Genomic DNA, 56,332 nt, shown 5'->3' on the forward strand with positions numbered 1-56,332 from the left:
AGCAGAATTCGTCGCGCCGCGAAGTTCGTAGTCATCCTGTCCTTCGGGCATCACTTGGCCGTAGGGTAGTTCGCTGGCCCAGCACCGAACTACCAGCCAGACGCCGGCCGCATCTTGGTAGCGAAAGCCGCGACCCGCATGCGATCCGGCGCGTGACGTTACCGGTTCCGAGACACTCATTTGAAACCGCCTATATTCTGCAGCATGGCATCGAGCCCTTGCTTGGTGAGTAACGTATAGAAAGATCGTTTTGGCATAATGGCAAGGTTTAAGTCCAGTTCGGGATTTCCTGCAGAATCGACATGAGACTCCCTCCTTCATTGATATCTTTACCCGCAACTAAGTAATGCTAGTAGCTCTCTGAGTAAACATTGATCAGCGTTGCGCGGATTCAATTTTCGTCGGTAGCAACTGCGTCATGTCAATGAAGCTCCAGATGGGCTCTTTCGAGCGACCGCTTTTGGCCGCTCTCGGCCAATCACCAAAGCTGACTCTGATCACGGATGGCAATCGCCTCTAAGCTTGGTCAACCGAACCGGGGCTAGTCCAGAGCGGGCCAGCCACCTAAGTTCGATAGAGCGAAGGCACCCTTGGTCTCACCTTTATGCCGGTGGTTCGAGGCCCGCCGCTGGGCCGCATACGGCAGGGCGTGACGGATTGCTTGTTGATCTGTAACTCGCCATCGGACAACGCAACTGGGGTAGTTGGTGCTGTTCTAGCCATTGGGTAGGGGGAGGTCAAAAGTCTGGAGTCTTCGCCCGAAGGACCGATCCCTGCCCGTTTCAATCATTAATTCGTAGTTTTTTAGGAAATTACCGTCTTGGGCGAATTTGGGGGAATGCTGGAAGGTGCTGCGTCATAAGTATTAGCGTTCGCAGTATCGGTCCCCGCGCCCGAACTATTTTTCCAACTCTTCAAAACTTGCATTCCTAACCATAATCCCTAAACGGGTAGAGTAATGATGATCACAAGCGTCACCCGGCGACGGCAAAACGGGGGAGGGCGTCGGCACGATAGGCGACCGGCTGGAGGCGGAGAAGATGAGGGTACTTCCCGTTTTAGGTATACGTTTAGGTATACATACTGAGATTAATAATAGATAAATCCAGTAAAATAGCGGCCTGTAGACGGTATGTTCGACCCCGGCTTCGGCACCATCTTGCATTCCACTGAGCGCTTTTGAGTTCTTTGGAAGCCTTGAAAAACCTGCCTTCTGGCGTCGGATTCTTGTCCATTCTTCTGGAATCCAGTCATTTAGAGGGTAAAGTTAGGGGTAGTCTTTGGTTCGATTAAGGATAGTACCCTTACGTCGCGCACAACTGCTCCGCTTACCGACGCTGCTTGCCGTTTAGCCAAGCCAACAGACCGTCCCTACAAGCTTTTCGACGGCGACGGTCTCTATCTCCTAATCCAACCCAATGGCCGTAAAGGCTGGCGTCTCCGGGAGGGATTGACCTCCCTCGGCAGCTATCCTGTGATTGGCCTTGCCGATGCGCGCCAGAAGCGTTTAGATGCGAAGCGGATGCTCGCAGACGGCATTGATCCTGTTGAGAGCATGCGTAAAGCCAAAACGGAAGATGCTGGCAACGGCCGTACCTTTGAAAGCGTTGCGTTGGACTGGCACAAGAACATGTCGGCCAGATGGACACCCGACCAGCCGCCTACATTCACAAGGCAGAGTTTATTGAAGAGCGTCGATGCGATCACTACCATCTGAAAGGACACAGTGGAGAGATATCGCGCCTGAAAAGAGTCGGTTAATTGCGAAGTATTCGAGCTGTTGTGCTGACAAAAACCAGCAGAACAATCAGGCAGCCCAAAGCGAATGACAAGGTGCTTAGATGGGCGACTGCCCCAATAAATACGGGACCTATCAGAATGCCCGCGTAGCCCATCGAGATGACAGCGGGGATGGCAACCGCCTGTGGCATACGTTGTTGCCGGCCTACAGCGGTAAAGATCACTGGGACAATGTTCGAGCAGCCAGCCCCGACCAGGGCATAGCCGACCAGGGACGCGGGCCAGCCATCGATTCCAAGCGACACGAGCATGCCTGCGGCTGCGCAGAGCCCGCCTAGCGCAACTACGCGCACGCCGCCTAATTTGCTGACGATGGCGTCTCCCGTCAGGCGGCCCACGGTCATTGCAGCGGCGAAGGATGCGTAGCCCAAACCGGCGATGCTCGGCTCTAACCCTCGGTTCGAGACAAGGAAGACCGCGCTCCAGTCAAGCATTGCACCTTCAGTGAGAAATACGATGAAACAGAGCGACCCTAAAAACAGCACGATCCCCCTGGGCACCGCGAACAATGGTCCACCCCGTTCAGTGCCATAAGTCAGCAAAGCAGGCGCAGCCTTGTAAAGCGCTCCCAAAACTGTGGCAACGATACAGAGGGCAGCAATCAGTGGATCCAGGCCGAAGGTCAGTAAAGCGGTCATCGCCCCGGCGCCCAATATACCTCCGACGCTGTAAAGGCCATGGAAGCCGGACTGAAGTGCCTGCCCGCTGTTTTTCTCGACGATGACGGACTGTATGTTCATGGCGCAATCAAGCATGCCCATGCTGGCGCCGAAGATAATGACAGCTATCACCAGGCCAGGCAGCCAAACCACGGTGCTCAAAAGCGGAAGAACGGCACACAGTGCAATAGTTGCCCAGATGACGACCGGTCGGCATCCATAGTGCGCAGTGAGATATCCAGCAAAGAGCATGGCTACAATAGATCCACCGCCAAGGCCGAGAAGCAGCAACCCCAAGCCCCCATCGTCCAAACCAACGCGTGCCTTTACCAATGGAACCAGAGGCGCCCAAGCGGACATGAGTAAGCCCGCGATGAGGAAGGCAATGCGTGTAGACATCCGCTCGCTGTAGTTAGCCGTCGGTATCAACACTGACGATGGAGCACTCATAATTCTCGGTAATCCTTATCGATGATGTTAACCATCATTTGCTCGGCTTAGACTTTGCGGATTTCTTTGGTTTTTTGCGTGCTTGCGTTTCGGAAAACTAACGCCTGCGCTCATACGTCGCTCTATAGCTACTTGGCGCTACGCCAAAGAAGTCACGAAAGCGCATATGGAAGTTGGCGAAACTGCAAAAGCCGGTCGCGATCGCGATATCGGTGATCGGCCGATTGCTCTGCAGAATAAGCTGCCGCGCTCGAGTCAAGCGCAGCTCAAGGTAGTAGCGTGTGGGCGTGGCACCCACGAAACGGCAGAAGCGACGCTCCAATTGTCGTCGGGAAATGTTCACACACTCAGCCAGTTCGTCGATCGATAAGGGCTCTTCGATGTTCTTTTGCATCAGTTCTAAAGCGAGCTTCAGGGTTTGTGGCAAGGTGGGGTCAGAGTCAACGATGACAGTCGATATCCCAGAGACTTCAGTGGTTTGATCACAACTGAGTATTTCCTCGACAGCATGGGTCAGCGACACGCCTTGTTTAGCGGTGATGAGCTCCAGCATCATGCGTAACGAGCTGCTGGCGCCAGCGCACGTGATACGGTTTCTGTCTATTACGTGAGTTCGACAAGAGACCAGGACTTTGGGGAAAACATCCTCCATCATCGCTCGTCCATCTGGATGGAAGGCGCACTCGACACCGTCCATTAGCTGAGCTTCCGCCAGGAAAAATGCACCGTTCCACAAACCGCCCATGGTCGCGCCAAGAGAGGCGACGTTACGTAGCTTGCGCCGTAATAGAGGATCGCTGATCAGCTTTACTCGCAAACCACCGGCGACGATGAGAACGTCGATACGATCCGGTAGTTGTGATAGCTCCAGGTCTGCTGAAATCGCAATTCCCAGATCGCTCATTACCAGACGGCTCTTGATGCCGACAGTCAACACCTCAAACGCCGGTGTCTGGCTAATCAGGTTGGCGGTCACCAGCGCATCGATAGCGCCGGTAAACGACATCATCGAGAAATTGTTCAAAAGCACGAAAGCTACACGAGTCACCGCCTGCGGATTTATTGGTTTTTCCGCCGTATAGGAGTACCCCATGTTTTTGTCTTTGAGCACGCTCTCGAATACGAATGGCATAAATCCTCTTTGACACCTGAACGAATAGCTAAGAACACATTGCGGAATCTAGGCAGCGGTTTTTGGAGCGGACAACAACAAATTAAAGAATGATTGGCAGTCATCACTACCGGGCAATGCTTCCACACTGTTTTTGATGGCATTGCTGAGCGTGGTCCCCAGGCTGTCATCAGCCAGTAAATGGTACTTGGCAGTGAGTTCGTCGCTCGACATAGGGTTGCCGGGGTCGCCTTTGGCCGTCGCGGTCGGGCTAGTAAGACGTGTGCCGTCTTTCAGGGTAATTGTGACGCGGGAGAGAATCTCCTCCGGAAATCTGGAGGACAAATCTGGCGCCTCATGAAGGGTTATTTTCTCGCTGATACTCAAGATGTCTTGCGCATGAATGGAATCCCCTGTGACCTCTTTAGGCCCCAGCTTCCCGCGAACGATCAAGGCAGCCAGCGGGAACGCTAGCGCATACTGGGCCTCGTCCGCATTCTTCGGAAAATGCCCCTGCAAGCACACAGACTCATGGAATGTCTCGACATTTATGGTCTCGATCAACTCCGCTGTGATGATTGGATACGCTCGCATCAAATCGGTCATGGCCGTGAGTGCCGGTTGCGCCCAGCGACATACTGGCCAAGGCTTGAAATATTGCTCATCGATTTCCCAACGGGTTCCGATGTCCTGCCAGAAAGTGGAAATCTCCAAAGGTTCAACGGTGGCGGCTGGAGCGCCGGTGACACCTATCTGTGCCATCAATAGAGCGTTCAGTCCGGCATACGCCCCGGCACCGTGGGCATCACGCAACATCGATGGAAAGCTCACCAGGCGCATCATCGGACACCTCGGGCCAAAGTATTCCGCGATACCCAGTGCATGACGGAACGTCGTTTCATCAAGCTTCAGCAGGCGGGCACCGGCGCAAACGACCCCGATCCCGGAAAAGGCACCTGAGGCATGATATTCAGAGGCAGTGGCCATCAATGCCTGGCCCGCCCGCAACGCGGTCTCGTAACCGATGCACAGTGCGCAGAGGAACTCTTCGCCGCTGATGTCTTTGCCCTGACTGCGATACGCGTCTACCAATGCAACAATGGCCGGGACAACGGTTGCGCCCGCATGCCCCTTGGATGTGAAGTGACCTTCATGTGCATCCAGACTGTCAACGCAGAAACCGCCTGCATACGCGGCGCCCAATGGATGTACGGCTCTGCCGTCGAACCAAAGGCGGCTGGACAGCTTGTTGGCGGCGTAGTGGGTGTCAGCGTAGGTTTTGAGCATTGCGCTGGTTTGATTGTCGCGAGCACCGGCGGCCACGCCAATGATGTCGAGCAGGCAAGTTTTAATTAACTCGCGTGTATGTAGGGGCGCTTCCTGGTAACTGAAATTCTGGACGAATGAATACAACTGCATTTCATGATTCCTGAATGATGAACGCCGAAACAGATGAAAAAGTTGCCCGGGGAAGGGCAACTTTTTATGCAGATTTAAATGAAGGGACTATTTTTTTGCGGTGGTGGTATTAGCCGCTGCTCGTGCGTCTGCCAGCCAGCTGTCGTATTTCGCGCGATGGGCCGTGATCCATTCTTTCGCGTGACGAGTAATGTCGGCTGCACTTTTTTCACCATTGTGCATTTTGAGATTTTGCGCGCTTTCATCGTCGGTAGTGATCTGCATTTCAGAAAGGTACTTCACGGCCGCCGGGTTTTTCTCAGCGAACTCTTTGTTGATGACCGCTCTGACAGTGTCTACCGCGAAACCAAGGTTTTTACCATTGAAGGTAGTGTTGGTATCGTTTTTGCCACCAGGAAGATCCGTACGCGGCACGGTTAACCAAACCACATCTTTACCTTCGACCAGAACACCGGAGATCCACTGGGGTACCCAGGTGTAATAGAGAATCGGCTTGCCTTCTTTGTAACGAGCAATGGTGTCGGCCATCAGGGCAAAATAGGAGCCCTGGTTATTGGAAACGGTTTTTTCCAAGCCATAGGCTTTCATATGGTGGGCAATGATCAGCTCGCAGCCCCAGCCGGGGTTGCAACCTGTCAGGTCCGCTTTACCGTCGCCATTACTATCGAACAGCTTGGCGATCTCTGGCTTTTTCAAATCATCGATAGAGGTGATGTGATACTCGTCAGCCGTTTTCTTATCGATCATGTAGCCCTGTAGTACGCCCGGCATAATATTGCCGGTTTTCACCATCGTTTCATCACCGCCGGCCTTCGCGTAGAAAGATTTGTGTAGCTCCTCCCACAGATGAACCGAGAAATCAGCGTCACCATTGGCAATTGCAATCATCATGGTGGAGTACTCGGTTTCCTTAGGAGTCTCAACGTCGTAGCCCAATTCCTTGAGACCCGCCATTGCGATCTCTCCGCGAAATCGCTCTTCGGCAATTGAAGGGAAAATTGGGGTGATCGAGACCCCTTTTCCGGGCTCCTGCGCTGTGGCGGCTGATGCGAAAACAGGGGAAACCGCTAGTACTAAAAGCGCCACAGAGTGAATGAATTTCTGTTTTATTCCGAAGGATGTGAAGTTCATTATCGTTTGCCTTGGCTGGATTAAAGAAGTTGGCATTTTTTGGTTCACGACGTGCCGCTTAACGGAGTTAGCTCTCTTTGGGACTGACTTCTATTTTCGTAACAGCGTTTTTTCTCTTCAGACGATAAATGACACCCGCCGGGCCCGTCTGGTACCAGTGCTCACCTTTGGTTGCCCTGTTACTGCGTTCGCCCATTGCCTGGGTCAGTCGGTCGAGGAAAATCGCCAGCAATACCAGCCCCAATCCACCGACGGTTGCCAAGCCCATATCAAGGCGGCCAATCCCGCGCAGTACCATCATTCCCAACCCGCCAACCGAGATCATTGATGCGATCACCACCATGGAAAGTGACAACATTAATGCCTGATTCAGCCCCGCCATGATCGTCGGTGCAGCTAAAGGAAGTTGAACTCGCCTCAGCATTTGGCGTGGGGTGCATCCGAAAGCGCGGGCTGCTTCAACCTTGTCCTCCGGTACCTGGCGAATTCCCAGATTGGTGAGCCTGACCAGTGGTGCTACCGAAAAGATGATCGTAACCAGTACTCCCGGTACGTTGCCGATACCAAACAGCATCACCACGGGTACCAGATAAACAAATGCAGGCAGTGTTTGCATTGCATCGAGTACCGGCCGCAGAAGCATTTCCAGTCGGTCACTCCGGGCACACAGGACGCCCAACGGTATGCCAATAACTGCACAAAAAAACAGTGAAGTGAGTACCAGGGCGAGGGTGATCATGGCGTCATTCCATACACCGATCACTCCTAAGAGGGTGAGGGTGACGAAACAAAGTATTCCTATCTTCTTCCCTCCTACCTGCCAGCCGACGAGTGTTGCAATAATAATGAATATTGACGGGGGAATAGCCAACAATCCGAACTGAATACCATTAAGTACTTGGTCGATTGGCCATCTTATAGAGCGGAAAACCTCGCGGAAATTATGAACCAGAAAATTCAGGGCAACTTCTACCCATTGGCCCAAAGGGACGTTGATGGATTGAAATGGGTCTAGAAAATTGAATTCGTTCATGTAATCACCTGAATGTCCTTGCCTGGCAAGCCAGCAAATAGAGCCTATTAGTGTCGGCTCATTGTCTGAAGCAGTAGGCTCTTGGAGATCGTGCCTTTGAACACACCCTGGCGATCCAGCACGGCAACTGGATTAACGGCATCAGCAACGATGTGAAAGACGTCCTGCAGGAGTACATCGTCGCGCAGCGTAGGAGTGGATTGATCCACGGCGTACGGATGCTCTGCGCAAATTTTGGCAACATCACCAGCCTTGAGGATCTTCGAGGCATCAAAGCCTTTGAAGAAAGCTCTGACGTAATCGTTCGCGGGGTTGCAAAGCAGCTCTTGCGGAGTACCGATCTGTACTACCTGGCCACCCTCCATGATCGCAATGCGATGACCGATGCGAATCGCCTCGTCAATGTCATGGGAGATGAAGATGATGGTGCGATGCTGTTCTGCCTGCAGGCGGATCAGCTCGCCCTGCATTTCGTGGCGAATCAACGGATCGAGTGCCGAGAAGGCTTCGTCCATCAGCAGGATGGCGGGGTCGTTGGCCAGAGCTCGAGCCAGACCTACCCGCTGTTGCATACCGCCGGACAGTTGGTGCGGATAGCTGTAGGCGTGGCCATCGAGCCCTACCTGTTTGAGTGCCTCGAGTGCACGTTTATGCCGTTCACTTTCCTCGACACCCGAGATTTCCAGGCCGAAAGCAACATTGTCGATCACACTCATGTGGGGCATCAGGGCAAACGACTGAAACACCATGCTCATGTCTTTGCGACGAACGCTGAGAAGATCAGCATCCGACAAACCGGTGATTTCTTGGCCGTTCAAATGGATTGTTCCGGAGGTCGGTTCGATCAGTCGGTTAAACAGCCGAACCATCGTCGACTTTCCAGAACCGGAAAGCCCCATGATGACGAAAATCTCACCGCGTTTTACGGAGAAACTGGCATCAAAAACGCCAACGACTTGACCGGTTTTGCTGAAAATTTCATTCTTGTCAGCACCGCGAGCCAGCATCTCCATCGCGAGCTTTGGCTGAGTGCCAAAGACTTTGTAAATGTTTTTTACCGAGAGTATCTCGTCACCAAGACTCATAACCCCTCCTGCTGCAATTACGACGTAAGATCAAGAACTTAGGTATACGTGTCTTGATCAGTTAAGACGGTGCTTGTGGGGGCAGTCAAGCTGGGAGAAAGGTTGGGAATTAGTCATTGTGACCATCCTCATTATTATGTGATGTTTATTATTTTTGTTTTATCGGCGCTGAATTAAGCAGTGCCTTGAGAGCCAAGTTATTACCTTATAGAGTCAGCGTCTAACAACATTTCTTCCCGCCAATCAATAACGCCATGTTATCAATCATTTGGTTGTGTCAATTTGCGACTGCGGCAGTGCTAGTTACGAAGGCGACTGCCGCTGCCACTGTCTTAGACCCTCTGTTTCAGCTACGCTCCATCGTAGGCTCTAGGTGGAACCCTCCCGCCGATCTCGTCCCTAACGGCTCTCCAAAGGGCCCCGAACCGGATATTCAATACTCTAGGTTATGGTTAAGCACATCGATCCAGACATGACGCTGCTGAAAATGCCGTCTCTGAAAGCAGTGAAGTCATTCGTAGCAGCCGCCAAATATCAGAGCTTTACGCGTGCAGCTGAAGCGCTGTGCGTTACTCAAGCGGCAATCAGTCGTCAGATTCGGGAGCTTGAGGCGTACCTTGGGGTGGATCTCTTCAAGAGAGTGGGGCGAGCAGTCGAGTTGACGGAGGCAGGATCCATCTTTTTTGATGCGGCACAGATATCTTTCGTCAACATTTCCCAGGCGGCGGAGCGCATTCGCACCAACAATGCGGGCAAGCGCACGTTGACGCTTTGCTGTTCTCCCGCGTTTTCAGCCCTCTGGCTCGCAGCGAAGCTGCCAGGCTTTTTTACCAAGAACGCAGACATCGACCTCAATCTGGTAACCACTCAAAACTTTTTGTCGATGGAACCGGGTGTAACTCCAGACATTTTCATCACCAAAATGGCCAGGATTCAGGATGGCTACCGCAGTTATCCGTTGTTTCATGACGTCATCTATCCGGTGTGTACACCTCGTTACAAAGAGGAGCACCCTGAGCTGTCCAGCCTGGAAGGATTACGCGACGGGGTTTTGCTAAACCTCAGCCCCTATGGCAGATCCCAGGTAGCGGAGCACGTTGACTGGGGCGTTTGGCTGGCTTATCACGATGTTGATATCGAGAAACGCCCCCACGATAGCCCTCACGTTTTCAACGCGAACGACTACAACCTGGTAATCAGCATGGTGTTGACTCATCAGGGTGTAGCCCTCGGATGGAATCACCTGGTTGCAAACCTGATCGAAAACGGCACGCTGATTCGTCCGATCGAAGAGGAAGTGGTTCTCCATGAAAGTCAGCACTATCTGACATTTCGTGAAGACCGGATCAATGACGACGCCTGTTGCCGGCTACGCGACTGGATTCTCGCCCAGTTTTCCTGAGCCGTTTAGAAGAAAGGAGTGCTGGCTGAGCAGTGACTCGGATTGCGGAGAGGGGAGAGGTTTGGGTGTTCCGGTGGTGATCATTCGTGGTGCTCACCACCGGCCGTGTTGCACTTACCCGACAGACCTTAACGGGATCGTGTCATCGAGCTGCTCAAGCATCGTTTTGCAGTACCAGTCATCAAACTGACACACACCAATTTCGCTAGCCACCGATAACGGGCCCGGCTCGTAAGCAGGGGAGCTGACCCCTACCTGTGCGCCTTCCACCAAGGTGCGATCCTGGTCATTGGTTGCAAGCCAAACCTTGGTCAGGCGATCGATGTCGTAGTCGACACCTTCCTGCGCGTCCTTCTTGACGATCCATTTTGTAGTGACCAACGTCTCGCCCGGACCGATGGGCAGAACGCGGAAGCTCAGCGCGTGATCGCCCAGAAAGTGGTTCCAGGTGGATGGGTAGTTGAAATAAAGCAGCGCACCGATGTTGGCTTCGCCGGTTGTGTCCAACCGGCCAGCGACCGCAGGCTTACCATCCATTGTGTAGCTGACGGCCCCGGAAAACAGGGGGATGCGCGTCATTCGGAAACGACCTTCATCATCCATGACCAATCGGCTAGGCAGACCTGCCGCCTCGCAGCGATCCCAGTGCTCTTTGAGTTCGAGATCTTCATCGCCGCCGGCGCCGCCCACTGATGGGTTGTCCACGAATGAGTGCATCAATTCCGGATGGGTACAATCGCAGTGGTAGCACTCACGGTTGTTCTCGAAAACCAGTTTCCAATTGCCTTTCTCGATGATGTTCGACTCAAAGGCGACTTTGCAGTCATCCAGGTTATGAGGCGCAACGAAAGGGGTGACGGATTTTCTGAACGACGAAAAGTCTGGAGCGACGTCAGCCACGCACACATAGATGTAGGTTTCGACGACCTCACAATGCACGGGTTTCAAACCATGCTGAGACTTGTCGAAATCGTCCCCCATGTTCCCGGCGAAAAGCAGTCTGCCATCCAGCTCGAACGTCCATTTGTGGTAAGGGCACACCAGCTTGGCGACCTTGCCGCTTGCTTCCGGGCACACCTTGGAGCCGCGATGGCGGCAGGAATTGTGGAACGCGCGAATCTGTTTATCTGCGCCACGGACGACCGCGACAGGGTAATCGCCGACTTGCAGCGACAGGTACTGACCCGACTTCTCCAGCTCAAATGTGTGCCCTGCGAAGATCCAGCTTTTGTGCCAGATCTGTTCCAGGTCCTGCCTGTAAACGTCTGGATCGCTATAAAGGGCACCTGGCAACGCGTGGTCAGGCTTGCGCTGCGCGATTAGATTTGAAACTGCCGATTTAGTGCTCACGGTCAACACACTCCAAAATACCAAGGGGGCGACACGTTCAGCCTGCTCAGCGAGGTGAGGCCAAACGGTCTTGAGTTCGCAGCACTGTCTGTGGATGCAAGCCCATCAAACCGTGCTGCTTCTATCCGCGAACCGGAACGGTTTGCCACGTCCAGGAAGCGCTTTACGAAAAATGTGCCTTCTTGGATGGTGGTGCCATCCGTGCACTCATTTCGTTCGAGTCCTTACTAATGCAGACAATTCTGTACTGTCGATGTTTGCATCAATAGCAATATTTCTACAGCACCTTATTCGAGCCCGGACAAACAGATCCTAACTAATGGAACGCATGTACGAGAAATTCGCTTATCCAATTTGTCGGTAGAATATCGCTGTTGTAAGGCTACGACGGCAATCAGGCATCAACAAGAAACATTTACTCTTATCAATGCATAAACAAATGTTATCGATTGACGTGGCAGCGCTGATGATGAAATTTCAAGTCGTTGAAAATAAAGGGAAAAATACTTTTCATGACGAATGAAGCACCCCTCTGGAAATGTATACGCCAGAAATACACTCTATTGACCGCCTTCTTGGCCCATGCCAGTCTGGATTCAACAGCTAACCAAATTGCCGTAGTTGATCTCGTGTTTGAGCATTGGGAACTGTCCCGTGAAAACATGGAGATTTTTATCGCGCCTCAAGGCATCAAAGCTGACGCGCTCGTTGATCTTCCACCTAACTCGCATTCGGAGCATTTATCTTGAAATTTGAAGGTATTTATACGCCAGCAGTAACTCCTTATAACTCTGATGGGGAGATTGACTGGAATGTGTACTCGGAAGTTTTGGAGTCGCTGATTGAGGCGAAGGTGCACGGCATTATTATCGGCGGGTCGACCGGCGAGTATTACGCGCAGACGTCGGAAGAACGCACCGAGTTGGCGGCCTACGCCAAAGATGTGATCGGCACTCGGGTGCAACTGATCGTCAGTACCGGGGCGATTCGCACCGAAGATGCGGTTCAGTACGCCAAGGATGCCAAATCGATCAATGCGGACGCCATTCTCGTCACGTCCCCACCTTACGCGCTGCCCACCTCACAGGAAAACGCGATTCACGCGCTCACTATCGATCGCGCGGCGGACTTGCCGATCATGCTTTACAACTATCCGGGGCGCATGTGCGTTTCGATGGATGAAGAATATTTCACGCGTGTCAGCCAATCGAAAAACGTCGTCGCCATCAAGGAAAGTTCCGGCGACATGGGCCAGGTGCATATGCTGGCCCGGCAGTTCCCCAACATCGCCTTGTCCTGCGGATGGGACGACCAGGCCCTCGAATTTTTTGCCTGGGGCGCCCGCAGTTGGGTGTGCGCAGGTTCCAACTTCCTGCCCAAGGAACACGTTGCGCTTTATGAAGCCTGCGTGATCGAAAAGAACTTCGACAAAGGCCGTCAAATCATGTCGGCAATGATGCCGCTGATGAATGCCCTCGACGGTGGCAAGTTCGTGCAGTCGATCAAGTACGGCTGCGAAGTTGCCGGATTGAAAGTCGGTAACGTGCGCTTGCCATTGCAGCCACTTGAAGCAGACGAAAAGCAGAGTTTCGCATCGGTCATTGCTGAACTTAAACGCAACGTAGCCAACATTTCTTCGGGAGCAAGCCATGGGTGATCTTCTGAGCAAGGCCGAATATGCCGCTCTGGCCAAAGACATTTCGTTGCCATCCAAGGCGTTCATCAATGGCGCGTTCAAGCCCGCGATCTCTGGCAAAACCTTCGCCACGAACAATCCGGCGACCGGTGACTTTTTGACCGACGTCGCAGCTTGTTCATCCGATGATGTCGATTTCGCGGTGAGCAATGCCAAAGAGGCCTTTGAGGATGGACGCTGGAGATCTATTTCCCCTCGGGAGCGCAAAGCGGTTCTGTTGAAGTTTGCAAACCTGCTTGAAGGCCATCAATACGAACTGGCCGTCCTCGAAAGCCTCGATAGCGGCAAACCGGTCAGTGAATGTCAGTTGGTCGACATCCCGGACACCATCCACACGATCCGCTGGCACGCAGAACTGATTGACAAGATTTATGACAATACCGCCCCGGTGGGCAGCGACGCGTTGACCATGGTGGTCCGGGAGCCAATCGGCGTGGTGGGTTGCGTGTTGCCCTGGAACTTCCCGCTGCTGATGCTGGCCTGGAAAATCGGCCCGGCGCTCGCTGCTGGTTGTTCGGTCATCGTTAAACCTGCCGAGCAAACCTCGCTAACCACGTTGCGTGTCGCTCAGCTGGCGTTTGAAGCGGGCGTTCCCGCTGGCGTGCTCAACATTGTCACCGGCACGGGCAAAGAGGTCGGTGAGCCCATTGGCTTGCATAACGATGTCGACATGGTGAGCTTCACCGGCTCCACCGCGACCGGCCGCCGTTTCCTCCATTACGCAGCCGATTCGAACCTGAAACGCATCGTGCTCGAATGCGGCGGGAAAAATCCGGCGGTAGTGATGGATGATGCCGAAGACTTGGATCGTGTGGCCGAGCATGTCGTCAACGGCGCGTTCTGGAACATGGGCGAAAACTGCTCCGCGACTTCACGTCTGATCGTCCATGCGTCTGTTAAAGACGAACTGCTGGAGCGCATGGGCGCCTATATCCGCGAATGGAAGATGGGCGACCCACTCGATCCGGAAAACCGCGTCGGATCACTGGTCAGCCCAGAACATTTCGCAAAAGTGAAGTCGTACCTTGAGCACGCCGCCGCTGGAAAGCTTGAAGTTGTTTACGGTGGCGCGACCAAAGACGATGCCTTCGTAGAGCCGACGGTGATTGACGGCGTGGATCGGAACAGCCGGTTGTTCCAGGAAGAGATCTTCGGCCCGATTCTTTCGGTCACCACCTTCAACACGATTTCCGAAGCCATTGCCTTGGCCAATGACACGGTTTACGGCCTGGCCGCCTCTGTTTATACCGGTAGCCTGCGACGGGCAATCAAGTTGTCGCGGGAGATTCGTGCCGGCATCGTCACCGTCAACTGCTTTGGCGAAGGTGATGCATCGACGCCTTTCGGCGGCTACAAGGAATCAGGGTTCGGCGGCCGGGACAAATCCATTTTTGCCCACGACCAGTACACCGAAATCAAGACAATCTGGATCGATGTGTCTGATCGGTCGGATGAAGAGACCGAAAAATGAGCACCCATACCATCAAGCGCCTGCCGGTAGACACCGGGGTTTCAGGTTGGGAGGCGATTTCCGCACGCACTGCGCCTGTCCGCATGCTTGATGGAAACGTGACGGCGGATTGGCTGATCATTGGTGCCGGTTTTGCCGGCCTTTCCGCCGCTCGCAGACTTTCACAGTTACACCCTGGTGACAGCATTGTTGTGGTCGATGCTCATGAAGTCGCCAAGGGGCCAGCAGGCAGAAACTCTGGCTTCATGATCGATGTGCCGCACAGTCTGTCGTCCGGGGAGTACTCCGTTGCCAGTGAGTCTGCAACGGCTCTGGAAATCACGCAAAATCGTTTCGCGATTGATTTTGCTGCGCAAGCCGCACGCGAGTACGGCATGTCTGCAGACACCTTCGATCCTTCAGGGAAGATCAACGCGGCCGCCACTGAGCGGGGATTGAAGCTGAACGTCAATTACGCCAAATCCCTTGAGCGCATTGGCGAAAAGTTCGAGATGTTGGATGCAGCGCAAATGCGTGAAATCACCGGGTCCACCTATTACCACGGTGGGATCTATACCCCCGGCGCAGTGTTGATTCAACCTGCGCAATACATCAGAGACCTGGCCGCGGGGCTCGAAGGGGAAATCACTCTTTATGAGCGCTCTCCAATCATTGAGTTGTCCAGACAAGGTAGCAGCTGGACTGCTCGGTCTCATAACGGGGTGGTGCGCGCACCCAAGGTCATTCTGGCGGTCAACGGCCACATTGAAGAATTTGGCCATTATCAAGGACGCCTGCTGCACGTCTTCACTTATGCCTCCATGACGGCAGCGTACAGTGATGATGAATTCAGGAAAGATGTACCGGGAAAAGCCAGGTGGGCCTTGTTGCCGGCTGATCCAATGGGAGCGACCGTTCGCAAGATCTCTACAAACGGTCTCTCGCGTATCGTCATTCGGACAAAGTTCACCTATGACCCGAGTATCCAGGTCACTCCAGAGCGTGTAGCTGCCGTTGCCAAAGAACAGCGACATTCCCTGGATGCACGCTTTCCCGAATTGAAATCCACTGCGTTGGAGTTCAGCTGGGCCGGCCGTCTGTGTTTGAGCCGGAACAGCGCCGCTGCATTTGGCGAGATCGAAGAAAACCTGTATTCGGCTTGCTGCGAAAATGGGTTGGGAACGGTCAAGAGCACCCTGGCAGGTGTAATGGCGGCGGAGTTGGCTTCGGGTACACGTTCTGATTTTCTGGACAGTTTCAGTCACGCGCCAGGACCCAGCAGGCTACCCCCCAAGATAATAACGAAGCTGGGCGTCAGTTCGGTTATTCGTTGGCATGAGTTTTGGGCCGGGCGAGAAGGTTAATAAGTTAAGTCGTCGGCTTTTCCTATAAAGGCCGTTTAACAAGTCACTAATAATAACGGAATAATCCATGAAACATATCTGGAAGGCATTCTGCGCGCTCGCGCTTGTGGGCATGATGAGTTTGCAGGCACAGGCAGAAGAAAAAAACATAGTAATGGGGACCATGTCCTGGGAGGACTTGGTGCCTATTACTGGCATCACCAAGAAAGTACTTGAGAACGCAGGATACACCGTAAAAGTCGTGGAGTTTTCCGAGTGGGGTATCGCCTACGCTGCACTCAGCAAAGGGGATATTCAGGTGTTGGCATCCCAGATTGATTACGCCGCCGCCGATTATTGGAAAAAAAACAAGAACAAAATCGAGAAGCTGTCACCGGTCTCCTTTGGTCTTTATCAGGGCATGGCAGTACCCAGTTACGTGGACATCGACTCCATCGAACAGCTGAATGCAAACGCGGACAAACTGGGGAACAGAATCATTGGCATCGAACCTGGTTCGGGTTTGATGAGTGACGCGAACAATGTGGTCAAAGCGTACGACATCAAGCTCAAGCTGGTCGAAGGCAGTACTTCGGCAATGACCGCGGCTTTAAAGTCGGCAGTCGACCGAAAAGAATGGGTGGCGGTAACCGTCTGGGATCCTTCCTGGATGACCAAGAAATTTGATCTCAAATTCTTGAAAGATCCAAAAGGGGTCTTCCCGCCATTGCAGGGTTATTACTGGATCGGGCACAAGGGCTTCGCTGAAGCCAATCCGCGTGCGCGCGAACTGATGGCCAGCGTTTATGTACCCATCACTGACATCACCGCAATGAATGCTGAAGTCAAGGATGGCAAGACCATGGACGAGGCTATCAATGGCTGGATAGATAGCCATACAGATCTTGTAAATCGTTGGGGAAATATCAAGAACTATTGAGTTTTGTTTGTTTGCCACTGCCGCCCTTTGATTAATTAGAGAAGCCAGCAAACGACTGGTTCGATGGATTGCGAAATGATGATGGCCACAATTAATACTGACGAAGTGCTGGTAGATTGCCAGTCGGTTTGGAAAATCTTCGGTAAAAATGCACCGGCAGCCATGGATGCTGTTGTCCAGCAGGGTCTTTCAAAGACCCAGATCTTGCAAAACTACGGCTGCGTGGTCGGGGTTTCCGATGTCAGTCTTAAGGTTCGCCGGGGGGAAATTTTTTGCATCATGGGTTTGTCCGGCAGTGGCAAATCCACCCTTATAAGGTTGCTGAACAAGCTGATCACCCCGAGCTCGGGGAAGGTGCTGGTCAAAGGCAAGGACGTTTCATCCTTGTCGCCGGCACAACTGCGAGAGGTGAGGGCGCGTCACATCGGTATGGTCTTTCAAAGTGTTGCCTTGCTGCCTAACCGTACGGTTCTTGAGAACACCGCGTTTGGCCTGGAAGTGCAGGGTGTTGGCAAGGCTGAGCGTTACAAAGTGGCCGAGCAGGCGCTGGCGAAGGTTGGATTGAGCGAGTGGACTTCGCGCTATCCCAGCGAGCTGTCCGGGGGCATGCAGCAACGGGTCGGACTGGCGCGCGCACTGACTGCCGATCCAGAAGTGATTTTGATGGATGAGCCGTTCAGCGCGCTTGATCCGCTGATTCGCCGACAGTTACAGGATGAGTTCCGCCAGCTGACCAAGGAACTGGGCAAGTCCGCGGTCTTTATTACCCACGATCTGGACGAGGCGATCCGCATCGGTGATCGCATTGCGATTATGAAGGATGGCGCCATCATTCAGGTCGGCACCGCCGAGGAGATCGTGCTCAATCCGGCTGACGATTACGTGGCGGAATTTGTCGCCGGCATTTCCCGACTGCATCTGGTGAAGGCTCATTCGGTCATGACGTCGGTCCTGGCCTACAAGGCAGCACACCCGACGTGCGACATTTCCAGGCTCACCAAAACCTCGCTTGACGCCGATATCAATGAACTTATCGGATTGACGATGAAGTCCGAGCGCGACGCGCTTGCCGTCGTCGATAACGGAACAGTGGTGGGGATCATTACGCCTCGTGATCTGCTGCGTGGCGTTCAAGGTATTCCCAACGAATTGGCGCCCGTAGCAACTGCCAATGCGATGGAGGCGTCCGCATGAGCACGCCGGATTTTTCCAGTCAGTTTGATGCATCCATTGATACAGGGCTGGAATGGCTTTCGGATAATGGCGAGTTCGTGTTCAATGCCGTCAATGCGGTGCTCAATGGCCTTTACGAAGGCGTGCTGTGGTGTATCGCTTATCCACCGCATTACGTCGTAGCGATTGTCATGGCGTTGATTGGCTGGCGTGTTGTCGGCGTCCGCTTCGCGATTCTCTCAGGTCTGGCATTGTTGCTTTGCGACATCATCGGTTTGTGGCCAGAAACAGTCAGTACACTTGCATTGGTGCTCACCGCTACCGTGTTGGCACTGGCGGTCGCCATTCCGCTGGGAGTCGTCGCGGGTTTGGCGCCTGCCTTTGATCGTGTGGTTGATCCTTGTCTGGATTTGATCCAGACGATGCCGCCCTACATCTACCTGCTACCGGCCATTGCACTGCTCGGCTACGGCCCGGCCACGGCGCTGTTGGCGACTTTTATCGTCGCGCTTCCCCCAGCTCTACGACTGACCTCCCTGGGTATTCGCATGACGCCCAAGGAGTTCATCGAATTGGGAGATGCCAGCGGTGTGACTGGAATGCAGATGTTTTTCAAGATCCGCTTACCGTTCGCCATGCCCAGCATCATGGCCGGCGTTAACCAAAGCCTGATGATGGCATTCGGCATGGTCGTCATTGCCGGCATTGTAGGTTCGGGCGGTTTGGGCGAGGCGATTTACGGGTCCGTTCGTACATTGGATATCGCCAAGTCGATCAACGCAGCCATCGCTATCGTCATTCTGACCATGATTCTGGATCGTCTGGCGCAGAGCGCTGCACAGTCGCGGGGGGCTTCTCAATGACAACGCACATTCAATTTTCTCCAGGCGATTACCTGGCGCCTGCCGTTGATTGGCTGAACACGAATTTACATGGCCTGTTCAAAGGGATCAGTCAGGTCGTTGAGGCGGTACTCGGTGCAGTGGAGGGAGCGCTGCTTGCTCCCCATCCGTATTTATTCATCGGTATTGTCGTCATCGCGGCGTTCTTTTTTGCCAATAAGCGGGTCGCTATTTTCGCTGCGGTGATGTTGGCTTTCTGTTTGTTCGCTGGCCTTTGGGTCGCGTCCATCCAGACGATCGCACTCGTCAGTGTGGCGGTCCTGATCTCGGTGGCCATCGCTTTCCCGCTGGGGGTTCTGGCCGCCCGGGTGAAGCGTGTAGATGACGCGTTGCTGCCGATTCTGAACATCATGCAAACGGTGCCGCCCTGGGTTTACCTGATCCCCGCCGTTATGTTGTTCAGCTTGGGACGGGTGCCCGCAATCATCGCAACGATTGTTTACGGCATCCCGCCGATGCTCAGATTGACCACCCTGGCCTTCAAACAGCTGCCCAAGGATCTCCTTGAGCTGGGACAGGCATCCGGTGCTTCACCTAAAGACATTCTGTTCAAAATTGAACTGCCGACTGCCGCACCCACGCTGTTGGTAGGCCTGAACCAATGCATCCTCATGTCGCTGGCAATGGTGGTGCTGGCAGGTCTGGTGGGGGCGGGCGGTTTGGGGGCTGAAGTGACCCGTGGCCTATCCAGGATGGAGATGGGCTTGGGGCTTCGAGCGGGCCTGGCCATTGTCGCTATTGCGCTGCTGTTGGATCGACTGTCACGGGGCGCGTTGCAGCGTCACTCCCCCAGCAAACTCCTTTGAAAGGGCATCCGTATGAGACGCAGCTTCTTTTGCATTGATTCGCACGCGTGCGGCAACCCGGTTCGGGTTGTAGCGGGCGGAGCACCGCTGTTGCCCTCCGTATCGATGGCGGAACGTCGCGATATTTTCGTACGTGACCACGACTGGGTACGCACCGCATTGATGTTCGAGCCTCGGGGACACGACATCATGTCTGGCGTCATTATTTATCCATCGGTACGTGACGACTGCGACTTCGGTGCTTTGTTTATCGAAGTCAGCGGCTGCCTGCCGATGTGTGGAGCGGGCACGATCGGGTTATCGACCGTGGTCATTGAAGAGGGCTTGGTGACACCTCGTGAGCCGGGAAAACTGGCGATTGAAACACCGGCAGGACGTGTCGATGTCGAATACACCCTGGGCGGCGAATTTGTCGAGTCCATTCGCTTGTTCAACGTAGCCAGCTACCTGCACAGCGCCGATGTGGTGGTGGAAGTACCTGGTGTTGGAACATTTACGGTGGACATCGCCTACGGCGGGAATTTCTACGCGGTGGTCGAACCACAGGAATGTTGGACTGGACTAGAAGGGCAGACGACGGCCGACATCGTGGGGTTGAGCCAGAAGCTGCGCGCAGCGCTCTCGGACATTTGTGACCCTGTGCATCCAGAGAACAGCAGAATCAGTGGCGTTCACCACATTATCTGGTGTGACAAACCACACAGCAGAACCGTGCACGGCCGCTGTGCAGTGTTCTACGGTGATAAAGCTATTGATCGTTCTCCCGGTGGTACCGGTACCTCTGCCCGCATGGCTCAACTGTATGGAAGGGGACGGTTGAACGTAGGCGACATTTACCGACTTGAAAGTCTGATCGGTACGATCTACGAAGGAAAGGTTGAGGCGTCGGTAAAAGTCGGAACCTTCGACGGCATGAAGCCAAGTGTCAGCGGCTGGGCTGAGGTGATAGGGCACAACACCATTTTCGTCGATGACAAAGACCCTCTGGCTCACGGGTTCCAGCTCGCATAAAACAGTTTGGTCACGGCGCCAGCGGTTGATTCTTTGGATGCGCAGATTCAACCGTGGTTTGCACAAAGGCTGCATTTGTTAGTGTAAAAAAAGCGAGGCGTAAAGTGATCGAACGACGAGATTTCAGCGGGTGTATGAAAGGTAAAAACCTGCGCTATCTGGAAGAGACTCGAAGCGAGCCGACGGCTCATGCTCGGGCAGGATTTTTACTGCTCGAACACTTCTCGTTGCCTGCATTTACGCAAGCGCTCGATACGATTGTCACTGCCAACCTTTTGCGGCCTACGTTGTTCTCTTCACGAACCTTCGGGGTGCAGGACGGAGAGGTCACCAGCGACCTTGGCCTGGTCATTCGACCGGATGCGCGTTTGGACGTCGCAGCACTCAAAGACCTTAATTTGCTGGTCATCTGCGGCGGCTATCGCACCGAACTCAAAGTCAATCACGAGCTGATCAGCATTCTCAAAACGGCATCGGAACTGGGCATCACACTGGCCGGGCTGTGGAATGGGGCGTGGTTTTTGGGCGTCTCAGGTTTGCTTGAAGGGTATCGGTGTGCGATTCATCCCGAGCACCGACCCGCGCTCGCAGAAATTTCAAAAGTCACGCATGTCACCAGTGAAGCATTTGTCATGGATCGAGACAGGCTCACGGCATCGAGTCCGGCGGGTGCTTTTCACATGGCTCTGGAGTGGATCAAAGGGCTGCATGGCAAGGCGCTTGTCGAGGGCATCGAAGACATTCTGTCTTTCGAAGAGTCGCGGTATCGGCGTATCAAACCGACACAGAACATCTCGTTGAGCGCCCCCCTCAAAGAGGTGGTCAAACTGATGGACGCCAACCTGGAAGAACCGTTGCAAATGGACCAACTGGCGGTCTATGCCGGACGTTCCCGTCGACAAATAGAGCGCTTGTTCAAAGAACAACTGGGTACCACACCGCAACGGTATTACCTGGAATTACGCATTACCGAAGCACGGCGATTGCTTCAGCACACAGAGCTGTCTCAGGTTGATGTGCTGGTCGCATGCGGCTTTGTTTCACCGAGTCATTTCAGCAAATGCTACAGCTCGTATTTTGGTTACCGGCCATCGAGAGAAACGCGGCTGGTGAAGTAAAGATCGCGTGATCAATCCTCAGTGACTGGTGGTCTTTAACCGCGACTGCGGGCTGCTGTAACGCTCCAAACCGGAGTTGCTGAAATTTTAAGGAGGAGGGGCATGACCGAGGTGCGATTGAAGAGCGATCAAACAAAAAACATGGCGTACTTAACGACGCCCACCGTTGCCGCTAGTCCTGGGGTCGCAAGGCCTCAACTCGGGATTTTCCTATGCCTGCTTTCAATGCTTATCTTTGCGAGCCAGGACGGAATAACCAAGGTGCTTGTCAAAGACTTCCCGGTTGCCCAACTGGTCATGGTGCGATATTGGGTGTTTGTCGTTTTTGCCTTCGGATATGCCGCCTACCAAGGTAGGGTCAAGGAGTCTTTATGCAGTAAACACCCTTGGCTCCAAATCATTCGAGCACTGTTAGCCGTTGGTGAGATAGTACTGTTTGCAGTCGGGTTACGATATTTAGGTTTGGCTGAAATGCACGCTCTCTATGCGGTATTCCCTCTGATGACTTTGGCATTGGCGGGGGGCCTGCTAGGAGAGTTTGTCGGGCTACGACGTTGGATCGCTGCTGCCATAGGGTTCACCGGCACGCTGATCATCCTCCGACCAGGCGCGGGCGTCTTTGAACTGGCAGCCGTGATTCCCTTGCTGTCTGCTTTAGGGTTCGCATTCTTCAATGTACTGACGCGTCGGATTAGCCAGCACGATTCCTTTGCGACGAACATGCTTTTTATGGCAAGTGTGGGTGCCCTGACGATCACATTTGTGGGGCTGCCCGCATGGGTTTCTCCGACTCCAGTCCAGGGCTTCTTGATGGGGATCCTGTCATTGACGGGAGTAGTCGCTCAGATTCTCCTCATTCAAGCACTGAAGTACGCGACCGCGTCTACCCTGCAGCCTTTCAACTATGCGCTTCTGGTGTTCGCCACTTTGATTGGTGTGATCGTTTTTGCCGAGCGCCCTGATATCTGGGTGGTTGTCGGCGCAGCGTTGGTGATTATCGGGGGGCTGTATGCGATTAAAGCAAAGGTGTGACGTGCCTGAATGTATGAAGTAATCAATGTGTGGTTGGTTTCCTGGATGAGCACGGCCATAAAAAAGGGCAGCTCAAAGCTGCCCTTTTCCCAACCTGCTCCTTAGGCGGCGCTAAACAGCTTGTGCGGATCCATGACGAATTTCTTTGGCACCCCGGCATCGAACTCGTGGTAACCGCGCGGCGCGTCGTCCAGGCTGATCACCTGCACGCCGACGACCTCGGCAATGTTGATCCGGTCCCACATGATCGCCTGCATCAGCTGACGGTTGTACTTCATCGTCGGGGTTTGGCCGGTGTGGAAGCTGTGGGACTTGGCCCAGCCGAGGCCAAAACGGATGTTCAGGCTGCCATGCTTGGCGGCTTTGTTGACCGCACCCGGGTCTTCGGTGACATACAGACCGGGGATACCGATATTGCCGGCGACCCGCACCACCCCCATCAACGCGTTGAGCACATCGGCCGGGGCCTCGTGCTGCGCGCCGTCATGGCCGTGGCCACGGGCTTCGAAGCCGACCGCATCGACCGCACAATCGACTTCTGGCTCACCGAGCAGGTTGGCGATTTGCTCGTGCAGCGGAGTGTCCTGGGTCAGGTCGGCGATCTCGAAGCCCTGGGCCTTGGCATGCGCCAGACGCAGCGGATTGACGTCGCCGACTATCACCACCGCCGCACCAAGCAGACGGGCGGAGGCGGCAGCAGCCAGTCCGACTGGACCGGCACCGGCGATATACACCGTGCTGCCAGGGCCGACACCGGCGGTCACCGCGCCGTGGTAGCCGGTCGGCAGGATATCGGAAAGGCAGGTCAGGTCTCGGATTTTCTCCATCGCTTTGTCGCGGTCGGGCAGCTTCAGCAGGTTGAAGTCGGCATACGGCACCAGCACGTATTCGGCCTGGCCGCCAACCCAGTCGCCCATGTCCACATAGCCATAGGCACCGCCGGGGCGCGCCGGGTTGACCGTCAGGCAGACGCCGGTGTGCTGTTCCTTGCAACTGCGACAACGGCCGCAGGCGACGTTGAACGGCACCGAGACCAGGTCACCGATCTGCACGTTTTCCACGTCACGGCCCTTTTCGATCACCTCACCAGTAATCTCATGGCCAAGCACCAGCCCGACCTGGGCCGTGGTCCGACCACGCACCATATGCTGGTCGGAGCCGCAGATATTGGTCGAAACCACGCGCAGGATCACGCCATGGTCAATGCGCTTGCCGCGCGGGTCTTCCATTTTCGGATAGGGGATGGTCTGCACCTCGACCTTGCCTGCGCCGAGATACACGACACCACGATTACCAGACATGCTTTCACCTCGCTTTTGTTGTTGTGAGAACACGGCCCTTGTACTGCGAAGGGTCGCGCGGCCTTACAGTGCGGCGGTAATGTCTTGCGTTTGCGCGTGAATGCAGATTGGTTGGAAGTCACCTTCCAACGACGCGTGATTAGCAGTCATCGTACGATCCTACGCTTGGTATCAGCACCCTGCGAGGGCATTTAGCACCCAATTACCACCTGGTTCCAGCCATGCTCCGAACAATCACCTATCGTCCACGACTGGCACTCGGGCAGGTAATCCAGGAGAGGCTGCTTATGCTGCGGCCAAAGCTGGGATGGTAGGTATGAGCATGAGCCTGGCCCTTGAGGTCGCGCGATCTCAATGCGGCTAGTGCATTCCTTTGAAATGTGTGGAGAAGCAGGCATGCTCAGGCTGCGAAGTCAATAAAATGTACTTAGGTGTACATTTGATGTGGCATCAGAGTACATTCGCGTTACGCATTTTTGTAGAAGGTAAGCGCGATGTCCCAGTTAGGGAAGGCACGTGGTAAGGCCCAGGATGCAGGTTGGCGCGGCTCCCCGGAGGGTTGGCTCGAAGCTGCCTACGAAGCCTTGAAGGAGTCGGGCATCGATGCCGTTCGGGTCATGCCGCTGGCCAAGCGCCTGGGCTTGTCACGAACCAGCTTCTACTGGTTTTTTGAGGATCGTGAACAGTTGCTCGCCGCCTTGCTTTCACGCTGGCGGGAGACCAATACGGGGGGCTTGATCAGGCAAAGTGAAAGCTATGCGGAAAGTATCTCCGAGGCGATCCTGAATGTGTTCGAGTGCTGGCTCAACCCGCAACTGTTCGACTCGCAATTCGAGTTCGCAGTGCGCAGCTGGGCGCTTCAGTCAGCTGAAGTTGCTCAAGAGGTCGCTACCGTAGACGAGCAGCGCATGAATGCCCTGGCGAGCATGTTCAAGCGCTTCGGCTATGACAGCCAGGGCGCTGATGCGCGAGCTAGAACGATTTATTTGACCCAGATCGGCTATATCACCATGAACACGACTGAGTTGATCACTGTGCGCTTCCAACGCATTCCTCATTACGTGAGCATCTTCACCGGGAAAGTACCCAAACAGCGCGAGCTGGATCGTTTTTACGGGAAATTCGGCTACGCCGAAAAAGAGCCTGGTGTTTTCGTGCCCTTGACCGATACCTTCGAGGAGACATCTGCAGATGCTCAATGAGACGCTGGGCATTATTGGAGGAACGGGGTGGTTGGGCGCAGCGATCGCCAAGGCAGTGCTGGCAAAGGCATTGGTACCGACGGGCAATCTGATCATTTCCAACCGCTCGGGCAGCCATCCATTGGCACAGCAAGGCGCTTGCCTGGTGGCTGATAACCAGGACCTGGTGGATCGCAGCGAGGTAGTGATCATCGCGGTTCGACCCGAGCATTTCGCCAGCCTGAACATCAACGCGACGGGCAAAACAGTCATTTCACTGATGGCCGGGATTACAGCGCAGGCGATTGCTGCGCAGACCTCGGCTTCGGCGGTCGTGCGGGCGATGCCCAACGCGGCGGTAGAAATCGGGCAGTCTTTTACACCTTGGTATTGCTTCGCAGAGGTAGAGGCCGCGACGAAGGATCTCGTGCAGCATCTTTTCGAATGTGTGGGTACCGCTGCTGAGGTTCAGCAAGAGGATTTCATCGATTACCTCTCGGCACTCTCGGGTACCGGCCCGGCCTTTCCTGCGTTATTGATGACGGCGCTGGCCAATCAGGCGATGGTTGCCGGCATACCCACTGATATTGCACAGCTCGCCGCTAAAAATGTCGTTGTAAACAGCAGCCAGCTGTTGGCCAACCACGATGCTCAACAGATGATCGATGCCTTGGTTGCCTACCGCGGAGTGACGGCTGCGGCTTTGCAAACGATGACGCAAGGTCATTTCGAAGAACAAATTGGCAGGGCGTTGCAAGCCGGTGCTGCCGTTGCCCGCAGAGGGCTTAAAGCCTGATAAACCGAAGCCCCTTCATAGAGGCTCCGGTAAGTGTGGTTTACTCTGCCTTGAAGCAGTAAACGGCCAGCTTGTTACCGTCCAGATCCCGGGCGTAAGCAGCGTAGGCATTTTCAGCCCAGCCACGTGAGCCTGGCAGGCCTTCGCAAACGCCACCGTTTGCCAATGCAGCTATATGGAAGGCATGGACTGCAGCGCGGTTTGGTGCTTCGAAGCTGACGGTGACACCGTTGCCGACGGTGGCCGGATTTCCGTTAGCCGGCTTGAGTACGAAGAACGAAGGCTTATCGATGCCCCAGATAGATCCGGCCTCGTCGAGATCGGCAACGCGGTTCAGGCCAATCTCCTTCAAAACAACATCATAGAATGCGCGTGCTTTTTGCAGATCTTTGGTGCCGACGGTTACATGAGTAAAAACAGACATCTTTGTTTCCTTTCTGTTGGTGGTGATTGGACTGTCGACGGATCGGAGACCCGTCGGATATCAGAAATGAATGACGGTGCGAATGCTTTGCCCGGTGTGCATCAACTCAAATGCCTCGTTGATCTCTTCCAGGGGCATGTTGTGGGTGATGAAGGTTTCCAGTGGGATTTCCCCGCGGCCGGCCTTCTCCACATAACTGGGAAGCTCCGTGCGGCCCTTGACGCCGCCGAAGGCGCTGCCACGCCATACGCGACCAGTGACGAGCTGGAAGGGGCGAGTGCTGATTTCCTGGCCTGCGCCGGCAACACCGATGATGATCGACTCGCCCCAACCCTTGTGACAGCACTCCAGTGCCGCTCGCATCAACTGCACATTGCCGACGCACTCGAACGAGTAATCGACGCCGCCGTCGGTAAGTTCGACGATGACGTCCTGGATAGGCTTGTCAAAGTCCTTGGGGTTGATGAAGTCCGTCGCGCCCAATGACAAGGCAACATCGCGCTTGGCTGGATTGATATCGATGGCGATGATGCGACCGGCGTTGGCCATTTTTGCGCCGATGATCGCTGCGAGACCGATACCCCCCAGCCCAAAAATCGCGACGCTAGCGCCAGCCCCCACCTTGGCGGTGTTGAGTACGGCGCCAATGCCCGTAGTCACCCCGCAGCCGAGCAGGCAAACCTGATCCAGCGGAGCCTCCTTTGGAATCTTCGCCAGGGAAATTTCAGGCAGCACGGTGTATTCGGAAAAAGTCGAGCAACCCATGTAGTGGAACAGTGGCTTGCCTTCGTAGGAAAAACGAGAGGTGCCGTCGGGCATCAGGCCTTTGCCCTGGGTCGCCCTGATGGCCTGGCAGAGGTTGGTCTTCCCAGAGAGGCAGAATTTGCACTGCCGACATTCCGCGGTATAGAGCGGAATCACATGGTCGCCGACTTGCAGCGAAGTCACGCCTTCGCCGATTGCTTCGACAACACCACCGCCTTCGTGCCCCAGCACGGTGGGGAAAATACCTTCGGGATCGCTTCCCGAAAGGGTGAAGGCGTCGGTGTGGCAGACGCCAGTGGCGACGATGCGAACCCGTACTTCGCCAGCCTTGGGAGGCGCAACGTCAATGGTGACCAACTGCAGCGGTTCATTGGGAGCGAACGCGACAGCAGCCCTGGATTTCAAGGTCTGTGCTGACATGGGAGGGCCTCGTGCAAAGTATGAAAATTGCCCCTGATGTTTGAGATCAGGGGCATGACTTCAAATGTCTTTCAACAGCCGCAGCGCATCGTAGATGGCGGCGTGGGTATTGCGCGCCGAAACCGCATCGCCGATCCGGAATAGCTGGAAATGGCCTTTAGGGTTGGTCACGATGTTCTGGGTTTTGCCGGCGATCAGATTGTGCTGCTCGACTGCGCCGTCATTGCTCGAATGGGGTCGCAGATCGAAGTACAAATCGTCCAGGGGAAGGGTGCCGTGGTTGATCACCACCTGATCGACCACCCGCTGTTTATGCACCTGGCCATAATCGCTACCGAAGTTGGCAACCAATTGCCCGTCGCGCTTCTCTACGGAGTCGACCCGATACGTGACCGTAAAGGTAACGTCCAGGTCCTGCAGGCTGCGCATGTAAGGCACCAGGTTCATCGCCATCACTTCCGGCGAGAACGACCGGTCGGGTGTGACGATCTCCAGTTTTGCACCGCTGTTGGCAATGACCTCCGCGGCCTGTAGCGCCGCGTGGTCGCCCGCGTCGTCGAAGATCAGCACGTTCTTGCCGGGCTTGACGTCGCCGGAAATGATGTCCCAGGTGGACACCACCAATTCATTGCCGTGTTTGAGCACCTCGGTATGCGGCAAGCCGCCCGTGGCAACAATCACCACATCCGGCTCTTCAGCCAGCACCGTCTCGGCCTCGGCCCAGGTATTGAAGTGGAACTTCACGCCCAGGCGTTCGCATTGCACCATGCGCCAGTCGATGATGCCGATCATCTCGCGGCGGCGTTCGCTGAGAGCAGTCAATCGAATCTGCCCGCCGGGCTGGTCGGCGACTTCGAACACCGTGACGTCGTGGCCACGTTCACCGGCGACCCGCGCTGCCTCCAGACCCGCGGGGCCAGTACCGATCACCACCACCTTGCGCTTGGTCGGCGCCTTGGGAATTTCGTGGGGCATGGTGGTTTCACGCCCGGTTGCGGCGTTGTGGATGCAATACGCGGCACCGCCCTGATAAATACGGTCCAGGCAATAGTTGGCCCCTACGCAGGGGCGAATTTCTTCTTCGCGCTTTTCGATGATCTTGCGCACGATGTGCGGATCGGTCATGTGCGCTCGGGTCATGCCGATCATGTCTACCTTGCCGGAGGCAATGGCGTGTCGAGCCGTGGCGACATCCGGGATCTTGGCTGCATGGAAAGTAGGGAAGCCGGTGGCCGAGCGGATCTCGCCGGCAAAATCCAGGTGCGGAGAGTTGCGCATGCCCTGGATCGGAATCACATCGGTCAGGCCGGCATCGGTATCAATGTGCCCGCGAACGACGTTGAGGAAGTCGACCAGGCCGCTGTCCTTGAGCATGTGAGAAATCTGCATGCCGTCCTTCGCACCGAAGCCACCGGGCAGGTCTTCATCCCCGGTGTAGCGGACCCCGAGCAGGAAGTCTTCGCCGCAGCGTTGGCGGATACCGCGCAGGACGTCAAAGGTGAAGCGCAGTCGGTTTTCCAGCGAGCCGCCGTACGGGCCGTCGAGGTCGTTGGTCAATGGCGACCAGAACTGATCCATGAGGTGACCGTAAGCCTGCAACTCCAGACCATCGAGGCCCGCCGCCTTCATGCGTTCGGCGGCATCCACGTAGTCCTTGATGATTCGATCGATGTCCCAGTCTTCCATCTTTTTCGGAAAGGCCCGGTGGGACGCTTCACGGCGATGAGAAGGCGATACGACCGGGAGCCAGTCAGCCTTGTCCCAGCGCGTGCGCCTTCCAAGGTGGGTCAACTGAATCATCACCGCCGCGCCGTGTTCGTGGCATTCGTCGGTCAAATCCTTCATCCATTTGACCACCTCATCCTTATACGCCAGCACGTTGTTGAACACCGGCGGGCTGTCGCGGGAAACAGCGGCGGAGCCTGCGGTCATGGTCAGCGCCACGCCGGCCTTCGCGCGTTCAACGTGATAAGCCCGGTACAGATCCTTCGGCATGCCGTCGACAGGATACGCGGGCTCATGGGAGGTGGTCATGATCCGGTTTTTGAGGGTCAGGTGCTTGATCTTATAGGGCTGCAGCAGGGGATCGCTGGACATGGTGTTGCGCTCCGGGAACAGAACATCTGGCTTGGTTTGACATGACGGTATGTCGAATGTTCATGTGTGTCAATGATTGAGACACAGGTGTACATTTTTCTTGCGCGGTGGAAAAGCCAGGATTAACATCCATTCGAAACAGGGGTGATCGGGCCGGTCATCCCAGGCACCGATCCATGAATGCGAGGGGACTATGAAAGTGCTCGTTGCGGTAAAGCGCGCCATCGACCCGAATGTAAAAGTTCGGGTGAAAGCTGATGGTTCAGACGTTGAGCTCAATGGCGTAAAGATGGCCTTGAACCCTTTCTGCGAGATCGCAGTGGAAGAGGCGATTCGCCTTAAGGAGAAGGGCTTGGCTACAGAGGTGTTGGTGGTCTCCGTAGGCACCTCTGCTGCGCAGGAGCAATTGCGCACGGCGTTGGCACTCGGCGCGGATCGGGCAGTCCTGGTCGAAACAGGCGCGCTACTCGAGCCGCTCAATGTGGCCAAATACCTGAGCAAAGTGATCGATAACGAGAAGCCGCAACTGATCCTTTTTGGCAAACAGGCGATCGATCAGGAGAACAACCAGGTTGGGCAAATGGTTGCGCAGTTGATAGGCAGTGGTCAGGCCACCTACGCGTCAGCCATCAACTATGTCGATGAGCAATGGGTCGTCGAACGCGAGGTCGATGGCGGTAGTCAGACTGTGGCTCTTTCAGCGCCAGCGGTTGTCACCTGCGATCTGCGCCTGAATGAACCACGTTATGCCTCGTTGCCGAACATCATGAAAGCCAAGAAAAAACCGCTTGAAGTCATTGCCGCTGACACCTTGGGCGCGAGCGTGAAGGCGCACGCTCGATTGTTAGGGGTGGCACCACCTCCGGTGCGCAAAGCAGGTATCAAAGTCGGTTCGGTATCTGAACTGGTGGAAAAACTGAGAAACGTTTCGGGGGTGATTTGATGCGCACGTTGGTTATCGCCGAGCATTCGGCCGGTCAACTTACGGCCGGTACCTTGAGTGCCATTACCGCCGCCATGGAGCTGGGTGCTGAAGCGGATCTGCTAGTGATCGGCGGGCCAGAGGCGCCAGCCGTTGCGGAACAAGCTGCGCTTATCAAGGGACTGCAGCGGATACTGCTCGCTCAGGATGCGATGTTCGAAAAGACATTGGCTGAACATATCCAACCACTGATCACGTCACTGGTAGCTAACGGTTATACCCACGTACTCGCCGATGCGAGCAGCATGGGCCGTAATGTGCTGCCGCGGGTAGCGGCCAGCCTGGATGTTGGCATGCTTTCGGATGTCACAAAGGTTGAGTCGGCAGACACTTTCCAACGACCTGTTTATGCCGGAAATGCGATCGCCACCGTACAGTCACTTGATCCGGTTAAGTTGCTCACCCTCCGTGCCTCGGCTTTTGCCCAAGCCTCCTCACATCAGAATCGCTGCGATGTCGTGGCGGTTAATGGAGGGCAGAGCGCAAGCAATGTTCGCTTTGTAAGCGACCAGTTAACCGTTCGCGAAAGGCCAGACCTGTCGAGCGCTCGCGTCGTCGTTTCCGGCGGTCGGGGAATGCAGAGCAAAGAAAATTTTGCGTTGATCGAGCGTGTCGCAGACAAGCTCGGTGGTGCCGTAGGTGCATCGCGCGCCGCAGTGGATTCCGGTTTTGCCCCCAACGATCTGCAGGTCGGGCAGACGGGCAAGATCGTAGCGCCGGATCTGTATATCGCCGCCGGCATCAGCGGCGCCATTCAACACCTGGCGGGTATGAGTGGCTCAAAGGTCATCGTCGCGATCAACCAGGACGCTGAGGCGCCGATCGCACAAGTTGCAGATTACATGCTGGTTGCGGACTTGTTTGAGGCATTGCCGGCGCTCGAAAAAGCATTGTGAGTGAGCTGATCATTCCATTACAGAACGATGTGAGAAATACAGTACGCGGAGATGCACATGATTACGTTATCCAGTAAAACTTGTATCGGCTGGCTTGCAGGCTTGGTTATGGCATCCTGCAGCCTGATTGCCCAAGCCGAGGAACCCGCGCCTATCCGTATCGGTTGGGTGAATTGGTCGGATACGGAAATCGCTGTAAAGCTGGCAGACACGGCACTGCGAGACCACCTGAAGCAACCGGTTAAATTGGTGCTGGCCGATATCGGTATTCAGTTCCAGGCGCTGGCTAACGGTAATATCGACCTGATTCCGATGGTTTGGCTGCCGAGCACTCACAAGTCCTTTTATGACAAATACCGCGACAAGCTCGAAGACTTGGGTGTGCTGTATGAAGGTCGGATTGGCATGGCGGTGCCTACTTCCATTCCTGCCAGTGAAGTCGCCAGTGTCGAAGACCTTAACAAACCAGAGGTAAGGGAAAAGCTCGGCGGCAAGATCCTGACTTCCGAAGTGGGTAATGGTCAGTACAAACTTACGGAAAAGGCCATCAAAGAATATCGTCTCGATGGCTATAAGATGGTCGCTTCTTCAGAATCCGGAATGTTGAGCGAGTTGGACCGTAATCTGAAGCGTGACAAGTGGTCTTTGATTAACGCATGGAGCCCGCATTGGATGTTCTCCAAGTGGTCACTGCGTTATCTGGATGATCCGAAGCAAATTTTCGGTGGCGCTGAGCAAATCCACGCGGTTGCACGCAAAGGCTTTAGCGCGGAGCACCCCGATGTTGCTCGATTCTTCGCCAACTTCAAAATTCCTAAAGCTGACCTTGAAAAATTGATGGCTACTGCGCGTGATAGCTCGGCAGACCAGGCAGTTGCAGAATACTACGCAGCCAACAAGCCCCGCTTTGCAGCCATGTTTTACGGCACAACCGCTGCAGCAACGGCGGGCCAGTAACGACTGCCGCTTTCCTGTAACTATTTTGCAGTTTTGGTGTCCTTGACAGTGAGTGAAGGGGCCGGCTGTATCGAATGGGTGAAATATGTCGGTGACAACGCTAGGTATAAAGTTGGATGGGAGAACTCGTGCCAGGCTTAAGGCAGTCTCAGCAAAGTTGGATCGCACATCCCAACAACATCACCTTGCGGCTTTATAGCGTCTTTTGAATCGAAAGAGTATGGCTCAGTGAGGTTAAAGAGGGCTTCGCCGTCTTTCTGAATCCGCTGCCTAAATGTAATTTTTAAAAGGAGAGTCTACGTGACAGCGTTATCTGATATTCGTTTGGCTAGCAAGCAAACAGCTTTTACTGAAATTCCAATCATAGATGTGTCGCCACTTATCAACGGTAATAATCCACTGCAGGTGGCAAGCCAAATAGGTGATGCCTGTGAAAAGGTGGGTTTTTTTTATATTAAAAATCATGGTGTTGAGCAGCAGTTGATAGATGACATGTACGCGCTGAGCAAGGATTTTTTCAAGCTTCCATATGAGGAGAAAAACGAACTTAATGTCGTAAACTCCGGGCTGACGCTACGCGGCTATATACCGATGTATGCGGAAAACGTAGACCCTGCTAACACCCGCGACTTTAAAGAGTGCTTTGATTACGGAGCTCATTACGATGAGGCTTCTCCATTTTTTGGCCCTAATCAAATGCCTTCCGCACTGCCACAATTCGAGAGGGTTGCCGACGCTTATCATTGCGCTGTATTGGCGCTCGCGAGAATGCTCATCGGCGGGATTGCGCTGAGTTTAGGTTTGCCACAAGATTACTTTGAAAATCTTCAGCGTAAGCCCATCACTATTCAGCGAATTTTGCGTTACCCGCCCCAGATTGGTAGGGTTTCCCAAGAGGAGATTGGTATTGGGGCTCACACGGACTACGGTTTCTTGACTGTCCTGTCCCAAGATGCAGTTGGCGGTTTGCAAGTTATGAATCGTGCAGGGGAGTGGGTTACCGCACCACCGGTTGAAGGCACGTTTATCGTCAATATTGGTGATTTAGTTCAAACCCTAACCAATGATCGCTACACATCGACAATGCATCGCGTCATAAATACTAGCGGCCTGGAACGTTATTCCATACCGTTCTTTATTGATTTGGATTTCGATGCAGTTGTTGAGCCTGTGTCAACCTGCGTGAGTGAGACTTTGCCTGCGAAGTATGAAGCGTACACGTGTGGCAAACACAAATTTAAGCGATTTGTTGATAGCTATGCGCACCTGAAAGAAATCTCGAAGGCATGATCGTTCTTCTGGCTACGCAGATGCTAATTGGAGGTCAAAGTCGCCAGCCTGCGAACGAATGCTCCACCGGAACCACAAGAAACGCCTTGGCGTGTCTTGTGGTTTTTTTCAAGCGATATTTACCGATGTAACGGGCTCCCGCGAGATTGCGCGTGCAGCCAGGAAGGCAAGAACAGCTGCGAATCGCCTCAGCTACTTTTTCCCTTGGCACCGCTCCGTTATCGGCCAGCGCTTTCAAGGCCGCCAACACAATGAAGTGGCGATCCACTTCGAAAAACCGCGCAGCGATTCTCGGGTATCCGACTGGCCGAAACCGTCGGTGCCTAATGCCACGAAGCGTCGCTTGGGCACGAACGGGCGGATCTGGTCGGCGAATATCTTCATGTAATCAATCGCTACCACCACCGAGCCCTGTTCATTGATTTCGGTTTGACGTCACCTTTCCAACGAAGCGGGCACGTTGAGACTATGCTCATCGCTACTGCAAGCAATGTATTGGATTCAATTGTCGGCCGCCAAGGAAAGGAGTCTGTATGTGTTTAGTTCTTCATGCCCGGTTCTATTATTGGAATGGCCCCTCCCGGGATCCGGTCAGTGCTACAACCCTGCGCGCCTCATCTGTTTCGCCCGCGATATTGGCATTGGCATGACCGTCGAAGGCGTGGAAACCCAAGAGCAACAAACCTCACTGATCTCCGCCGGCTTGCCGATGAATGCTCAGGGCTACTGTTTCAAAGCGGTTAGCGGCCAGCACGTGGCACAACTCTTGATGGTGATGGCCGGCAGCATCGTGCCGCCTCCCCCCACTGACGCCGCAACTCTAGCGATCGAAGACTCGCGCCGTCCGGTGAAGGTCGCGAGATGACCCCATCGTCAGTTGTGACTAACCGGCGCATCCTGATTATTGACGACACGCCTTCGATCCATGAGGACTTTTTCAGGATCCTCAGCCCCGACTCCGCGAGTGTGTTGTCTCTGGCCTGTTCCGAAGAGGCGTTGTTTGGCACCGCGCAGCCCGCGCGGCCGACCTTCAGCCTCGACTCGGCATACCAGGGCCAGGAGGCCCTGAAGCTGGTCGAACGGGCCTTGGCCGAAGGCCAGCCTTACGCCATGGCATTCACAGACATGCGTATGCCGCCCGGCTGGGACGGTCTGCAAACCATTGAGCAGCTGTGGAGAGTTGACCCGCACCTGCAGATCGCACTGTGCACCGCTTATTCCGACTACTCTTGGGAGACCATGGCGAAGCGTCTGGAACTCGATGATCAGTTGTTTATCCTGAAAAAGCCCTTCACTGCTCTAGAAATCCTCCAGATGGCCAATGCTTTGACTTGGAAATGGCAAATGGCTCGGAACGCGATGGCCAAAACGCTCAGCATTGAGCTCGGCAATGAGGCGCGCGCGCAGGAGTTACTGAGAATTTCCCACCTGCTCCAGTACGATTTACTGACCGAACTGCCCAATAGCACCGTACTCGGAGACCGTTTGACCCAGTCGATTTTGCTTTCCAAGCGCCACAACAAACAACTGGCGGTGATGTTTCTTGGACTCGATCGTTTCAAACGCATCAACAATGCCCTTGGCTACCCGATCGGCGATGAAATGCTCAAGTTGGTCGCTCAGTGCCTGGTCAATACCGTGCGGCAGTCGGATTCAGTGTTTCGCTATGGCTCCGATGAGTTCGTTCTTATCCTGGCGGATATTCTTCATCCCATGCAAACCAAAGGCATTGCGGAGAAAGTCTTGACCGCGTTGAGTGTTCCGCATCATATCGCCGGTCATGATCTGAGCGTGACCGCAAGTCTGGGCATCAGCATCTATCCCGACGATGGTGAAGAGGCCCTGGCGCTGCTAAAGAAGGCGGAAACCGCCATGCGCAGCGCCAAGGAGCGCGGCCCGAACGATTTCAGCTTTTTTATCGACGACATGAACCAGCGCGCCCGAGAACAACAATACATCGAGTCGGGTATTCGTCTGGCCCTGGAGCGCAAAGAGTTCGCGCTGCACTACCAACCGAAGCTGGACCTCGAAAGCGGCAAGATAGTCGGTGCCGAAGCCCTGATCCGCTGGCTCCATCCGCTGCGAGGCTGGGTCTTCCCCGCCGATTTCATTCCAGTCGCCGAGGACAGCGGCTTGATCGTTCCGCTGAGCAAGTGGGTGCTGCGCGAAGCCTGCCAGCAAGCCCGTACCTGGCAGGTGAGCGGCCTGCCGCCGATCTGTGTGTCGGTGAATATTTCGGTCATCGACTTTCGCCAGCGCGGCTTTCTCGAAGGTATTCAGCAGGTGCTGGAAGAGACTGGCCTGGAGCCCAGCCTACTTGAACTGGAAATCACCGAAAGCGTGCTCATGCAAAACATCGATTCGACCATCGCGATTCTGAAGACCATCAAGGAGATGGGGGTACGGTTGGCTATCGATGACTTTGGTACCGGTTATTCAAGCCTGAGCTATCTGCGGCACTTACCCATTGATGTATTGAAAATAGACCAGTCGTTTGTTCGCAACCTGAACACCGACAGCAATGATGCCGCCTTGGTCGACGCTATTATCAGCCTGGGTAAAAGTCTCAAATTGAACGTGATCGCCGAAGGCATAGAAACCAACGAACAGTTTGAGTTTTTGAAGGCTCACCAATGCGAGGAGGGCCAAGGCTACTATTTTAGCAAGGCAGTAGACGGCCCGGCGTTTGCCACACTACTGAAAATTAACAGAGTGAACGCTGCACCTGATGAGTAGTTCGAAACGAATCTTCAACGTTCCAGACTAACGAACGCAAAGTGCCGCAGGAATCACTGGGCGAGGGGGCTCATCTGATGAACGAACACGTCTTGACCTGAGCGATTTTCGCTGTCGGCAGGTGCAGGTGGAGTACTGGTGGTAAACCCCCAAGGACGATGGAGAACAGCATGAACACTAAACCGATCCACAAAATCTTGTGGCGCTTCGCCGGCTGCCTGACCGGGCTGGCGATGGTTGCCGCCAATCCAGCCCAAGCTGCCGACGGCGGTATCGCCGGCGGCCCTACCGCAAGCAATAGCATCGCCTTCAGCAACTCCTACGCAGGCAGCGATTTCCGCAAGGTGATGGTGCGGAACTGGCAGGAGATTGCGATCCAAGCGCAAAAGGATGGCTTGATCCGGGAGGCTCCGGTGGTCAGCGCCAATAACTCGGCGTCGGAACAAGCGGCCCAAATCCAGGACATGATCGTCAAGGGAGTCAACGCCATCGTCATCCTGGCCGCGTCCGACACGGCCCTCAACGGGGTGATCCGGGATGCCTGCAACGCCGGCATCGTGGTGGTCGTCATGGCCAGCCTGGTCACCGAACGCTGCGTCTATACTGTGGATTACAACTGGTCCGCCATGGGCCGCGTGGAAATGGACTATGTCGCCGAGCGCCTCAAGGGGAAAGGAACGCTGCTAGAGATCCGCGGCATTGCCGGCGATGCCACCGATCAAAACATCAGCGACGGCATTCGCAAGGCCGCCGGCGACTATCCGGGCCTGAGGTTCGCCAAGACCGTGTACGGGAACTGGACGGCTTCCGTCGCACGCAAGGAGGTGGCGCTGGCGCTGCCGTCGCTGCCCCGCATTGATGCCGTCGCTACTCAGGGGGGCGACGGTTATGGCGCGGCCATGGCGTTCAAGGCGGCGGGCCGCCCCTTGCCGATCATCGTGATGGGGAACCGTCAGGACGAACTCGCCCTGTGGAAACAGGAACGCGATGCCAATGGCTACGAGACCGTCTCTGTCTCCGCCTCCCCGAGCGTCTCCCAGGTGGGTTTCTGGGTGGCCCAGCAGATTCTGGCGGGCAAGCAGGTGCCGAAGTTCGTCGAGGTGCCGCTGGTACGCATCGATGCGAAAGACCTGGACGCCTGGCTCGCCACTATGCCGGTGGGCGGCGCCGCCAATCCTTTCTACAGCCAGGCTTCCGTTGCGGCGATGATCGACGCGGCCATCAACAATACGGCACCGCCAGCGTCTTTGCCGGAGGTTACGAAGCAGTAGCGGCGGGCGGGGAGGCGAGGCGCCATGTTGGCATTCAAACCAGCCAGGGACAGGCCCATTGCCGTCAGGATTGGCCTGGCGGTCGCCGCACTGGTGTTCCTGATGCTGGCGGTATCGCTAGTGAACCTCTACGGCTTGCGAGGCATGGTACGCGCGGTGGATTCCGCCAGCCATTCCGCGGAAATTCTGGCCTCGGTCAACGGGGCCACCGGGCGGGTGGAAAACTTCATCGCCACCCGCGACCAGGAAAGCCTGTTCCAGGCCGAAGGCATGGTGGCGACGGCTATCGCCGGCCTCACCGCCATTCCGGTGGCAGAGGCTGAATCGCTCAAGGGTAGTCTGGAGAGGCTCGCCGCGGCGATCGCCGTCTTGCGGGCGGCGACCCTGACCATGGATGGCGAAACGGAGAACATGACAGCCCACTACGGCCGGATGCGAGAGGCGACGATCCTCGTCGAACAGGGCATCGCCGATGGGCTGAAGGGGCTTGATTCCCGCACCGCTGACCACGAGGCGCGGGTGAGCAACATCGAAAGCGCCCATCGCATCCTGGATATCCTGCGCAACGGCGAACGGATCGTCACCGCCAATGTGGCCAAGATGCTGGTGACCGGTGATGGGGCTGCCGCCACCGCGGCGCGGAACGCCTGCGCGGCACTCCCTCCCGTGGTCGAGCAATTGCGCGAGGTGATGGGGGCGCCGCAGGAGGGAGAGACCCTGGACCAGTTGGCGACGGCGGTCGCTGCAGCCAGCCTGGCGGTCGAGCACCTTGGCGAGGCGCCCAAGCTCCGCGGAGGCGAGGCTTTGCGGCATCTCGCCGCCGTCGAGGATGTGGCCGAGCGCCTCGAGGCAATGCTGGGTGAAGTGGACGAGCACGTTGCCCATGACGCAAACGACATTCAGGCAGCAACCGGTTTGCTGCACAATGCAGCCGCGTTGTCCAAGCGTTTCGCCGAGCGCGTTGCCACCCTGGAGGCGCAGACCTTGTCGTTTCGCCTGTCACCGTCGGCCGAGGTCGCCGGCTCTGTCGGCGACATCCTGGACGAGCTCTCCCGTCTCTCGCGCGTTCTCCCCTCGTCCGTGGGGCAGCAAGCCAAGGCTACGCCCCTCACTGTCAACGATCAGATTGCCGGCTACCGGGCGGCATTCGCCAGGTTCCATCAGGCGAGCAGCTCTTTGAGCGGCGCGCGCGACCAAGTTCGCAACGAGGCACGGAACGCCGGCCTGTTGGTTGCGCGCTTCGCTGGCGAAGCGCGCTCCGACGCCTTGGTCCACAATGATCGCGGCATGCTTGCGACGGTGGTCGCGGGTACCGTCGCCATCCTGCTAGCCGGCGCCATCGCCTGGAGCACGTCGCGGTTTGTCGCGCAGCCCATCGTGGCCCTGGCCTCGGTCATGCGCCGGCTTGCGGCCGGCGACCTGAACGCCGAGATCGCCAGCGCCGGACGTGGCGACGAGATTGGGATCATGACCCGCGCCGTCCGGGTGTTCCAGGAGAATGCCCTGCGCATTCGGGTGCTGGAGGCCGAGGCCGAAGCCGAACGACAGCAAGTCCAGGCCTCTTTGGAGAGAATGGTCGCCGAACGGACCGACACGCTGCACCAGCAGACCGAGGTGCTGGAGGCGCAGGCCGTCGAACTCATTCAGGCGCGCAACCAGGCCGAGACGGCTAACCAGGCAAAGAGCGATTTCGTTGCCACGGTCAGCCACGAACTGCGCACTCCTCTGACCCTCATTCTCGCCCCCCTGGAGCAGCTCTCGGCGGCGACCACCCCGCCGGCGGACTGGCGTGTGCAAATCGACCGCGCCCAACGCAACGCGCTGCGCTTGATGAACCGGGTGAACGAAATCCTCGATTTCTCCAAGGCCGAAGCGGGCAAGTTTGAGTTGTGGCCGGCGCCAATTGACTTGAACAAGACGGTTGGTGTGCTGGCCGAGGATGCCGCCATGGTGGCCAAGGGCAAAGGCTGCACCTTAACCTGCAGCATCGATCCCGCGCTCGGCACGGTGTTTCTGGACCCCCGACACTTCGAGAAGATTCTTCTCAACCTGGTGAGCAATGCCATCAAGTTCACGCCCGCTGGCGGCACCGTGCACCTGGCAGTAACTCCGCTTGACGGCGAGCGATTTGAACTCGCGGTGCAAGACTCGGGCATTGGCATTGCGCCTGACAAACTGCCGCTGCTGTTCCAGCGTTTTTCCCAGATCGACAATTCCGCCACGCGTCACTACAGCGGCACAGGCATTGGTCTCGCCCTGGTCAAGGATCTGGCCGAACTGATGGGGGGCGAAGTCGGCGTCAACAGCGAGCCCGGACGGGGTTCGTGCTTCTTTGTTCGACTTCCGCTGGGGGCGGAGCAAAATACCGTGCTGATCGAAGCCAGCAATATGCACGAGCGATCGTCACCGAGCACAACGAGCACAACCGAGCAACGCCACCTGCGTTTCGACGACGGCCGCCATGGCAGTAGCAACGACCGACCTTCGACGGAAGGCGCAGACGACGAGCAGCACCCGGAACACGCCTCGCAATCCAGAGTGCTAGTGGTAGACGACAGCCCGGAAATGCTTGGCTACCTGCGCGAACTCTTGCACAACGACTACATCGTCGCCACCGCAGCTGATGGAGAGCAGGCTTGGGCACTCCTGCAGCGTCGACCAATCGATGTCGTCGTCTCGGATGTGATGATGCCGGAGCTCGACGGCTTTGGCCTGACAGCCAGAATCAAAGCCAGCGCCGGTTTTGCCCATTTACCCGTGATCCTGTTGACCGCCCGCGGCGGCAGCGAGGCCTGCGTCTCCGGGCTGGAGAGTGGCGCCGATGACTATATCGCCAAACCCTTCTCGCCGCTGGAACTCAAGGCTCGCGTACGCGCGGCGCTACGCATGAGCCAGGTGCAAACCGAACTGCATGCAAAATCCCGTCAGGCGGGCATGGCCGAAATCGCCACTACTGTGCTGCACAACGTCGGCAACGTCCTCAACAGTGTGAACATATCGGCAGAACTGGTCAGCAGCCAGATGCGCACCTCCAAAGCCCAGGGGCTGGGCAAGGTGGCTCAGCTGATGAACGAACACGTCAATGACCTGAGCGATTTTCTCACCAGAGACCACAAAGGAAAGATGCTGCCCGACTACCTGCTCAAGCTGGCGGAGGTGGTGACGGCAGAGCAACAGGGCATCATCGAAGAACTCGGGCGACTCACCAAGGGCGTTGACCACATCAAAACCATTGTCGATGCCCAGCAGTCCTATGCCGTTGCCGTCAGTGTCGTCGAGACAGTGCCGGTCCCAGAGTTAATCGATGACGCCTTGCGCATGAGTGCCGGATCACTGGCGCGCCAGGAGGTGACGGTGGTCAAGGAAATTGCCGACTTGCCCCTGCTGTCGCTGGACCGGCACCGGGTGCTGCTGATTCTGGTGAACCTGATCAGCAATGCCAAGCAGGCGTTGGACGGCGTGATCGATCGCAGCCCGTGCATCACGTTCGTCGCCTCCCTTGCTGACGGGCCAGTATTGCGTATCACGGTGGCCGACAACGGCAATGGGATTGCGCCAGAGTACCTGACGCTTATCTTTTCGCATGGCTTCACTACTCGCAAAGACGGTCACGGTTTTGGCCTGCACAGCTGCGCGCTAGCCGCGATGGAAATGGGTGGCAGCTTGACCGTGCACAGCGACGGGGACGGACAGGGCGCAACCTTCACCCTCGATATCCCCCTTGATGCTCCGCCAGAATCAGCGATGAACACCGAACCGGCGCATCCTACTGGTCGACGATATGCCCGCGATTTATGAGGATCTCCGCAAAATCCTCGCATCTCTGGTGCTCGAGCATCCCGGTTTCAACGACGCCGAGGCGGCGCTATGCCTTTGTCGTTTCTGCCTCGCAATGTTCGACAGGCTCTCTCTCCTTAATGCGGCGTCGACTGGACCATCCTGCGTGCCAACTCATCTGGTCGCTACCAGAGGCGACGATCAGGTGAGGCAGCTACTTCTCCGTCCATTTCCCGCCACCAGTTTCGCAATCGATCTTGGCCTGCGGCAGGTTCTCGACGCTGTAGTAATACGTGATGACCTGGGCATCGTCGGGAATGTTCAGCGGTTTGCTGTTCTTGTCCTTGCTGATGGACTGAGGGTTGGCCAGCGCCTCCGCAGTCAATGTGCCCAGGCAGGTAGCCCGATAGCGATCGCCGCACTGTGCGACTTTTTTCTTGGTGCTGGTCAGCATTTCCTTGCTCTCGTTGCTGCAGGACCAGTCAATAGAGTCCACGGGCATGCCTTCGTATTCATAGCAGGAGTGTGTTTCGATCACGGGAACTGAAGGGCTTTGGGATCGGGTTTTGACGTCGCACCCTTGGGCCATCACCCACGTGGGGCACAGGCTGACGATCAGAAGCAGAAGAAGTCTGTTCATCGATATTTCCTCTCCTAAAGCGCCCCGTGTGGGGACAAAGGAGTCAGCTACACGAATGGCTGGCCGGTGAAACCGCGCGGCAGTCTTTGCAACCCAGGCATTTCGATCAGCCGCTGGGTCCAGGCTGCGCGCCAGTCAGTGGCTGTGTGAGCGACTTTGGCCTTGCGTGCGGCGCGACGGGCAGCGTTGCGTTCGGCTTTGCGTGCTTCTTTGAACGCATCGGTGTTGCGGCAGCTTCTGCATTTCACGCGAGTCAGTATGGTGCTTGAAGTCAGCTTGCTGCCTTTGTGCCCGCAAGCAAGGTGCCCGCCGACTTTGAAGTGAGTGACCATGAGACATCTCCTTCGTGATGTGTAATCGTTCGACAGACGGGCGAGGGCGTTCGTTCGCTATATAGCAGGCAAAAAAAAGGCCCGCATGCGGGCGGGCCAGGGGATTTCTTGAAAGGAGTCTGTGTACTGTAGGGGGGCAGTTGTGAAGGCGGTGTGAAATGTGGAAAGAGCACAAACAAAAAAAGCCCGGCAAACTTGGCCGGGTTGGTATGTGGCGCAGACAGGTATAAGCCTGATGACGATGATGTCACCGTTCAGGCATCCTGACTCGGGCTCTGTCCCTGGTTTGAGTACCTTGGTCGACTCATCTGAAACGAGGCAGCGGCGGCTCGACAGGTTTGAGTGAAGAGAGCGCGCTGCGAATCTGCGGCGTGTCTTTCTCGATGTCGTTCAGACGATCGCGAATCCTGAGGGCTGTCGGATGCCCCCCTTGATTATCAACCCAATCGGCGATTTCCTTACACGCAGCGGCAAGGCGCGCCTGACGGGAGTCAAGCAGGGTGAGCAGGGTGGTGATGGACTCTTTCTCGGACATGACATACACCTCCGTTCAAAGAAATCGGGTAAAGGGCAACAAAAAGCCCGCGAGGAGCGAGCTTTCTGCCGGTGGGTCGCTGATCCTTCAGCTCCTTTGAGTATAGACCCGCAAGTAAAACAGGTCAGCTTCAGGCTTGCCGGGACTTGGGCGAGCTGACCGCGTTAAGTCGCCGACATTCGCGCGCGGCGTCCTCTTCAAGATCGAAGCCGTCACCGATGAAGCCGCGAGTACGGGTATCGGTGATGCGATACCAGACGGCAGCGTCGGGTGGCGGGTGATCGGGTTCTCCGGCCCGGCGGCCATGAATGATGATCTTGTTGCAGCGTTTCACAACGAAAATGTCTTCCATGGCGTCACCGAAGCTATTCGTATTCAGATCAAGCATAGAAGCCCTTTGCAATCACGCAAAAAAAGGGCAGGTCAGTTCGTCGGTTTAATCCGCCTTGAAATGGCTCATGGTGTTTCGGCCGTCTCGATAAGCTTCTCTAGAAGCACAGCCAGCGCGACTTCTTCTGCCCTCAACCTTTTACGTCCCCTCGATCGCGGCAGTTCGGATAATGCGCCCTGCATGAAACCATCGACGACCGCCGGATGGATGTAGCACTTGCGGCAAACCGCCGGGGTATTGCCCAACTGCCGGGCGACGTTCTTGACCATTTCCACCACATGCCGCTTCGCGTCGGCTTCCGATTCCCACTGCAACTCGCGCAGCACCGCCAACGCCAGTGCACTGCCAGCCCAGGTGCGGTAGTCCTTGGCGGTGAAATCGGCGCCGGTCAGCGTCTGCAAGTAGGCGTTGACGTCGGAGGAACTGATGGTGTGCCGCTCGCCGTTTTCGTCCAGATACTGAAAGAGGTTTTGCCCGGGGATTTCCAGGCAACGTTTGATAATCCGCGCCAGGCGCCGGTCTTTGATGGTGATCTGGTGCTCGATGCCGCTCTTGCCGCGAAACTGGAACAGGATCGCGCTGCCGTTGACCTCGACATGACGGCTGCGCAGAGTCGTCAGACCATAAGAGCGATTATCTCGGGCGTACTGAGTGTTGCCGACCCGGATCAGCGTCGCATCGAGCAAGGTAATCACCGTGGCCATGACCTTGTCGCGGCTGAAGCCGGGCGCGGCCAACAGAGTTTCAAGCTGTTTGCGCAGTTTCGGCAGGGCCAGGCCGAAGTCCCGCAAGCGCGAGTATTTGTCGGCATCGCGCACTTCCCGCCAGCGCGGGTGATAACGGTATTGCTTGCGGCCGCGAGCGTCGCGGCCGGTGGCTTGCAGATGACCACGCGGGTCGGGGCAAATCCATACATCGGTGTAGGCGGGTGGCACCGCGAGCGCATTGATGCGTTTGATTTCATCCGGATCGGTAATGCGCTGCCCCGCCGGGTCGAAGTAGCAAAACTTGCCGCGCAGGAGCTTGCGGGTGATGCCGGGCTGGCTGTCATCGACGTAATGCAGGTCGGGCGGCAGAACATCGGGCAACGCGGTATCTGGCATGGCGGGCAATCCTGGGCGACGAATCATGGGGTGTTAAGCCATTGACCGCGCACTGTTGCCGGGGTGCCTAGAGAATGCCTGGAGAGTGCCGACAGATTTTATGCCAGCACCGCCACTGCTTTGATTTGCGCCCAGAGTTGCTGTCCGGGATGCACGCCCAGTTGATCCCGGGAGTAGCGGGTGATCCGCGCCAACAACGGTGTGCCGGCCGCGTTCAGGCGAATCAGCACGTGAGCGGCGTTATCGGCGCCGATTTCACTGATCACCGTGACCGGCAGGCGATTGAGGATGCTGCTTTGCTCGACGCCTTGCAAACTCAGGCTGATATCCCGCGCCTGGACCTTGCAGCGCAGTGCCTGGCCTTCAGCCATCGGCGAATGGGCGACCCGAATGCTCAGCTCCGTGTTGGGCAGTTGCAAGGTCAACAATTGGTAGTCGGCGTCATAGGCGCTGACGTGCCCTTCGATCACCACGCCGGCGTCGTCGCCCAGCGCTAGCGGCAGATCGAGCCGGGCCAGGGTTTCGCCGATGGCGCCGCTGGCCAGCGCCTTACCGTTGCTGAGCAACACGAGGTGGTCAGCGAGCCGCGCGACTTCATCCTGGGAATGGCTGACGTACAACACAGGGATGTCCAGCTCATCGTGCAGCCGTTGCAGATACGGCAGGATTTCGTTTTTACGCTGGGTATCGAGTGCCGCCAGCGGTTCGTCCATCAGCAATAGTTTCGGGCTGGTGAGCAGGGCGCGAGCGATGCCGATCCGCTGGCGCTCGCCGCCAGAAAGGTTTTGCGGATTACGGCCCAGCAAATGACCAATCCCCAGTAACTCAGTGGCATGGGCCATGTCGACCCGGCGCTGTTGGCGGGGAATACGTCTGAGGCCGAACTCCAGATTGGCCCGCACCGATAAATGCGGGAACAGGCTGGCTTCCTGGAAGACATAACCCAAGGCGCGTTTATGCGGAGGGACAAAAATCCCCTTGTCGCTGTCTTGCCAGATTTCATCGTTGACCTGAATAAAACCCTGCCCGGCCTGCTCCAGACCGGCGATGCAGCGCAGGCAGGTGGTTTTGCCCGAACCGGAATGGCCGTAAAGCGCCGTCACTCCGCGGCCGGGCAGTTGCAGGTCCACATCCAGAGAGAATCCCGAATAATTCAGTTTCAAGCGCGTATGAATCATCGATCAGCTCCAGACCGCTTTGGTTTTACGGCTGGAGTAGAGCGCCAGCAATACCGCAAAAGAGAACACCAGCATCGCCCCGGCCAGCCAATGCGCCTGGGCGTATTCCATGGCTTCGACGTGATCGTAGATCTGCACCGAGACCACGCGGGTCTTGTCAGGAATGTTGCCGCCGATCATCAATACAACGCCGAACTCGCCGACGGTATGGGCGAAACCGAGAATGGCCGCGGTGATGAAACCGGGGCGGGCCAGCGGCACAATCACGCTGAAAAACGTGTCCCAGGGATTGGCGCGCAAGGTTGCAGCCACTTCCAGTGGGCGGGTGCCGATGGCGGAAAAAGCATTTTGCAGCGGTTGGACCACGAACGGCATCGAGTACAGCACCGAGCCGATCACCAACCCCGCAAAACTGAAGGTCAAGGTGCCGAGGCCCAGCGATTGAGTGAAGTGGCCGAGCCACCCGTTAGGGCCGAGCGCCAGCAACAAGTAAAAGCCGATCACCGTGGGCGGCAGCACCAGGGGCAGGGCGACGATCGCCCCGATCGGGCCACGCAGCCAGGAACGGGTGCGCGATAGCCATAACGCAATCGGAGTGCCGATGACCAACAGGATCACGGTCGTCAGGGACGCCAGTTTGAGAGTCAGCCAGATGGCGGAATAATCGGCACTCGATAGCGTCATTTAGAGTTGGTAACCGTAGGATTTGATGACAGCGGCGGCTTTCGGACCTTTGAGGTAGTCAACCAGCGCCTTGGCGGCCGGGTTGTCCTTGCCCTTATTGAGGATCACCGCGTCCTGTTTGATCGGATCATGCAGATCGGCCGGAACAATCCAGGCCGAACCGCTGGTGACTTTGCCGTCTTTGTAGATCTGCGACAAGGCCACAAAACCGAGTTCGGCATTACCGGTGGAGACGAATTGGTAGGCCTGGGTGATGTTCTGGCCTTCGACGATCTTGTCTTTGACTTTATCGGTCAGGCCCTGCTTGGCCAGCACCTGAGTGGCGGCCAGGCCATACGGGGCGGCTTTCGGATTGGCGATGGACAGATGCTGATACTGATTGTCGCTCAGCACCTTGCCCTTGGCATCGACGTAACCGTCCTTGGCCGACCACAGCGCCAGGGTGCCGACGGCGTAGGTGAAGCGCGAGCCTTTGACCGTGTCGCCTTCGGTTTCGAGTTTTTTCGGGGTGGTGTCGTCTGCCGAGAGGAATACTTCGAACGGCGCGCCGTTCTTGATTTGGGTATAGAACTGGCCGGTTGCACCAAAGGAGGTGACCAGTTTGTGCCCGGTGTCCTTCTCGAAATCGGCCGCGATGGCCTGGATTGGCGCGGTGAAATTGGCAGCAACAGCGACCTGGACTTCATCCGCCTGGGCGGAGCCGAAAACGAACACGGTGAACAGGCACGCGGGGGCAATACGTGAGGCACGAATGATCATGAAACGGCTCCGTGGTAGGCGAGATGAAACGCTATATAGCGGAATATATAGCGAATTGCCTGTAAACGGAACTTGTCGGATGCAGAGTGCAAGGAGGATGGACCTAGTGCCGGTCACTATAGGTGCGGAACCTGTGGGAGCGAGCCTGCTCGCGATGACGGCGGCACAGCCAACATTGATGTCGCCTGACACACCGCCTTCGCGAGCAGGCTCGCTCCCACATGGATTGCGCTGATGCGCTTAACTGGAGTCGGGGCAAGCCCCCTCGCCACAAGGTTTAGCGGTGGGTTAGCTTGGCCAACGCCTCATCCGCCAAACGCCGGGTCAGCTCTGCCGAAGTCATTTCAACGCCCAACGTAAACGCCTGCCCGGCCCAAAGACTGCTGAAATCCGCCTCTGCTTTCGCTCGCAATGGCATCAACGCACCGCCCGCCAACGGGAACGCCGGCGCTTTGGCGCTCATTGGCCCCAGCTCACGCATCACTCGATTGAGAATCCCGCGTGCCGGGCGCCCGGTGAAAATGTTGGTGACCGCGGTCTCGCTTTCCTTGGCCGTGCGCAACGCCTTCTGGTGAGACGCGCTGACTTTGGCCTCCGGTGTGAACAAATAAGCCGTACCCACCTGGACCGCGGAAGCGCCCAGCAGAAACGCCGCCGCGACACCCCGCGCATCTCCAATCCCGCCCGCCGCAATTACCGGCACGCTCACCGCATCGACAATTTGTGGCACCAGGGCGAAGGTCCCCACCTGACTGCTCAGGTCATCACTGAGGAACATTCCCCGGTGGCCGCCAGCCTCGTAACCCATGGCGATGATCGCGTCGCAACCATGCTGTTCCAGCCAGACGGCTTCTTCGACCGTAGTCGCCGAGGAAAGAATTTTCGCCCCGGTGGCTTTTACCCGATCCAGCAGGGACTTTTCCGGCAGGCCGAAGTGAAAACTCACCACTTCGGGACGAAATTCTTCGATCACTTCGCAGGCCGCATTATCGAACGGCGCGCGATTGGACACCGGCGTCGGTGCGTCGAAATCGACCCCCAATTCCCGATAGTACGGTTCCAGCAGGTTCTTCCAGTCCTTGGCGCGCTGCTCATCGGGCGGTGGAGGTTGATGGCAGAAGAAATTGACGTTGAACGGGCGCTGGGTGTGTTGGCGAATCGTTTTAAGCTCCTCACGCAACTGCTCGATGCTCAGCATCGCGGCGGGCATCGAGCCCAGGCCGCCAGCGTTGCTCGCCGCAATCACCATGGCCGACGTCGTCGCGCCGGCCATGGGGCCCTGGATGATCGGCAATTCGATCCCGAGCAGGTCAAGAATGCGGGTGTCTGGCCATTGGCTCATGTGCAGTGTCCTCCGACGTCGGTAGAAGCGAATTTGTATCAGTAATGACTGACACAAGGCCAGTCGAGTTTGAGGATTGGCTTAAAGTCGGCTACGGCGATGTGTTTTCATGTGTTATTTCAACAGCACGACAACTGAGCGATTCCATCGGGAGGCAGTGATGTTCAAAGGCATTTTGATCGACAAGGACGACAGCGGTTACCGGGCCACGCTGCAAGAGATCAGTGATGATCAATTGCCTGAAGGCGATGTGACGGTGCGTGTGGCGTACAGCACGCTGAATTTCAAGGATGGCCTGGCGATCACCGGCAGCAGCCCGGTGGTGCGCAAATTTCCGATGGTGCCGGGGATCGATCTGGCGGGCACTGTCGAAGTCAGCGGTCATCCGGACTACAAGGTCGGTGATCAAGTCCTGCTCAATGGCTGGGGGGCGGGCGAAGGACATTGGGGCGGACTGGCCCAGAAAGCTCGCTTGAATGGCGACTGGCTGATCCCGTTGCCCAAAGCATTCACCGCCGCGCAAGCGATGGCCATCGGCACGGCCGGTTACACGGCGATGCTGAGCATCCTGGCGCTGGAGCACAACGGTGTGAACCCCGAGCAGGGCGAAGTGCTGGTGACGGGCGCCAACGGTGGCGTAGGCAGTTTCGCCATCGCGCTGCTGAGCAAACTCGGCTATCGCGTGGTGGCATCCACGGGCCGCACCGCCGAGCACGACTACCTCAAGCAATTGGGCGCCAGCGAAATCATCGATCGCGCCACGTTGTCCGAACCGGGCAAACCGTTGGCCAAGGAGCGTTGGGCGGCGGTGATCGACTCGGTCGGTAGCCACACGCTGGCCAACGCTTGCGCAAGTACTCGGGCCAACGGCACCGTCGCCGCCTGCGGCCTGGCCCAAGGCATGGATTTCCCGGCCTCCGTCGCGCCGTTCATTTTGCGCGGTGTGACCCTTGCCGGTATCAACAGCGTGACCCAGCCCAAAGCCAAGCGGATACTGGCCTGGAATCGCTTGGCCAAGGATCTGGACTTCGCCTTGCTGCCTCTGATCAGTCACGAAATCGGCTTGAGCGAAGCCATCGACGCCGCGCCGCGCCTGCTCGCCGGCCAGTTGCGCGGTCGGGTGGTGGTCGACGTCAATCGTTGATCGTCTTGGCGCCAATTAAACAGACAAACTGTAGAAACAAGGAAATAGCGACAATGGATGTAAAGCTGCGTGAAGTGCTGCCCTTTAGCGTCTCGGGTTTGCAGGTGCGAACCCTCAATGCCGCAGAGCAGCAGGCAGATACCGCGCGTATCGGCCCTATGTGGGAACAATTTTTCGTTGAGGACGTTTTCGACAAAATCGCCCACAAACAGCCGGATTCGTTTATGTACGGCGTTTATTCCAACTACGAGTCCGATGCTTCGGGCCACTTCGATGTAACCGCGGGTGCAGCGATCACCGCGCCCTCCGAGGATTTTGCGCAGATTCAGGTTGAGGGCGGCGATTACCTGGTGTTCAGCGCCAAAGGACCGATGCCCGACAGCGTCATCCAGACGTGGGGCCTGATCTGGGCTTACTTCGAGGATAACCCGCAGGTGCGCCGCAAGTTCGCCACGGACTTCGAGGTCTACACTGGCCCGGAGTCCGTGGCGGTCTACATCGGCATTCAGGATTCCGCTGCGTTTTCGCGTTCCAGCAACTGACGCTTGCGCTCCACGCCCCAGCGATAGCCCGACAGATTGCCGTCGCTGCGCACCACACGATGGCAAGGGATCGCCACCGCGAGGTTATTCGCGCCACAGGCCTGGGCCACGGCGCGCATGGCTTTCGGTGCGCCGATGCGCTGGGCGATATCGGCATAACTGGCGGTGCTGCCGACGGGAATCTCTCGCAGGGCTTGCCACACCCGCTCCTGAAACGCCGTGCCGCGTACATCCAGCGGCAAGTCCAGGCCGAGGGCCGGGGCTTCGATAAAACCCACCACTTTGGCGATCAACTGTTCGAACTCATGATCGGCGCCAATCAGGTTGGCGCGCCGAAACTTGTCCTGCAGATCACAGACCAATTGATGCGGGTCGTCCCCCAGCAGAATTGCACAGACGCCGCGCTCACTTTGCGCCACCAGAATCGCCCCGAGTGAACACTGGCCGACGGCAAAACGAATGTCGTTATTCTGCCCGGCGGCGCGGTAGTCGCCGGGCTTCATGCCCAGCAGTTGATCCGCCGCCTCATAGAAACGGCTGTTGGAGTTGAAGCCGGCGTCATACACCGCGTCGGTGACCGTGCTGCCGTCCGCCAGGCGTTCGCGAACCTTGCGCGAGCGGTGGGCCGTCGCGTAGCCCTTGGGCGTCAGGCCGGTGACGGCTTTGAATACGCGATGGAAATGGAAGCTGCTCAGGCCGGCCGCGTCCGCCAGTTCATTCAGCGCCGGCAAGGTCTCGGCGGATTCGATGTGACGGCACGCAGCGGCTACGGTTGTGGCGTGTTGTGCGGCGACGTCGCTTTGATCTTTAGCGGCCCGTTTGCTGGGACGATACCCTGCCGCCTGAGCTTGCTCGGCGGTGTCGAAAAACTCGACATTCTGCGGCTTCGGCAAGCGCGCCAGACTGCTGGGGCGGCAGTAGATGCCGGTGGTTTTCACCGCATACACAAACTGCCCGTCGGCGCGAGGATCGCGAGCGACCACGGCGGCCCAGCGAGGATCGTTTTCGGTGGCGATATTTTTCGAATGAGTTGTCATGGCTTCATGTCCGTTGACCCGTTTCATGCAGATTAACCAACCGGCAGGGACGCCACACTCCGGGTCTTGCGGTCGAATTCAACGGTTTCATCCTGCGGTACGAAAGGTGAAGTTGATCCGCTGTTCGCCCAACTGAGGGTGATAACCCTCCTTGATCGGCAATACGCCGTGATAACGCAAACGGTCCACGCCGCCCCAGACCACGATGTCGCCATGCAGCAGCGGCACCCGCTGGCTTTTGGCGCTGCGTTCGAAGCCACCGAACAGAAAGGTCGCCGGCAACCCCAAGGACACCGAAACAATGGGCGCCGCGTAGGAACCTTCGTTTTTGTCCTGATGCAACGACATCCGGGCACCAGGAACATAGCGGTTGATCAGGCAGGAATCCGGCACGAAATCCATAAACCCTGCCTCTCGCGCCGCCGCTTGCGCCAGTTCGAAAAACACCTCGGGCATTTCAGGCCAGGGCAGGCCGGTCTGCGGATCGTTGTGGGTGTACTTGTAGCCGCTGCGGTCGGTGGTCCAGCCCCAGGTTCCGCAACTGCTCAGCGCCACTGACATGGTAAAACCGCCGGGGGTGACCATCTGCCGAAAGGGCGCGGCTGCCAGAACCGCCTCCAGCGCCGGCAGCAACCGCTCGAGCCACGGCAGGGCGAAGCCTCTAAGCACGTAGGATTGTTCGCCGATCTGCTCGCGCCTGGGTTGTTGCTCGGGTTCGGCGTCGGCAAACAAATCGAGGGTGATCGGGCTCATGGGGTCATAGCGCATCGTGAAAGATGATTCCAAGGGTATGCCGTTTTCCACTGTGCAGGCGACTCACCCCGTGACGCATGGTCACTCGGTAATAGCCGCGAACACCTTTTACCGGGCGCTGATTCACGGCAAAAATTAACGCGTCGCCTTTCTTCAGGCCGATGACTTGCGGGCGCGACTGCATCCGTGGGCGTTGTTCGGTCAGCACAAATTCACCGCCGGTGAAGTCTTCCCCCGGTTCTGACAGAAGAATCGCCACTTGCAGCGGAAAGACGTGTTCGCCGTACAGATCCTGATGCAAACAGTTGTAGTCCTGCGGGCCGTATTGCAGCAACAAAGGTGTCGGGCGTTCCTGACCGGCGGCATGACAGCGTTGCAGAAACGCTTCGTGCGATTCGGGGAAACGGGTCGGCAGGTCCATGGATTCGTGCCAGCGATTGGCGATCGGAACCAGTCGAGGGTAGAGCGCGCTACGCAAACGGGCCACCGGATCCGGCAGCGGGTACTTGAAGTATTTGTATTCGCCACGGCCAAAACCGTGGCGAGCCATCACCACTTTCGAGCGAAAGGGCTCGGGCCGGTCGTACAAGGCGCTTATTTCATCGCAGGTCTCAGGGCTTAAAAACGACTTGATGACTGCGCAGCCATCCTGATCGAGTTGCTGCGCAAGCACGCCCCAGTCGAGGGCGTCGTTGTGAATCGGGTCGGTAAACAAGGGTTCTGACTCCTTGACCAAAAGGTCGAGGCGGCCAGTTTAGTGAGCGTTGCGGGAGTGGACACTCCGGCGCTTGCGGTCGAATTCGAAAGGGGAGCAGACGTCCTTGTTGTCGCTCCAGATCGCTTTACAGCGCTTTGCTCACGCTGATCTCGCTGATGACATCATCAGTCTGGCCATGAATGACGTCCAGGGCTGCCTTGGCTTCTTCTTCGGTGCCGTTTTCCAGCTGGGCGAATTCGAAGCGGCGTTCGCCGTTGAGTTTGTATTTGATGACGTACTTGGTCGTCTGAGCCACGGTCATACCTGCCTGTTTTGGTGTGGGCTCAGCTCAGCTTCGAGCTGGAGCGGCGGATGATTTTGATCGAGTGCGTCAGGGTCGGTTTGCGGGTCACGCTGATCGGACGGCGGGTGACCATGTCGATGGTGATGTTCCAGAAACCGGTGCTCGGCGCAGTGATGCGAGCCGGGAAGGTGTCGAATGCGCCGCCGTGGTAAGTATGACGGCCGCCATTCTTGAAGCTGCGGAAGTTGGCGTCGTTCATCAAGCGGATGTTGCACATTTGGGAGCACTGGATGACGACGATGTCGTCTTCGTTGAGGTGCTCGCGCTGGTGGATAAATTTCATGAGGCGCCTCCAGAAGGGCTTTTTCTACAAAATCAAAACGATAGCATGGGCGATTGGCGCAGTTTATCAGCCCGAACAGGTTATTATCCGGCTGTCGGGGTCCGCTTTGACAATTAAAAACAGTTATCCGGGATTCTATGAGCGATAAAAGCAGTGAGGCTCGGAGAAAAACAGCATCTACGCTGTCGGAAGGTCTTTATCGGAGGTTTTGTATGAAGTGGGGTGTTCTGGTCGTGCCGTTGGCATTGGCAGTGGGTGGATGTGCGACTGTCTCGGACATCAATGAAACACTGCCCACCATGAGCGTGATTTCAGGCAAGAAACCCCATGAGTACGCGCAATGCCTGGTCGAAAAACTGGCCGAAAGCCGTGGAGCCCTGCAAGTCGAGCCGCACAAGGAAGGCGTGCGGGTTATCGTGCCGCAGAAGTTCTCCTCAGGCCCCGCAGCGGTGTTTGACATCGAAGATCGCTCCGGCGGCAGCAGCATCAAGCTGCACGAACGCATCTCCAATGTGCCTTTGCGCCCATGGGATGTGCGCAATGCCGCCACCGCGTGCATATCCGGCTGATAAACTACCCCCAGTCAACACCGATGCCGTCAAAGTCGCGCTTTGACGGCATTGTTATTTCTGGAGTCGAGCATGAAGCGAGAGCAGGTGCGGGAGCGCCATGCAGAGGGTCATATCTCTGCCACCCACGTGATTCAGAACCCGGCGAATCCGGGGGAGTGGATCGTGTTTTTCAAGAAAAGCGCCGGGCGCAGTTTTTTCCTGGTGGATGACAACGATGAAGTCGAGTCCTTCAGTCGCCTCGACGATTTGATCGAAACCGTGCGCGGGCTCGGGATCAAATTCGCCGAAATTCACATGTAGGTCCTACTTGCAGACCACCACCACGCTGCGGTTTTTGTAGTTGCCGACGTCGACGCCCAGGGTCTTGTCGCTTTCCTTGGTCGAAGATGTGCCGTCGGTACCGACAATCCGATAGCCGGTGCCGGCGCACGAGGCGTCAGCCTTTTCATAGCAGCTGGCCCAGGCGTTGGCTTCCCCGGAGCAGTCGATGCTCAGGCCTTGCTCGCCATTTTTCAGGTAAGTCGTTTCGGACGTGGCGCAGCCGCTCAAGGCCAGGACTGTAATCAGTGGCAAAAATTTATTCATGGCGTGGTGGTCGTCAGTGATGGTGGCTAAACGCTGTGACAGCGGCGGCATCGAAAGGTTATAGCGAATGGCCACTTCGTTGCGGTCAATCACAAAAAAGCCCTGCGCGAGGCAGGGCTGCGTCATATCTGGTTCAGCTCAAGGTTTGTCCTTGCCGCGCCGCTTGGGGGCTGCGGGTTGATCTTGCAACACCGATGCCACTTCAATCGCCAATGCTTCCGTAGGGAACGGCCCGGCAATATTCTCGCCGCCGACGCTGTCTACCCACCACTGGCCGTCTTTCGCCTGATTGATCAGGTACCCGTTAACGCTTTTTGCTGCCGACATCTATCTGCCTCGTTGGCTGGTTCAATCGCGCAATGATAGCGCCAAATGCCCTCAACCGGTGCCGATGGTGTAGGGTGGGGCGGATTGTCTTTCGGATGATGGTCGTGCAGATCCGCCGATCTCTGCTATCCATAAGAGGTTGTGCAATGTATCTGCGGAACTATCCATCAGAATATTTCTCTATGATGGCATCGGTTAGCCAGTGCGGGGCATTGTAAGGTGCTCGCCGCCTGATTAGACTGCGCCGAAACTCGAACACACAGCCCTTTCAAGGACTTATATGATCAAGAAATGCTTGTTCCCAGCAGCCGGTTACGGTACTCGCTTCCTGCCAGCGACTAAAGCCATGCCCAAAGAAATGCTGCCGGTGGTAAACAAGCCACTGATCCAGTACGGCGTCGAAGAAGCACTGGACGCCGGGTTGACCGAAATCTCCATCGTCACCGGTCGCGGCAAACGCGCTCTGGAAGACCACTTTGACATCAGCTACGAGCTGGAAAACCAGATCAAGGGCACCGACAAAGAGAAATACCTGGTCGGCATCCGTAAACTGCTCGACGAGTGCTCGTTCTCCTACACTCGCCAGACCGAAATGAAAGGCCTGGGCCACGCGATTCTGACTGGCCGTCCGCTGATCGGCGACGAACCGTTCGCCGTGGTACTGGCGGATGACTTGTGCGTCAACCTGGAAGGCGACGGCGTACTGACCCAGATGGTCAAGCTGTACAAGCAGTTCCGCTGCTCGATCGTTGCCATTCAGGAAGTCGATCCGCAAGAAACTCACAAGTACGGCGTGATTGCCGGTGAAATGATCCGCGACGACATCTACCGCGTTCACAGCATGGTTGAAAAACCAAAGCCTGAAGATGCACCGTCGAACCTGGCGATCATCGGCCGTTACATCCTGACCCCGGACATCTTCGACCTGATCGAACAAACCGAGCCAGGCAAGGGCGGCGAAATCCAGATCACCGACGCCCTGATGAAGCAGGCACAAAACGGCTGCGTCATGGCCTACAAGTTCAAAGGCAAGCGTTTCGACTGCGGTGGCGCCGAAGGTTACATCGACGCGACCAACTTCTGCTTCGAGAACTTCTACAAGACTGGCAAGGCTTACTGATAGCGCCTGAGCTGCTTGTACTGAAAAGCCACCTTCAGACTGTGTGACAACACACTGGTGAAGGCCCAAGCAAACGCCCCGACTTGTTCGTAATGCTGTTCACTTAAGCATTTGAGTCTCAGCAGGGCTTACTCGAAAAT

General features: G+C 56.5%; 53 protein-coding genes and 7 pseudogenes (1 of these 60 running past the window's edge). 31 read left to right on the forward strand and 29 right to left on the reverse strand.

Annotated elements, in window-relative coordinates:
• Positions 1-51, reverse strand: the beginning of a protein-coding gene (locus BK662_RS13510; protein ID WP_148057933.1) for a hypothetical protein. Its footprint begins 3,624 nt before the window's first position; 51 of the gene's 3,675 nt are visible here — the first part of the coding sequence; it begins with the start codon at positions 49-51; its stop codon lies beyond the left edge, outside the window.
• A gap of 1,237 nt (positions 52-1,288) precedes the next feature.
• Between BK662_RS13510 and BK662_RS13515 the strand changes: the two are divergent.
• Positions 1,289-1,666: pseudogene (locus tag BK662_RS13515) on the forward strand (Arm DNA-binding domain-containing protein); the annotation flags it as partial.
• A 91-nt stretch (positions 1,667-1,757) separates the two neighbouring features.
• On the opposite strand, the gene BK662_RS13520 reads toward BK662_RS13515, so the two are convergent.
• From BK662_RS13520 to BK662_RS13545, 6 genes are all read right to left on the reverse strand, one after another.
• A complete protein-coding gene (locus BK662_RS13520; RefSeq protein ID WP_123358474.1) occupies positions 1,758-2,909 on the reverse strand; it encodes an MFS transporter in 1,152 nt (383 codons plus the stop codon).
• A gap of 97 nt (positions 2,910-3,006) precedes the next feature.
• Positions 3,007-4,041, reverse strand: coding sequence for a GlxA family transcriptional regulator (locus tag BK662_RS13525; protein WP_123358475.1), 1,035 nt, complete (start codon positions 4,039-4,041; stop codon positions 3,007-3,009).
• Between the two features lie 48 nt (positions 4,042-4,089).
• On the reverse strand, positions 4,090-5,439 hold the full coding sequence (locus BK662_RS13530) for an MmgE/PrpD family protein (RefSeq protein ID WP_123358476.1): 1,350 nt from the start codon (positions 5,437-5,439) through the stop codon (positions 4,090-4,092).
• Between the two features lie 87 nt (positions 5,440-5,526).
• Complete coding sequence (proX, locus tag BK662_RS13535) at positions 5,527-6,570, reverse strand: glycine betaine/L-proline ABC transporter substrate-binding protein ProX (protein WP_185047125.1); 1,044 nt, start codon at positions 6,568-6,570, stop codon at positions 5,527-5,529.
• Positions 6,571-6,637: 67 nt separating this feature from the next.
• Positions 6,638-7,603: a glycine betaine/L-proline ABC transporter permease ProW gene (gene proW, locus BK662_RS13540; protein ID WP_259695914.1), complete on the reverse strand. Its 966-nt coding sequence runs from the start codon at positions 7,601-7,603 to the stop codon at positions 6,638-6,640.
• A gap of 47 nt (positions 7,604-7,650) precedes the next feature.
• Positions 7,651-8,688 (reverse strand): quaternary amine ABC transporter ATP-binding protein, encoded by a 1,038-nt coding sequence (locus tag BK662_RS13545; protein ID WP_123358478.1) that lies wholly within the window; start codon positions 8,686-8,688, stop codon positions 7,651-7,653.
• Between the two features lie 448 nt (positions 8,689-9,136).
• Here BK662_RS13545 and BK662_RS13550 point away from each other — a divergent pair, with 448 nt between their 5' ends.
• Positions 9,137-10,090, forward strand: coding sequence for a LysR family transcriptional regulator (locus tag BK662_RS13550; RefSeq protein ID WP_160386874.1), 954 nt, complete (start codon positions 9,137-9,139; stop codon positions 10,088-10,090).
• 114 nt (positions 10,091-10,204) lie between these two features.
• Here the strand turns inward: BK662_RS13550 and BK662_RS13555 are convergent, their stop codons facing one another.
• A complete protein-coding gene (locus BK662_RS13555) occupies positions 10,205-11,440 on the reverse strand; it encodes an aromatic ring-hydroxylating oxygenase subunit alpha (protein ID WP_123358479.1) in 1,236 nt (411 codons plus the stop codon).
• Between the two features lie 614 nt (positions 11,441-12,054).
• Between BK662_RS13555 and BK662_RS13560 the strand changes: the two are divergent.
• The 11 genes and pseudogenes from BK662_RS13560 to BK662_RS13610 all read left to right on the forward strand — a co-directional run.
• A pseudogene (locus tag BK662_RS13560) lies at positions 12,055-12,189 on the forward strand (GntR family transcriptional regulator); the annotation flags it as partial.
• Complete coding sequence (locus tag BK662_RS13565) at positions 12,186-13,097, forward strand: dihydrodipicolinate synthase family protein (protein ID WP_123358480.1); 912 nt, start codon at positions 12,186-12,188, stop codon at positions 13,095-13,097. The pseudogene BK662_RS13560 and the gene BK662_RS13565, both read left to right, overlap by 4 nt.
• On the forward strand, positions 13,090-14,607 hold the full coding sequence (locus BK662_RS13570; RefSeq protein ID WP_123358481.1) for an aldehyde dehydrogenase: 1,518 nt from the start codon (positions 13,090-13,092) through the stop codon (positions 14,605-14,607). Before BK662_RS13565 ends, BK662_RS13570 begins: the two co-directional genes overlap by 8 nt.
• Entirely contained in the window at positions 14,604-15,950 is a 1,347-nt protein-coding gene (locus BK662_RS13575) for an NAD(P)/FAD-dependent oxidoreductase (protein ID WP_123358482.1), read from the forward strand. The genes BK662_RS13570 and BK662_RS13575 overlap by 4 nt, the downstream gene beginning before the upstream one ends.
• 67 nt (positions 15,951-16,017) lie before the next feature.
• A complete protein-coding gene (locus BK662_RS13580) occupies positions 16,018-16,869 on the forward strand; it encodes a glycine betaine ABC transporter substrate-binding protein (protein WP_123358483.1) in 852 nt (283 codons plus the stop codon).
• Between the two features lie 75 nt (positions 16,870-16,944).
• Positions 16,945-18,063 carry a quaternary amine ABC transporter ATP-binding protein gene (locus tag BK662_RS13585; protein ID WP_123358484.1) on the forward strand — a complete coding sequence of 373 codons (1,119 nt, stop codon included), beginning with the start codon at positions 16,945-16,947 and terminating at the stop codon, positions 18,061-18,063.
• Complete coding sequence (locus tag BK662_RS13590) at positions 18,060-18,905, forward strand: ABC transporter permease (protein ID WP_123358485.1); 846 nt, start codon at positions 18,060-18,062, stop codon at positions 18,903-18,905. Before BK662_RS13585 ends, BK662_RS13590 begins: the two co-directional genes overlap by 4 nt.
• On the forward strand, positions 18,902-19,750 hold the full coding sequence (locus BK662_RS13595; RefSeq protein ID WP_123358486.1) for an ABC transporter permease: 849 nt from the start codon (positions 18,902-18,904) through the stop codon (positions 19,748-19,750). Before BK662_RS13590 ends, BK662_RS13595 begins: the two co-directional genes overlap by 4 nt.
• A 12-nt stretch (positions 19,751-19,762) precedes the next feature.
• A complete protein-coding gene (locus tag BK662_RS13600; protein ID WP_123358487.1) occupies positions 19,763-20,761 on the forward strand; it encodes a 4-hydroxyproline epimerase in 999 nt (332 codons plus the stop codon).
• A 104-nt stretch (positions 20,762-20,865) separates the two neighbouring features.
• Positions 20,866-21,879 (forward strand): transcriptional regulator SouR, encoded by a 1,014-nt coding sequence (gene souR / locus BK662_RS13605; RefSeq protein ID WP_185047126.1) that lies wholly within the window; start codon positions 20,866-20,868, stop codon positions 21,877-21,879.
• A 102-nt stretch (positions 21,880-21,981) separates the two neighbouring features.
• Positions 21,982-22,911, forward strand: a complete 930-nt coding sequence (locus BK662_RS13610; protein ID WP_259695915.1) for a DMT family transporter — start codon at positions 21,982-21,984, stop codon at positions 22,909-22,911.
• 101 nt (positions 22,912-23,012) lie between these two features.
• Here the strand turns inward: BK662_RS13610 and fdhA are convergent, their stop codons facing one another.
• Entirely contained in the window at positions 23,013-24,212 is a 1,200-nt protein-coding gene (fdhA, locus tag BK662_RS13615) for a formaldehyde dehydrogenase, glutathione-independent (RefSeq protein WP_019690396.1), read from the reverse strand.
• 235 nt (positions 24,213-24,447) lie between these two features.
• Between fdhA and BK662_RS35295 the strand changes: the two are divergent.
• The 3 genes and pseudogenes from BK662_RS35295 to BK662_RS13630 form a co-directional block, all read left to right on the forward strand.
• A pseudogene (locus BK662_RS35295) lies at positions 24,448-24,561 on the forward strand (short-chain dehydrogenase); the annotation flags it as partial.
• 145 nt (positions 24,562-24,706) lie between these two features.
• The gene (locus BK662_RS13625; RefSeq protein ID WP_108217575.1) at positions 24,707-25,414 is read left to right on the forward strand and encodes a TetR/AcrR family transcriptional regulator; all 708 of its coding nucleotides are present in this window, start codon (positions 24,707-24,709) and stop codon (positions 25,412-25,414) included.
• Positions 25,404-26,189, forward strand: a complete 786-nt coding sequence (locus tag BK662_RS13630) for a pyrroline-5-carboxylate reductase family protein (protein ID WP_123358489.1) — start codon at positions 25,404-25,406, stop codon at positions 26,187-26,189. The genes BK662_RS13625 and BK662_RS13630 overlap by 11 nt, the downstream gene beginning before the upstream one ends.
• Positions 26,190-26,229: 40 nt before the next feature.
• On the opposite strand, the gene BK662_RS13635 is transcribed toward BK662_RS13630, so the two are convergent.
• The 3 genes from BK662_RS13635 to BK662_RS13645 are packed head-to-tail and all read right to left on the reverse strand — an operon-like array spanning position 26,230 to position 29,895.
• Entirely contained in the window at positions 26,230-26,613 is a 384-nt protein-coding gene (locus tag BK662_RS13635; protein ID WP_123358490.1) for a VOC family protein, read from the reverse strand.
• Positions 26,614-26,673: 60 nt separating this feature from the next.
• A complete protein-coding gene (locus tag BK662_RS13640) occupies positions 26,674-27,798 on the reverse strand; it encodes an S-(hydroxymethyl)glutathione dehydrogenase/class III alcohol dehydrogenase (RefSeq protein ID WP_123358491.1) in 1,125 nt (374 codons plus the stop codon).
• Between the two features lie 60 nt (positions 27,799-27,858).
• Positions 27,859-29,895: an NADH:flavin oxidoreductase gene (locus tag BK662_RS13645; protein ID WP_123358492.1), complete on the reverse strand. Its 2,037-nt coding sequence runs from the start codon at positions 29,893-29,895 to the stop codon at positions 27,859-27,861.
• Between the two features lie 193 nt (positions 29,896-30,088).
• Between BK662_RS13645 and BK662_RS13650 the strand changes: the two genes are divergently transcribed.
• The 4 genes from BK662_RS13650 (at position 30,089) to BK662_RS13665 (ending at position 34,020) form a co-directional block, all read left to right on the forward strand.
• The gene (locus BK662_RS13650) at positions 30,089-30,838 is read left to right on the forward strand and encodes an electron transfer flavoprotein subunit beta/FixA family protein (RefSeq protein WP_123358493.1); all 750 of its coding nucleotides are present in this window, start codon (positions 30,089-30,091) and stop codon (positions 30,836-30,838) included.
• On the forward strand, positions 30,838-31,773 hold the full coding sequence (locus tag BK662_RS13655) for an electron transfer flavoprotein subunit alpha/FixB family protein (RefSeq protein WP_123358494.1): 936 nt from the start codon (positions 30,838-30,840) through the stop codon (positions 31,771-31,773). The genes BK662_RS13650 and BK662_RS13655 overlap by 1 nt, the downstream gene beginning before the upstream one ends.
• Positions 31,774-31,830: 57 nt before the next feature.
• Positions 31,831-32,730: a glycine betaine ABC transporter substrate-binding protein gene (locus BK662_RS13660; protein ID WP_123358495.1), complete on the forward strand. Its 900-nt coding sequence runs from the start codon at positions 31,831-31,833 to the stop codon at positions 32,728-32,730.
• 300 nt (positions 32,731-33,030) lie between these two features.
• Entirely contained in the window at positions 33,031-34,020 is a 990-nt protein-coding gene (locus BK662_RS13665; RefSeq protein ID WP_123358496.1) for an isopenicillin N synthase family dioxygenase, read from the forward strand.
• Between the two features lie 181 nt (positions 34,021-34,201).
• Here the strand turns inward: BK662_RS13665 and BK662_RS13670 are convergent.
• Positions 34,202-34,437: pseudogene (locus BK662_RS13670) on the reverse strand (transketolase-like TK C-terminal-containing protein); the annotation flags it as partial.
• A gap of 229 nt (positions 34,438-34,666) precedes the next feature.
• Between BK662_RS13670 and BK662_RS13675 the strand changes: the two are divergent.
• The 6 genes and pseudogenes from BK662_RS13675 to BK662_RS35830 all read left to right on the forward strand — a co-directional run.
• Positions 34,667-34,885, forward strand: a complete 219-nt coding sequence (locus BK662_RS13675; protein ID WP_375538991.1) for a hypothetical protein — start codon at positions 34,667-34,669, stop codon at positions 34,883-34,885.
• A complete protein-coding gene (locus BK662_RS13680; protein ID WP_123358497.1) occupies positions 34,882-36,756 on the forward strand; it encodes a GGDEF and EAL domain-containing protein in 1,875 nt (624 codons plus the stop codon). The genes BK662_RS13675 and BK662_RS13680 overlap by 4 nt, the downstream gene beginning before the upstream one ends.
• A gap of 170 nt (positions 36,757-36,926) precedes the next feature.
• A complete protein-coding gene (locus BK662_RS13685) occupies positions 36,927-38,027 on the forward strand; it encodes an ABC transporter substrate-binding protein (protein ID WP_123358498.1) in 1,101 nt (366 codons plus the stop codon).
• 1,287 nt (positions 38,028-39,314) lie between these two features.
• Positions 39,315-40,364 (forward strand): annotated as a pseudogene (locus BK662_RS35820) (sensor histidine kinase); the annotation flags it as partial.
• Between the two features lie 213 nt (positions 40,365-40,577).
• Positions 40,578-40,913 (forward strand): annotated as a pseudogene (locus tag BK662_RS35825) (response regulator transcription factor); the annotation flags it as partial.
• A gap of 519 nt (positions 40,914-41,432) precedes the next feature.
• A pseudogene (locus BK662_RS35830) lies at positions 41,433-41,825 on the forward strand (ATP-binding protein); the annotation flags it as partial.
• Between the two features lie 193 nt (positions 41,826-42,018).
• Here the strand turns inward: BK662_RS35830 and BK662_RS13695 are convergent.
• The 9 genes from BK662_RS13695 to BK662_RS13735 all read right to left on the reverse strand — a co-directional run bounded on the left by BK662_RS13695 (position 42,019) and on the right by BK662_RS13735 (position 48,768).
• Positions 42,019-42,444 (reverse strand): hypothetical protein, encoded by a 426-nt coding sequence (locus BK662_RS13695; RefSeq protein ID WP_185047127.1) that lies wholly within the window; start codon positions 42,442-42,444, stop codon positions 42,019-42,021.
• A gap of 47 nt (positions 42,445-42,491) precedes the next feature.
• Positions 42,492-42,776: a hypothetical protein gene (locus BK662_RS13700; RefSeq protein WP_123358501.1), complete on the reverse strand. Its 285-nt coding sequence runs from the start codon at positions 42,774-42,776 to the stop codon at positions 42,492-42,494.
• A 304-nt stretch (positions 42,777-43,080) separates the two neighbouring features.
• Positions 43,081-43,311, reverse strand: a complete 231-nt coding sequence (locus BK662_RS13705) for a hypothetical protein (RefSeq protein WP_008012835.1) — start codon at positions 43,309-43,311, stop codon at positions 43,081-43,083.
• 130 nt (positions 43,312-43,441) lie between these two features.
• On the reverse strand, positions 43,442-43,699 hold the full coding sequence (locus BK662_RS13710; RefSeq protein ID WP_007900018.1) for a hypothetical protein: 258 nt from the start codon (positions 43,697-43,699) through the stop codon (positions 43,442-43,444).
• A 68-nt stretch (positions 43,700-43,767) separates the two neighbouring features.
• Entirely contained in the window at positions 43,768-44,805 is a 1,038-nt protein-coding gene (locus tag BK662_RS13715) for a DNA topoisomerase IB (RefSeq protein ID WP_123358502.1), read from the reverse strand.
• Between the two features lie 98 nt (positions 44,806-44,903).
• Positions 44,904-45,983 (reverse strand): molybdenum ABC transporter ATP-binding protein, encoded by a 1,080-nt coding sequence (gene modC / locus BK662_RS13720; RefSeq protein ID WP_123358503.1) that lies wholly within the window; start codon positions 45,981-45,983, stop codon positions 44,904-44,906.
• Positions 45,984-45,986: 3 nt separating this feature from the next.
• Complete coding sequence (modB, locus tag BK662_RS13725) at positions 45,987-46,667, reverse strand: molybdate ABC transporter permease subunit (RefSeq protein ID WP_123358504.1); 681 nt, start codon at positions 46,665-46,667, stop codon at positions 45,987-45,989.
• Complete coding sequence (gene modA / locus BK662_RS13730) at positions 46,668-47,426, reverse strand: molybdate ABC transporter substrate-binding protein (protein WP_123358505.1); 759 nt, start codon at positions 47,424-47,426, stop codon at positions 46,668-46,670.
• Positions 47,427-47,703: 277 nt separating this feature from the next.
• A complete protein-coding gene (locus BK662_RS13735; RefSeq protein ID WP_123358506.1) occupies positions 47,704-48,768 on the reverse strand; it encodes an NAD(P)H-dependent flavin oxidoreductase in 1,065 nt (354 codons plus the stop codon).
• A gap of 160 nt (positions 48,769-48,928) precedes the next feature.
• Here BK662_RS13735 and acuI point away from each other — a divergent pair, with 160 nt between their 5' ends.
• Both acuI and BK662_RS13745 read left to right on the forward strand, forming a co-directional pair.
• Positions 48,929-49,912, forward strand: a complete 984-nt coding sequence (acuI, locus tag BK662_RS13740; RefSeq protein ID WP_123358507.1) for an acrylyl-CoA reductase (NADPH) — start codon at positions 48,929-48,931, stop codon at positions 49,910-49,912.
• A gap of 53 nt (positions 49,913-49,965) precedes the next feature.
• On the forward strand, positions 49,966-50,454 hold the full coding sequence (locus tag BK662_RS13745; protein WP_123358508.1) for a GyrI-like domain-containing protein: 489 nt from the start codon (positions 49,966-49,968) through the stop codon (positions 50,452-50,454).
• Here the strand turns inward: BK662_RS13745 and ada are convergent.
• The 5 genes from ada to BK662_RS13765 all read right to left on the reverse strand — a co-directional run bounded on the left by ada (position 50,418) and on the right by BK662_RS13765 (position 53,588).
• Positions 50,418-51,491, reverse strand: a complete 1,074-nt coding sequence (gene ada / locus BK662_RS13750) for a bifunctional DNA-binding transcriptional regulator/O6-methylguanine-DNA methyltransferase Ada (RefSeq protein ID WP_123358519.1) — start codon at positions 51,489-51,491, stop codon at positions 50,418-50,420. The two genes, BK662_RS13745 and ada, sit on opposite strands and share 37 nt — an antisense overlap.
• A gap of 87 nt (positions 51,492-51,578) precedes the next feature.
• Complete coding sequence (gene alkB / locus BK662_RS13755; RefSeq protein ID WP_123358509.1) at positions 51,579-52,259, reverse strand: DNA oxidative demethylase AlkB; 681 nt, start codon at positions 52,257-52,259, stop codon at positions 51,579-51,581.
• A complete protein-coding gene (locus BK662_RS13760) occupies positions 52,249-52,959 on the reverse strand; it encodes a 2OG-Fe(II) oxygenase (RefSeq protein WP_123358510.1) in 711 nt (236 codons plus the stop codon). The genes alkB and BK662_RS13760 overlap by 11 nt, the downstream gene beginning before the upstream one ends.
• A gap of 127 nt (positions 52,960-53,086) precedes the next feature.
• A complete protein-coding gene (locus BK662_RS34795) occupies positions 53,087-53,257 on the reverse strand; it encodes a hypothetical protein (RefSeq protein WP_185047129.1) in 171 nt (56 codons plus the stop codon).
• A gap of 28 nt (positions 53,258-53,285) precedes the next feature.
• Complete coding sequence (locus BK662_RS13765; RefSeq protein ID WP_123358511.1) at positions 53,286-53,588, reverse strand: DUF1883 domain-containing protein; 303 nt, start codon at positions 53,586-53,588, stop codon at positions 53,286-53,288.
• Positions 53,589-53,800: 212 nt separating this feature from the next.
• Here BK662_RS13765 and BK662_RS13770 point away from each other — a divergent pair, with 212 nt between their 5' ends.
• Both BK662_RS13770 and BK662_RS13775 read left to right on the forward strand, forming a co-directional pair.
• Positions 53,801-54,157, forward strand: coding sequence for a hypothetical protein (locus tag BK662_RS13770; RefSeq protein WP_123358512.1), 357 nt, complete (start codon positions 53,801-53,803; stop codon positions 54,155-54,157).
• Positions 54,158-54,229: 72 nt separating this feature from the next.
• Positions 54,230-54,460: a hypothetical protein gene (locus tag BK662_RS13775; protein ID WP_007935641.1), complete on the forward strand. Its 231-nt coding sequence runs from the start codon at positions 54,230-54,232 to the stop codon at positions 54,458-54,460.
• A 3-nt stretch (positions 54,461-54,463) separates the two neighbouring features.
• Here the strand turns inward: BK662_RS13775 and BK662_RS13780 are convergent, their stop codons facing one another.
• The gene (locus BK662_RS13780; RefSeq protein WP_123358520.1) at positions 54,464-54,745 is read right to left on the reverse strand and encodes a hypothetical protein; all 282 of its coding nucleotides are present in this window, start codon (positions 54,743-54,745) and stop codon (positions 54,464-54,466) included.
• 138 nt (positions 54,746-54,883) lie between these two features.
• Positions 54,884-55,072 (reverse strand): hypothetical protein, encoded by a 189-nt coding sequence (locus BK662_RS13785; protein ID WP_008012859.1) that lies wholly within the window; start codon positions 55,070-55,072, stop codon positions 54,884-54,886.
• A 280-nt stretch (positions 55,073-55,352) separates the two neighbouring features.
• Between BK662_RS13785 and galU the strand changes: the two genes are divergently transcribed.
• Positions 55,353-56,192, forward strand: a complete 840-nt coding sequence (galU, locus tag BK662_RS13790; RefSeq protein WP_007900040.1) for a UTP--glucose-1-phosphate uridylyltransferase GalU — start codon at positions 55,353-55,355, stop codon at positions 56,190-56,192.
• The last annotated feature ends 140 nt before the right edge of the window (positions 56,193-56,332 follow it).

It is taken from the genome of Pseudomonas frederiksbergensis, assembly GCF_003732275.1.
Lineage (GTDB): Bacteria > Pseudomonadota > Gammaproteobacteria > Pseudomonadales > Pseudomonadaceae > Aquipseudomonas > Aquipseudomonas frederiksbergensis_H.

What these genes read in the sequence shown, in the direction of transcription:
- BK662_RS13520 (WP_123358474.1), bottom strand. Translation starts at nt 2,909, where the DNA reads ATGAGTGCTCCATCGTCAGTGTTGATACCGACGGCTAACTACAGCGAG.
- BK662_RS13525 (WP_123358475.1), bottom strand. Translation starts at nt 4,041, where the DNA reads ATGCCATTCGTATTCGAGAGCGTGCTCAAAGACAAAAACATGGGGTAC.
- BK662_RS13530 (WP_123358476.1), bottom strand. Translation starts at nt 5,439, where the DNA reads ATGCAGTTGTATTCATTCGTCCAGAATTTCAGTTACCAGGAAGCGCCC.
- proX (WP_185047125.1), bottom strand. Translation starts at nt 6,570, where the DNA reads ATGAACTTCACATCCTTCGGAATAAAACAGAAATTCATTCACTCTGTG.
- proW (WP_259695914.1), bottom strand. Translation starts at nt 7,603, where the DNA reads ATGAACGAATTCAATTTTCTAGACCCATTTCAATCCATCAACGTCCCT.
- BK662_RS13545 (WP_123358478.1), bottom strand. Translation starts at nt 8,688, where the DNA reads ATGAGTCTTGGTGACGAGATACTCTCGGTAAAAAACATTTACAAAGTC.
- BK662_RS13550 (WP_160386874.1), top strand. Translation starts at nt 9,137, where the DNA reads ATGGTTAAGCACATCGATCCAGACATGACGCTGCTGAAAATGCCGTCT.
- BK662_RS13570 (WP_123358481.1), top strand. Translation starts at nt 13,090, where the DNA reads ATGGGTGATCTTCTGAGCAAGGCCGAATATGCCGCTCTGGCCAAAGAC.
- BK662_RS13575 (WP_123358482.1), top strand. Translation starts at nt 14,604, where the DNA reads ATGAGCACCCATACCATCAAGCGCCTGCCGGTAGACACCGGGGTTTCA.
- BK662_RS13580 (WP_123358483.1), top strand. Translation starts at nt 16,018, where the DNA reads ATGAAACATATCTGGAAGGCATTCTGCGCGCTCGCGCTTGTGGGCATG.
- BK662_RS13585 (WP_123358484.1), top strand. Translation starts at nt 16,945, where the DNA reads ATGATGATGGCCACAATTAATACTGACGAAGTGCTGGTAGATTGCCAG.
- BK662_RS13590 (WP_123358485.1), top strand. Translation starts at nt 18,060, where the DNA reads ATGAGCACGCCGGATTTTTCCAGTCAGTTTGATGCATCCATTGATACA.
- BK662_RS13595 (WP_123358486.1), top strand. Translation starts at nt 18,902, where the DNA reads ATGACAACGCACATTCAATTTTCTCCAGGCGATTACCTGGCGCCTGCC.
- BK662_RS13600 (WP_123358487.1), top strand. Translation starts at nt 19,763, where the DNA reads ATGAGACGCAGCTTCTTTTGCATTGATTCGCACGCGTGCGGCAACCCG.
- BK662_RS13610 (WP_259695915.1), top strand. Translation starts at nt 21,982, where the DNA reads ATGACCGAGGTGCGATTGAAGAGCGATCAAACAAAAAACATGGCGTAC.
- fdhA (WP_019690396.1), bottom strand. Translation starts at nt 24,212, where the DNA reads ATGTCTGGTAATCGTGGTGTCGTGTATCTCGGCGCAGGCAAGGTCGAG.
- BK662_RS13625 (WP_108217575.1), top strand. Translation starts at nt 24,707, where the DNA reads ATGTCCCAGTTAGGGAAGGCACGTGGTAAGGCCCAGGATGCAGGTTGG.
- BK662_RS13630 (WP_123358489.1), top strand. Translation starts at nt 25,404, where the DNA reads ATGCTCAATGAGACGCTGGGCATTATTGGAGGAACGGGGTGGTTGGGC.
- BK662_RS13635 (WP_123358490.1), bottom strand. Translation starts at nt 26,613, where the DNA reads ATGTCTGTTTTTACTCATGTAACCGTCGGCACCAAAGATCTGCAAAAA.
- BK662_RS13640 (WP_123358491.1), bottom strand. Translation starts at nt 27,798, where the DNA reads ATGTCAGCACAGACCTTGAAATCCAGGGCTGCTGTCGCGTTCGCTCCC.
- BK662_RS13645 (WP_123358492.1), bottom strand. Translation starts at nt 29,895, where the DNA reads ATGTCCAGCGATCCCCTGCTGCAGCCCTATAAGATCAAGCACCTGACC.
- BK662_RS13650 (WP_123358493.1), top strand. Translation starts at nt 30,089, where the DNA reads ATGAAAGTGCTCGTTGCGGTAAAGCGCGCCATCGACCCGAATGTAAAA.
- BK662_RS13655 (WP_123358494.1), top strand. Translation starts at nt 30,838, where the DNA reads ATGCGCACGTTGGTTATCGCCGAGCATTCGGCCGGTCAACTTACGGCC.
- BK662_RS13660 (WP_123358495.1), top strand. Translation starts at nt 31,831, where the DNA reads ATGATTACGTTATCCAGTAAAACTTGTATCGGCTGGCTTGCAGGCTTG.
- BK662_RS13675 (WP_375538991.1), top strand. Translation starts at nt 34,667, where the DNA reads ATGACCGTCGAAGGCGTGGAAACCCAAGAGCAACAAACCTCACTGATC.
- BK662_RS13680 (WP_123358497.1), top strand. Translation starts at nt 34,882, where the DNA reads ATGACCCCATCGTCAGTTGTGACTAACCGGCGCATCCTGATTATTGAC.
- BK662_RS13685 (WP_123358498.1), top strand. Translation starts at nt 36,927, where the DNA reads ATGAACACTAAACCGATCCACAAAATCTTGTGGCGCTTCGCCGGCTGC.
- BK662_RS13695 (WP_185047127.1), bottom strand. Translation starts at nt 42,444, where the DNA reads ATGAACAGACTTCTTCTGCTTCTGATCGTCAGCCTGTGCCCCACGTGG.
- BK662_RS13700 (WP_123358501.1), bottom strand. Translation starts at nt 42,776, where the DNA reads ATGGTCACTCACTTCAAAGTCGGCGGGCACCTTGCTTGCGGGCACAAA.
- BK662_RS13705 (WP_008012835.1), bottom strand. Translation starts at nt 43,311, where the DNA reads ATGTCCGAGAAAGAGTCCATCACCACCCTGCTCACCCTGCTTGACTCC.
- BK662_RS13710 (WP_007900018.1), bottom strand. Translation starts at nt 43,699, where the DNA reads ATGCTTGATCTGAATACGAATAGCTTCGGTGACGCCATGGAAGACATT.
- BK662_RS13715 (WP_123358502.1), bottom strand. Translation starts at nt 44,805, where the DNA reads ATGCCAGATACCGCGTTGCCCGATGTTCTGCCGCCCGACCTGCATTAC.
- modC (WP_123358503.1), bottom strand. Translation starts at nt 45,983, where the DNA reads ATGATTCATACGCGCTTGAAACTGAATTATTCGGGATTCTCTCTGGAT.
- modB (WP_123358504.1), bottom strand. Translation starts at nt 46,667, where the DNA reads ATGACGCTATCGAGTGCCGATTATTCCGCCATCTGGCTGACTCTCAAA.
- modA (WP_123358505.1), bottom strand. Translation starts at nt 47,426, where the DNA reads ATGATCATTCGTGCCTCACGTATTGCCCCCGCGTGCCTGTTCACCGTG.
- BK662_RS13735 (WP_123358506.1), bottom strand. Translation starts at nt 48,768, where the DNA reads ATGAGCCAATGGCCAGACACCCGCATTCTTGACCTGCTCGGGATCGAA.
- acuI (WP_123358507.1), top strand. Translation starts at nt 48,929, where the DNA reads ATGTTCAAAGGCATTTTGATCGACAAGGACGACAGCGGTTACCGGGCC.
- BK662_RS13745 (WP_123358508.1), top strand. Translation starts at nt 49,966, where the DNA reads ATGGATGTAAAGCTGCGTGAAGTGCTGCCCTTTAGCGTCTCGGGTTTG.
- ada (WP_123358519.1), bottom strand. Translation starts at nt 51,491, where the DNA reads ATGACAACTCATTCGAAAAATATCGCCACCGAAAACGATCCTCGCTGG.
- alkB (WP_123358509.1), bottom strand. Translation starts at nt 52,259, where the DNA reads ATGCGCTATGACCCCATGAGCCCGATCACCCTCGATTTGTTTGCCGAC.
- BK662_RS13765 (WP_123358511.1), bottom strand. Translation starts at nt 53,588, where the DNA reads ATGAAATTTATCCACCAGCGCGAGCACCTCAACGAAGACGACATCGTC.
- BK662_RS13770 (WP_123358512.1), top strand. Translation starts at nt 53,801, where the DNA reads ATGAAGTGGGGTGTTCTGGTCGTGCCGTTGGCATTGGCAGTGGGTGGA.
- BK662_RS13775 (WP_007935641.1), top strand. Translation starts at nt 54,230, where the DNA reads ATGAAGCGAGAGCAGGTGCGGGAGCGCCATGCAGAGGGTCATATCTCT.
- BK662_RS13780 (WP_123358520.1), bottom strand. Translation starts at nt 54,745, where the DNA reads ATGAATAAATTTTTGCCACTGATTACAGTCCTGGCCTTGAGCGGCTGC.
- BK662_RS13785 (WP_008012859.1), bottom strand. Translation starts at nt 55,072, where the DNA reads ATGTCGGCAGCAAAAAGCGTTAACGGGTACCTGATCAATCAGGCGAAA.
- galU (WP_007900040.1), top strand. Translation starts at nt 55,353, where the DNA reads ATGATCAAGAAATGCTTGTTCCCAGCAGCCGGTTACGGTACTCGCTTC.